The following is a 56,898-nucleotide window of genomic DNA, read 5'->3' on the forward strand; positions in this document are numbered from 1 at the left end:
CCATAGTGTGACGAACTCTGCCTGGAGGCTCGGCGGAAGTGTCCTGGTCAGCTCGATAAGGTCTTTGCGCTCCTGCTCCGACTTGCCGACCGTACCGGCTTGCTCGGTTGCCGGAATGTCGCCGTGCAGTGCCTCGCCAAGATCATGGATGACACAGAGCCTCAAGAGCTTCGCGACGTCCACTGATCCGAGCTGATCCGCAAAGGTAATCGCCATCAGGCACAGGCGCCAGGTATGCTCGGCGGTGCTTTCTCGCCGCCCACTGGAAGTATGTGCGCTACGGAGGACGTTCTTCAGGCGCTCCGCTTCCTTGATAAAGGCAATGCGGCCAATCAACTCTTCCATGCTGTTTCTATATAGACAGGATCCTCGCAATTTTAACGCCAGGAATCCAACGGATGCGAGGGCTGGGTCATAACGGTTCGCCTGTACCGTCCAGCTGAGATCCATCATCAGTTGCTGTCGATGGCGAAGCGCGTTGGCTGAGCCAAAATTGGCAATTGTCGGCCAGTAACGGCCGCTCGACAATGTCGGACGATTTGCTGACAATGGGAACCATCGAACCGCTACCGCTTGCTGCGAAGTCCAAAGTGTTCTCGATCATTCAGTTATCTGTTCTTCCTCCGCAGATTGCCGATCTGGAACGGGAGGCTTCAGCGCAAGGGTTCAACTTTGTCAGGCGTTTGACAGACGAGTGGCGCACCGGAATCAATCGGTTCGACAAACCGGGCGAGTGTCTGCTCGGAGTCATTGGCAACGGAACCCTCATAGGAATCGGAGGTTTAAACGTTGACCCCTACGCCGCAGACGGATTTACCGCGCGTCTGCGTCGGCTCTACATTGCAAAGGCCTTTCGGCGTCGGGGTATCGGCGAAGCCCTCGTTGCTGAGCTTCTTCAGAAGGCATCGCTACATTTCCGTCAAGTACGGCTTTCAACAGATACTGAATCCGCCGCTGCCTTCTATTTGCGGCTGGGCTTTAGCGCGGTTGAAGACGAATCAGCCACCCACGTGAAAGTGGTGTGAGACCGCTCTGAAGACCGGATGGCTCTTATGGGTCGAGGCCGTGTGGAAACGCCTTTCGAATCGCATCAATGCATGTGACCACTGAGCGGAGCCTGCTTTTATCGAATTTTTGGCCAATCCGGTCGCGGGGCGATGTCGAAACCGGTACGAACAACGCTAGCGGGCTGCTGAGGGCGATTCTCAGCCCATTTTTAGGCGTAAATGGGTGCTTACGCACCCACCAGGCGCATGGCCTTCATCGTTTTCGAGAACCCGAGAATTCGAAGGACGCGCTTCAGGTTGTACGCCAGAACATGCAGGCTCATTTCAGTAGCTACATTCGGTAACTTGCGGGTCAGGAAGTGCGTGTACCCCATCCAATGTTTGAAGGTGCCGAAGACATGCTCGACGGTTCGCCTGCGACCGTCATTGCATCGGGAGTCTTGTCGAGCCGGCGCTGGACGGCTTCTAGTACTTCCTCGTGCTCCCATCGGGAGATCCGTCGTTGTGAGCTCGGCGTGCACTGAGCCTTCGACCAGGCCGCGCAAATGCTGGAAGGACGCCTGTCCATCATCCCGGCATCGGGCTTTGGCGACGGCATTCGCATGGCCTATACGATTGCCGCGCGGCTGGATACCGGCAAGGGAATGCCGAGCGGGCCAACGAACTGCTCGAACAGGCTGCATCGATCGCCCATGGCCTCGGCCTGATGCATCTGGAGGTTGGCGTGCTGCTCGAACGGCAACGCCTGATGCTGCACGAAAACCGGCTGTGGGAGGCGCAGGCCTGCGCAAAGCGCATCGAGCAGATCACCGGGCCCGGACACGCCGATGCGGCATTCGCCGACGACCTTGCCATCATGGCGTCGCTCGCGCGCAGCCACCTTGATCTTGCCGATGGCCGCCCGGCCGAAGCGGCGGCAACGTTCCGCCACTGGAAAGAACACGCATCCGCGCGCGGTGACTACCACCTCGCCATGGCGTGCGCGGCGATGCGGGCCATTGCAAGCGACGCCGCAGGCGACACCGATGCGGCTCATGACGCGCTCTCTCAATATTTCGAACTCGCCGGACCGCATGGACTGAGGGCGACGTTGCTTGACACCGGCGCCGCACTGGAACCCTTGCTGAAGTCGTACTCGACCGGCGTAGCTGTCAGCCGCCTCTCGCCGCCAGCTTCAACGCTATTCCGGGCAACCATCTCCCCCCATGATCGAGAGGACCCTGCCACCATCGCCGTGGCCGGCACGGTCCTGAGTCCGCGCGAACGCGACATCCTCGCGCTGATCGCACAGGACAAGTCCAACAAGGAAATCTCGCGCCTGCTGAGCATCGCGCCAGAGACCGTCAAGACGCACGTCAAACACATCTTCGGCAAGCTGGAAGTGAACAGGCGCACCCACGCAGTGAAGCGCGCAGCATTGCTACGGCTGTTGCCGGAAGTCGGACGGACGTAGAGACTGGCCGACACCTGGGGTACCGAACCCCAGGAGAAGTCGCTGCCGAATACCGTAGACGGAAGGCTGCGGTAAGCAGCCAGCTAATACACTGATCCGTACAATGCCGGCCTGCGCACCGCTACTCTATGGCCCAGTCAACCTCCGCGCCATGAAAGATTTCCGCGTCAGGTATGAATGGATTGGTCGCCGAATCCCGGCATCAGGCCATGGCAACGAGCCCCATGGCCGACTCGATACTGCGTGCCAGGCCCAGCAGGCCAGGAGCAACTCTGCGCTCGACGATACCAAACGATTCCTGCCCGACCGGTACACCACAGTTAAGAACAAAGTGCATGCCATGGATCGGCTTGCAGAGCGGAACCGCGAGCCCGTATCCGTCATGCCGCCACTCAGCGCGGTTGGTGCAATAGCCCTTTGAGGCAAGGCTTTCTCGTGCACGTGCCAGCAGCGGCAACGCGCGGCTGACAGCATCGGCGTCGGCGAGCCTGAGCCGGTTCAATACCGCATCGCGTTCACCGGCCGGCGCATGGCACAACCAGGCGCGGCCCATGGCGGTGGTCAGCATGGGAAGGCCGGCGCCGATGTCCGGCGTCAGCAGCAGGTTGTCTGTAGACCGCGCAGTCTCGATGTAGATCATCTGGATACGATCGCGCAGCCCTAGCGACACGGCGCCGCCGATCTGGTCGGCCAGTGCCTTCATCATGGGCCGCGCGACCTGCCGGACAGGCAGGCCAGCCAGCAGCGGATAACTCATCGCCAGCGCCGGCGCCCCAAGCCGGTATTTGGCCTGCGCCCGATCATGGCGCAGAAAGCCCAGCAGCGTCAGGGTATGCGTGAGCCGCGACACGGCCGACTTCGACAATCCCGTGCGCTGGACGAAGTCCCGGTTGCCAAGCATGGCATCGCCCACACGAAAGGCGAGCAGGATATCCAGCCCATGAGACAAGGTGGTTGCAAACTGGCGATCGCGCCCGACGTCATCATTCGTGACAGCCATGTTCAGAACTCCGCAAGCATGTGTTCGACCTGTGCGACAAGGCCCCGCAGCAGAGGCCCCACCTTGCGCTCGAGCTGCCCCGGTCGCAGGCGTGCCGCGGGAACCCCACAGTTGAAGATGAGGAACTCGCCGTCGATGCGCGTCTTCATCGGCACGGCCACGGCGTGAATATCGGACTGCCAGTCGCCGTGCGAACGGCAGAAACCCAGTCGGGCGAGATCCTGCACGGCGGCCTCGACCGCTCCCGAGTACCGTCGCCACAGTTCGGGCTCGGCATCGCGCAGCGCCGCCAGCACGCCTTCCCGTTCCGCCGGAGCTGCCTGCGCCAGCCAGGCCCGTCCCATGGCGGTGCCCAGCATCGGCAGCGCAGCACCGATATCCGGACGGAACAAGGCCGCGTCATGACCGCGACTGGTCTCGACGTAGACCATCTGCAAGCGATCACGCATGCCCAGCGACACCGAGCCGCCCATCTGGTCCGCCAGTGATTGCATCGACGGTCTCGCCAGTTGCCGCACACGCAAGTTGGCCAGCAGCGGATAGCTGAGAGAGAGCGCTGTCGACCCGAGCTGATAGCGCCGCATGGACGGATCGTAGTGCAGCAGGCCGCGTGCAGCCAGCGTGTAGGTCAGGCGGGTAATCGTCGATTTCGACAGGCCCGTGCGTTCTGCCAGGTCCTTGTTGGTCAGCGAAGGCTCGCCCGCGCGGAAGCATTGCAGTACCGCCAGCCCGTGCGCGAGCGTGGTGGCGAAGGCCGGATCGGGGTGATGTGGACTTGGAGGCATGGGGGCGCCTGTGTGCAATGGCTTGCACGCATATTACCTCCCGCTGTCCCATCTGCCGACGCAAACGTCCAAGATAGCGAAACTCCGGTCGGCATTACGCGCCTGCCCCGTTAGGCTTTTCCGGACACCACACCGAGAGCGGGGGACGAAATGATCCGGGACGCAGAAGGATTCGAGATTTTCCTGGCTGGCTTGCGCCGCTTTGTACGCGATCGCCTGATTCCGCGCGAAGCGGAGGTTGCGGAGCGCGACGAAGTGCCCGACGCGCTCGTCGGCGAGATGGCGGCGCAAGGCATGTTTGGCTATTCCATCCCGGAGGCCTACGGTGGCGCCGGGATGACCATGGAAGAACTGGCGCTGGCTGCCATGGAGCTGTCGCAATGCTCGGTGGCATTTCGCGCACGAGTCGGCACCAACACCGGCATCGGTTCCGAGGCGCTGGTGGCGGACGGCACGCCGGATCAGCGGCAGCGCTACCTGCCCTTGCTGGCCAGCGGAGCACTCACCGGCGCCTTCGCCCTGACGGAGCCCGGAGCCGGCTCCGACGCCACATCCCTGCAGACCTCAGCCGTGCGCGATGGCGACCGCTATGTGCTGAACGGCAGCAAGTGCTTCATCACCAACGCGCCGATCGCAGGGCTGTTCACCGTGATGGCGCGCACCGATCCCGCCGTCGCGGGCGCCAACGGCATTTCGGCTTTCCTCGTAGAGCGGCATACCGCCGGCCTGTCCACGGGGCAGCCATACCAAAAGATGGGACAGGCCGGTTCGCCGGTGTCCGAGGTGCACTTCAACGATTGCCGCGTGCCGGCTGCCAATCTGGTCGGCGGCATCGAGGGGCGAGGCTTCACGACGACCATGAAGGTGCTCAACAAGCAGCGCATCCACCTTGCGGCGTTGTGCGTCGGCCCTGCCATCCGGATGCTGGACGAAGCCGTGCGCTTTGTCTCTGGCCGCCAGCAGTTCGGCCAGGCGCTATCCGGCTTCCAGCTCGTACAGGCCATGATCGCCGACTGCCAGACCGAAATCCACGCCGCCCGCGCGTTGGTACTCGATACCGCCCGCCGCCGCGACAACGGCGAAGACGTGACGATGGAAGCGTCAATCTCCAAGTACTTCGCATCGGAGATGTGCGGCCGCGTGGCGGACCGCTGCGTGCAGATGTTCGGCGGCTATGGGTACATCGCAGACTTTGGCATCGAGCGGTTCTACCGCGACGTCCGCCTGTTCCGTCTCTACGAGGGCACCAGCCAGATTCACCAGCTCAATATTGCCAAACGCACCCTTGCACGCGTCAATGGCCAGTAAGGCGGGCTTGCGACCCGCGCAGACAGAAACGGAGACACCATGCTGAGATTCCTTGCCGCGGCCATTGCCCTTTTCGGAGCCATGACCTCCCCTTCCCTTCACGCCGCGGCCGCCGGTGCCGAAGCGCCGTATCCCAACAAACTGATCCGCCTGGTCGTACCGTTCGCGCCAGGCGGATCGACCGATACCGTTGCGCGGCTGTTGGCCGAACGCCTGCGCATTGCGCTCGGCCAGACCGTGATCGTCGAAAACCGGCCGGGTGCGGGCGGCAATATCGGCGGCGACGCCGTTGCCAAGGCGGCTCCAGACGGCTACACGCTGCTATTGGCCGCAGCCGGGCCCACAGTCATCAATCCGAGCCTCTATCGCAAGCTGCCCTATAGCCCGACGCGCGACCTCGCGCCGGTGACGATGCTGGTGCATGAACCAAGCCTGCTGGCCGTGAATGCCGCGCTGCCCGTGCACAACGTGCGCGATCTCATCTCTTACGCCAAGGCACGGCCAGACCAGCTCAGTTTCGGTTCGGCGGGCAATGGCACGCCTGCGCAGCTTGCCGGCGAACTGCTGAACCAGCTCGCGGGCCTGCATCTGCAGCATGTGCCGTACAAGGGCACCGGTCCGGCCATCGCCGACCTGCTCGCCGGGCAGATCACTCTGGTGATCGACAACATTCCGCCGCTGATGCCGCACGTGCAATCCGGCAAGCTGCGCGCCCTTGCAGTGGCCAGCGACAAGCGCTCCGCAGCGCTGCCGAATGTACCGACAGCCGAGGAGTCCGGCCTCAAGGGCTTCGTCATCTCCGGCTGGAAAGGTGTGATGGTGCCCGCCGGCACGCCAAGGCCGATCATCGACAAGCTGCACGATGCCATCGTGCGCATCCTGGCGGACCCGCAGATGCGCAAGCGTCTGCAGGATCTCGGGGCGGAGCCGGTCGGCAACACGCCGGAGCAGTTCGCGCAGCAGATCCGGACAGACACGGCGTGGTGGTCGTCGCTCGTGAAATCCACCCATACCACGCTCGACTGAACCGACGGAACAGAATCATGCATCGAAATCTGGCAGAACTCCGGCAAGCCGTACGTTCCTTCGTGGAAAGGCATGCCATCCCGCTCGAAAGTCCTGCGCTCGCCCACGACGTGGATGCCCTGGATGACGCGACGAGCCGCCTGCAGGTCCTCGCTCGCGAAGCCGGTATTTATGGTCCTCAGCTTCCACGTGAACTTGGCGGACTGGGCCTGACGTGGCAGGAGCGCGCCGAGATACTCGAAGAAGCAGGCCGCAGCTTCCTGGGCGCGCCGGCACTCAACTGCGCGCCGCCGGACCAGCCCAATATGATCAACCTGATCCGGCATGGCACGCCCACGCAGCGGGAGAAGTACCTGATGCCGCTCCTGCAAGGAACGATCCGCTCCTGCTTTGCCATGACCGAGCCGGCGCCCGGCGCGGGATCTGACCCCGGCATGCTGCGGACGACTGCGGTGCGCGACGCGTCCGGAAGGTGGGAAATCAACGGCCACAAGTGGTTCATCAGCGGCGCCGTTGGCGCAGCGTTCGCCATTGTGCTGGCGAGCACGGGCGATGGCGCGACGCTGTTCATCGTCGACGCGGACAACCCCGGATACCGGCTCGTACGTAATATTCCGGGCATGGACGGATATCAGGTAGGCGGGCACGGCGAGATCGTGCTCGAGCGCTGCGTGGTCAGCGACGCGGACGTGCTGGGAGAAGTCGGCAAAGGCTTCGCCTACGCCCAGGAGCGCCTGGAGCCGGCCCGCCTGTCTCACTGCATGCGCTTTATCGGGCGCGCCTCCAGGGCGATGGAAATCGCGCAGGACTATGCGGCGCAGCGTGAGTCGTTCGGGCAGCGGCTGGCCGACCTGCAGCAGGTCCAGGCCATGGTCGCCGACGCTCACATCGACCTGCACGCCTGCCGACTGATGGTCCTGGACTGCGCCCGCAAGATGGACGCGGGCGAGTCGGTGAAGCACGAATCCGCCATGACCAAGATCTTCGTTTCGGAGGCGGTCTGGCGGGTGGCCGACCGCGCCGTCCAGATCATGGGTGCCCTCGGTATCTCCGACGACACACCGGTGTCGATGATTCAGCGCGAACTGCGCCCGTTCCGCATCTATGACGGCGCCTCCGAACTCCATCGCGCCACCCTCGCGCGGCGCATCTTTCAGCAATCCCTGCGGCCTTGAGACCGGGGCAATCCATGACATCCATCCAATCTTCCCCGCAGAACGGCAAGCATACGGGACCGGCGGGACCGCTGACTGGTATCCGCATTCTCGACATGGCCACGGTAGTCGCCGCGCCGTTCTCCTGCACGTTGTGCGCCGACATGGGCGCGGACGTCGTCAAGCTGGAATTGCCCGATGGCTCCGACCCGCTGCGCGGGCTGGCACCGGTGAAAGGCGATCTGCCGCTCTACTGGAAAGTCACCAACCGGGGCAAGCGCGGGATCACGCTCGACGTACGCAAGCCGGAAGGCCGCGCGCTGTTCCTGAAGATGCTTCCGCAGTTCGACGTACTGGTGGAAAATTTTCGCACCGGCACGCTCGACCGCTGGGGCCTTGACCTGGCCACGCTCCACGCCGCGAACCCGTCGCTGAGCGTGCTGCGCCTGACGGGCTTCGGCCAGACTGGTCCCTATGCTCGCCGGGCAGGATTCGCCCGCATCTTCGAAGCAATGAGCGGGTTCACCAACCTTTGCGGTGAACCAGAGGGATCGCCTCTGCATATGAATTATCCGATGGGTGACATGATTGCCGGCCTGTTTGGTGCCTTCGCCATCGCCAGCGCCATGACGGAACGGCGGCGGCCGGGCAATGAGGCCATGCCGGGGCGCGAGATCGACCTTGCCGCCACCGAGGCCCTTTTCCGCCTGCTGGAGCCGCTTGCGGTCGAATACGAGCAGCTTGGCGTGGTGCGGCAGCGATCCGGCAACCGCGCCAGCTACACCGCCCCCTCCAACATGTATGCAACGGCGGACGGCGAGTGGGTATCGGTGGTGGCTTCGTCGGAGCCCATCTTCCAGCGCCTGTGCGCGGCCATGGGCCAGCCTGAGTTGGCAAGCGATCCGCGATTCCGCACCAACCCGCTGCGCACCCGTCATCTCGGCGAGATCGACGAAATCGTGGCGGCCTGGTTCCGCAGCCAGCGTTATGAGGCAATTGCGGAAGTGCTGACCGCAAGCGAGGTTCCCTTCAGCAAGACGTTTTCGATCGCGGACATTGTTCAGGATCCGCATTTCACGGAACGCAACGCAATCGTCCGTCTTCCCGACCCGGAACTTGGCAGCGTGCCGGCGCCGTGTGCCGTCCCGCGCTTCTCTCGGGACACCTGGACGCCACCACGATCTGGCCCGGTACTGGGCGAGCACAACGGAGACTTCTATCGTGGCCTGGGTCTCGGTGACGACGAACTAGCGGCGTTGCGCGCCGCCTCCGTCATCTAGCCCGTCATGGAAGCTTGGGCTGAAGAGACCGCTTGAAAGGCATGATCGTGCTCGCCGCCGCAGAATTCCCCTGTTGACACTACCCGCATGGCGGCACGCTTCTCGAAAAGGCCGGTGAGGGATTGGTCGACCTGCGCCGTCACGATAGACAATATCTGCGAGCTGGCACGGCGACGTCTGGCGGTGCGTCGACGGCCAGGCAGATAGTCGGGTGGGTGGAATGAAGCGCCCCGGACACACGAAACGTTCAACACATCACCAAATCAACGCTTTCCGCCCAGCGCGGCAGCAGCTTTTGGCATCAGCGATTTAAGCTGCAAATGGACCGACGAATCCGTATCGGCCATCACCAGCACTTCGCCCTGAATAGCCTTGGCGAGATCCCTCGCCGCGTTGATCGCGGACGCCCGTTGGGCCCGACGCGATGCGCCGCGAGAGGTTCCGGTACACCGGATGTCCAGCCTGACCTCCACCAGCGCGCGGCCCATGGCGCTGCTTTGAAGCGCCAGTTCCACGGCGTCCGCGTCCAGCGCTGTGACGACCGGCGCGACGAGATCCGTCACGACGAGGCAGTAGTGGACCTGATCCAGCCAGACATTGGGAACCCGTGTTCCAGTCGTATCGAACGATATCCGGGGCCGCCCGCCGTCAAACCGGTCCGCCAGCCGTTCCGCGAGTCTGCCCGCAAAGGCTGAAAGATCGCAGGACTGCGCAATCGAGGCAGGAAGGTCCGCACCGATGCTCATTAGCGTCTGCAGCGTCTGAAATTCCGCGCGCAACGCGTTGGCCGCAGTAGCCATGCGCTTCAGCACGTCCTCACCTGCGCCGCTTCCAGGCAGTTCGCCTTGCAGGCGTTGAAGCGCCCGTTCGATTTCCTGGAGCGGCACCAGCGAATTCTCGACATGCTCTCTAAGGAGAGTACCGTAAGCGTGATGTGTCACCTCGGCACGCGCTTTCTCTTCACGCAAAGACTGAAACGCGGATTCCTGCTCTTCGATACCCGGGTTGCCACAAATCATGAATGCCGCTTCGCCCTCGGCGTCCCTGAGCGGAGCGCCCCAGAAGCGGGTCGCACGCGGCACACCATTCTCCGTTACCCACATGTCATGGCGAAAGGCGATTCCGAGCTTCACATGTTCCTGGTAGATCCGGTCAATCTCGGCCAGGTCAAGCGGATCAACGTTATCGAGATCGGTGAAGCGCGTACCGAGTATGTCGTCCATTTTCTGCTGGCGGCTTGAAATGAACGAATCGTTGGCAAACACAAGGCGCCCTTCCCGGTCGCGGATGAAGACTCCGCTTGGAATGGCATCGAGCACCTCTCTCAGAAGGGCGTGTTGCGCGCCTTCAAGGCCCCGGGTGATCGCCCCCACCTCGGGCGTGTCGCCCATCACTCCGGCTCCGAGCAGACCGTGGCGCTTGGCGACCTCTCCGAGTTCGATCAGGCTCTTGATCTTGAGCTTGCGGAACAGGCGCAGCTTGTACGTGCTGACAGTGCGGTCGCTGATGGACATCTCCTTCGCAATGGCACCGTTTGCATAGCCGTTCGCGAGGTAGTTCATCACGGTCACTTCGCGCGGAGAAAGGCTTTGGATCTGCGCCGACTCGACCCGCGAGTGCGTGCCGCCGGATCTCGGATGCGCAGCGTTCCCCGGGAAAAACGTGTGACCGCGTGCGATCGCCTGCAACGCAAGCGTCAGCTCGCCAAGATCATCCTGCTTGCTGACAAAGCCTGTCGCACCGGCTTGCCAGCAAAGGCTCACGAAGTGCTCGCTGTCCGCGGCGGTCAGCACCAGGATCTTCACCGTCTCGCCCCGTCTGCGCAGACGGCGAATGACTTCCAGGCCGCCGAGGCGCCTCAACCTCAACGCAAGTATCAGCAGGTCGGGCTTCAGCTCGAGCGTTCCCGACAACGCGTCAAGCCCGTCGGATACCTCCCGCACCACCTCGTAGTCCGACTGATCCAGCAATGTGCGGATAGCGTGCCGCATGGCCGGTTGTTCTTCGGCCAGGAGAACGCGATGCATGGCGCCCCTCCGTTTGACGTGCCAGCAGGTGAACTGCAAGCCTCATCAAAATGTAGTTCGATTCCTACGGCAAGTCCAGAAAGTGGTGATTTCGGATCCACAGCGGGACTTCCATAATGCATTGCATCAACGGCCGGCACCGGATCGGACCCAGAAGGACGGCTCCCGGGCAGGCGCGTTGAACTCACTCATTCCGTGAACTGGAGCAAATGATGGACAGGATGCTTGTAGTGGTATTTGACGATGAGACCCGTGCGTACGAAGGCAAGGTAGCGCTTCACGCGCTGGCGGACGAAGGCAGCGTCGGGATCTATGCAGAGGCTATCGTGACGAAGAACGCAGACGGTACCGCCGCGCTGAATCAGGTCGGTGATGCCACCTGCTTCGAAACCTTGACGGGAACGGTCGTTGGCAGCTTGATCGGTCTCCTCGCTGGCCCGGGCGGCATGGTGCTTGGCGCGGCCGCGGGCATGGGCCTGGGTGCTTGTTCGGACCTGAGCGACCTGTCGCTCGGTTCGGATTTCATCTCCGATGTCACAAACGCGATGACGCCTGGCAAGGTTGCGCTGGTTGCCGAAATCGAGGAGGAATGGACCACGCCTGTCGACCTTCGCATGGAAGCGCTCGGCGGTACGGTTCTCCGGCGTTCTGTCGCTGACGTGCGGGACAAGATCCACGACGAGCACGTGGCTGCCATGAAGGCTGACCTTGCCCAGATGAAGGCCGAGCATGCATGCGCCAAGGCGGATCGCAAGGCGAAGCTGCAGGCGAAGGTGGAAGGTCTGGAAGCCAAGGTCCAAACCCAGATGCAGAACGCCAGGCTGCGCCGTGATGCCGCTGCTGTCAAAGCCCAGGTGAAAGCGGACGTCATGGCCGTCCAGGCCGAGCGCGCGCGTGACCAGGTTGTCGAGGCTTGACGCCGCCAGCTCTTGCGCCCGCCAGCACCGGCCGACCCGGCAGCGGTGCACATGGCATCGGCACGTCGACCCGGTGTTCGACGCGCTGATGCCTGGTTTCGATTCACCGGATACCCATCATGAAGCTATCTACCCTCAGTGCTGCCGCGGCGCTTGCGTTCTCGGCATTTACCGGCGCATTTGCAGCCGCCCCCGCCCAACCGCCGCGCAATCCGTTCCTGGCAGATTCGAGCTACGCCATCGCCCACGCAAACTCAGCCCAGACCGACTCGACCGCCGATGCCGGGCCTGTCGGACCGTCGGCCACGCTGCGTAGCGACGAGATGCGCTACCAGGACCTGGGCATGTTCAACCTTGCATATCTCGTATCGAGCCCCTACGAGGACGGCAAGCGCGTGGTCTGGACCAACGGCAGCCAGTTCATGGCCAAGCTGGATGAGGAAACGTTCGACATCGTCTCGACCATCCGCATGCCCGGCGAAGACCACGCCGACAGCCTCACCCACGAGAACTTCATTCGCACCTTCGATTCACACCCTTCGTTCGACAAAGCCTGGGAGACGGTTCAGCAATCGGGATATCCGCCCATCTCCGGCGTATACACGATGCTGGACAAGGACAACCGACAACCAGTACGTGGTCGCGGGCAAGGGCTTCGTGCGCATCTATGGCGATGCCGCGCCTGGCGACTGGCGCTCCGGCATTGTCATGCGCGCCCAGTGGAATCAGCCAGCGGGCGTCACTGGCGAGTTCATCGGCATGAACATGACGTTTGACGGCCGCATCATCCTGGCCACGTCGGACGGCTATGTCGTGTCGCTGTCCCGAGACCTGAAAGATGCGCAATCGATACGCTTGCCCGGCGCGGACAAGGAAGTCCCGGCGCAGCCCAAGGGTGTCGGCTGGATTCGCAACAGCTTTGCCATTGACGAGCATGGCGGCATTTACATTGCCTCGCAGCACGAGTTGCACAAGGTCGTGTGGACCGGAGCCCGCCTTTCGGTGGACCAGAAGGATGGCGCATGGCAAGCCGCATACCGCAATTCGGGCGGGCGCGGGAGCGGATCGACCCCGACACTGGTCGGCTTTGGCAATGACCCCGACAAGCTGGTCGTCATCACGGATGGCGATACGCTGATGAACGTGACGGCGTTCTGGCGCGACGATATTCCGGCCGGATGGACAGCGTTGCCGGGCGCACCGTCACCGCGCATTGCTGGCATGCAGCCCGCGAGCTTTGGCGACCCGAAGCTCAAGGCCGCGCAGTCCGAACAATCTGTGGCGACGTCCGGATACGGCATGCTGGTCGTGAACAATGAGCCGCGCAATGTGCCGAAGCACATCCTGGACGACCGGCGCGCCAAGTCCATGTTTATCGGGTATCTGTCGTACCTGAAGCCCTATCAACCCTATGGCGCGCAGAAGTTCGAATGGGATCCGGCATCCAGAACACTGAAGTCTGCGTGGGTGAACCGCGATGTGTCGGATATCAATGGCGTCCCGTTCATTTCGACAGGCTCGAACATGGCGTACCTCTCCGGCGCACGGGATAACCAGTGGACCCTCGAGGGCATCGACTGGACGACCGGCAAGTCGGCATTCCACTACATACTCGGCGGAGCGCGATTCAACAGCTTCTATTCGCAACCCGCGATCGACTCTCGTGGCCGCGTCATGGTGAGTGGCCTGTATGGCGCACTGCGGATCTCGCCAAACCCTCGCGGCTCGGCGACGGCCACACGCAAGCCCTAAGTCACATCGAACTCCACCGACGCGGAGCAATAGGGCGCAATCATTCCGTGTAGGTTCTTCCGCAATTAGTCTTGTCCGTCATCGCTTCCGATGACGCAGCGTTGGGAACGATTTCATAAGCTTACGAGCAACCCGAATTCCTGGATAGAACCGAGGTGCGCAGTGAGTAACTGACGTTCCGTCGAGCCGGATGTCGGGTAACGGCCGAAAGCTAGCCAACTCAGTCATTCACGGTCAACAAGGCAACGAGTGCAATAGTTTCTGCGAGAGGCGGGCTAGTTGACTCGCAGTCTGCCGCCACCGATACGGAGCCGCTGATGAATCCTGATCCCCTTCTGCGCACAACTTGCCGACATATTCTTGCCATTGGCGCACTTACATTCTGCGCTGTCGCACATTGCGAGCCGACGGCAACGCCGGAACAGAAATTCCCGCCGGGCTACCTGGAAGCTTGCTCAACCGGTTACGACAACGGTCAGGCCGCCCAAGCGCCTGCTTCAGACAAGACGCAAGTCATGACACTTGGCGCGGTGCTCCGGACCTCGCTTGGTGCCCAGCCTCCAACACCGAGTTCTTCGCCAAGCAAAACGAAGAACGGGAAGTGACTAAGCGGATTTCAGCATTGGCGACTGTCGTCCCCCGAGTCTTCGCTATCGCAGAAACGATAGCTTCGACACTATGCTCAGGCGTGCGCAGGCCTCGCTGCATCAACGCCGAAGTCGGCATCAGTCTTTTCCTGACGGCCGAACAATCGGACAGCCAGCTCCATAAAGCTGGCGACGCTTGCGCTTCGCACAGGATGGTAGGCGATGCCTTGTTGCTGACAGACCCGCTTCAGTACGGCTACCGAGTCATGGTCGACGCAGTCCACCGGAAATACGACAACGTCGGCCCCTGCCACCATCGCTGGCAACAAGCCCTTACGCTGTTCCAGTCCGCCGTCGTGCCTTTGGAATTCTCCACCTGCACGTTCAACCAGCGCCTTCATCGCCGTGGTGGATACGCCTCGCCCACCTACGTAGACGATGCGCCGACTGGCCAGCCCTGGCATGGTGCTGACTGGCTCCGCGCCATCGTGTGTCGAAGCGGCGACCAGGGCTTCCAGCGCTTGCGCCTCTGCCCGGCTTGCCGAAAGCTGCGCCTTCATCTCGTCGAGTTCGCCCCGCAGGGTCGCCGCTTCATCGCGCGCCCACTCGGCACGCTGTTCCGCTGCCGCCATGCGAGCGGCCTGCGCATTCATCAGTTCGCTGAGCGACTGGGCCGTGGTGCGCAACAGATCCTCGGCATGGGCGTCCGTCACCTGGCCACGTCGCGCCTGCCGCCCGCGCAATGCCGCGATCTGCTCATTGGCATCCTGCAACGCTTTCGCGTGCTGCGCGCTCATCAGTTGCATGCGTTGCTGCTGCCGCGCGACCTTTTCCCGAAGTTCGGCATTCTCGCCTTCCAGGGCAACGAGGCGGCGGATGTCCGCCCGGTTCGCCGCGCCGACAAGGTGCGACAGCATATGGACCTCGCCGAAGGCAACCCTGCGAACCGGCTGCGTTACGTCCGGATGCGTCATGAGTGCCCAGTACGCCCCGGGAATATCACCCTCTGCCTGCGCGTGCCTCCACATTGCCTGCACTTCGTTGGCATCACGCGCAGTCGCGAAACGTCGGATTGAGAGCGCGTGGCGCTCGTCCAACGCCTTGTGGATTGCCTTGCAGCCTGCAACACCCTGCCTGGCCAACGACACAGCCTCATGATGGATTTCGATATCGTCAGCCTCCCTGGCTGCGTTGCCAGAAAGGCGTAGCACCAGCTTGCGCAGTTCCGCCGTGGTGAGACAGGTGCCGATCAGCGAACAATGAAAGTGCGGGTCCAGCTCGGCCAGCGTAGCGCGGCGGCGAACGACTGGCCGCAGTGTAGTCGCGGCATGGTTGGGCGAGTCGCTGCCCAACAGGCTGGCACGCGCCAGGCGGAACGGTGGATTCTGCATGTCTTGTCGGCGGTCAGGCCTGCGCCCGAGGAGATGATTCCGAAATATACTCGCGGATATAACGGCGGCCAAGTCCGCACGACGCCACGTAATTTATGTCCGCGAGGACATATCGATCTGGAGACACGATGTTCATCCGGCAACTGACCTATCTCGTCGCCCTTTCGCAGACTCAGCATTTCGGCCGCGCCGCCGAGCTCTGCAACGTCTCCCAGCCGACGCTATCGGGCGCAGTGCGCAGCATTGAGGAAGAATTCGGCCTGCCGTTGGTGCGTCGTGGTCGCCGATTCGAAGGCTTCACGCCCGAGGGCGAGCGCGTATTGAAATGGGCTCGTCGCGTGCTCGCCGATTGTGAAGGGCTGCGTCAGGAGGCTGGCGTCAGCCGCGCGAGCCTTGCCGGCAGCCTGCGCATTGGCGCGATCCCGACGGCCCTGCCGCTGGTGCCACTGCTGACCGACGCCTGCCTGCACAGGCATCCGGGCATGCGCCATGAGATTTACACAATGTCGGCAGCGCAAACACTCAAGCAACTTCTGGATCTCGACCTCGACGTCGGCCTGAGCTATCTGGACGACGAGCGCCTGCGCAGCTTCGAGAAGATCCCTATGTTTCGTGAGCAGTATGTCCTGATTGCGCGCGATGAGGCGCAGTTTCACGGGCGCACGTCGATGACGTGGATGGAAGCTGCGGAACTACCGCTCTGCCTGCTGACCGGCAATATGCAGTGCCGGCGCGGCATCGACGCAGCGCTGGCCCAGGCCGGTGCATCAGTCCAACCCCGCGTGGAAACGGATTCGCTGATGGCGCTCTATGCGCACGTGCGCTGCGCCGGGCTATTCAGTATCGTGCCCCATAGCGTCCTGTGCCTGGCGGAGATGCGTGACGAACTCAAGGCGATGCCGCTGACACCAGGCCTGCACCGCGACATCGGACTGGTACTGCTTGACCGGCAGCCGCGCTCGCCGCTCCTGGATGCGGCCGTCGGTCTCTTCCGGGAAGTCAACCTGCAGTCACGCCTCGATGCGCTGCTGCATTTGTGATGGAAGGTTGATAGGTCTGCCTTATCACGCGATCGGAACAGGCGATTTTTGTTAGCGGCGCCGCTCGCCCATGATTCTCCCCAATGCAGCACGACGCTGCAGTCCACACGACGAGGAGATGACATCATGGCGAAGATTGTTTGCGTTCTGTACGACGACCCCGTAACTGGCTATCCGAAGCGCTATGCCCGCGACGACTTGCCTGTGCTCGAACGCTACCCCGACGGCCAGACCCTGCCCACGCCGCATGCTATCGACTTCCAGCCGGGCTCCCTGCTCGGCAGCGTGTCGGGCGAACTGGGGCTGCGCAAGTACCTGGAGTCGAACGGACACCAGTTTGTGGTGACGTCGAGCAAAGATGGCGCCAACAGTGTGCTCGATCGTGAACTCGAAGACGCCGAGATCGTGATCTCGCAGCCCTTCTGGCCCGCTTACATGACGGCCGAACGGATCAAGCGGGCCAAGAAGCTGAAAATGATCGTCACGGCTGGCATCGGCTCCGATCACACCGACCTGCAGGCCGCAATGGAAGCCGGTGTGACGGTGGCCGAAGTCACCTACTGCAACAGCAACAGCGTGGCCGAGCACGTCGTGATGATGACGCTCGGCCTGGTCCGCAACTACATTCCGTCCTATCAGCAAGTGCTCAAGGGCGGCTGGAATATCGCCGACTGTGTGGCGCGCTCGTACGATGTCGAGGGCATGAATGTGGGCACCGTGGCGGCCGGCCGCATTGGCCTGCGGGTGCTGCGCCTGCTCAAGCCGTTCGACATGAAGTTGCACTACCTCGATCGCCATCGCCTGCCGGAATCGGTCGAGCGCGAGCTGAATCTGACGCACCACACCAGCCTGGAGAGCCTGACCAAGGTTTGCGACGTGGTCACGCTGAACTGCCCGCTGCACCCCGAGACCGAGCACATGATCAACGCGGAGTCGCTGTCGAAGTTCAAGCGCGGCGCTTACCTGATCAACACCGCGCGAGGCAAACTGTGCGACCGCGATGCCATCGTGGCCGCGCTCGAAAGCGGCCAGCTTGCCGGCTATGCGGGTGACGTCTGGTTCCCTCAGCCGGCTCCTGCCGACCACCCGTGGCGCCACATGCCGCACCATGGCATGACGCCGCATATTTCCGGCACCAGCCTGTCGGCACAGACGCGGTATGCAGCGGGAACACGGGAGATCCTCGAGTGCTACTTCGAGGGGCGGCCGATCCGTGACGAGTACCTGATCGTCGAGAACGGCAGGCTTGCGGGGGTGGGCGCGCACTCGTACAGCGCGGGGAACGCCACCAAAGGCTCTGAGGAGGCCGTGCGCTTCGGGAAGTAAGGTGAGCGAGGATGGCGACGGCGGCCCGTCAGCGGGTTGCCGGTGCCACCAGGACTTCCAGGCTCACGAGGTTCGACACGTGGCGGCCACCCTTCCTGTCGTTAGGGACCACCAGCCGGGCAAAGCCGCCGGACGTAAGCGGAGCGCCGTCTATCGCATAGGCGACAAGGTCCGGCTGGTTGCCGAAATCCGGTGCGATCTCCGCCAGCGCCACGATGACCCGGTAGCCATCGCTACCGGTGGCGACGACATAGCTCGCCAGGATTTCGCGCCGGCTCCCTGCACCGGGGGCGAGGCCCGCGGCATCAAGCAGGTCCCAGAGCCGGACACCGGTGTACGTATGTTCACCGACGGTGACCGACGCAGCCGGCAGCGCCTGGAGGGCAGCAAGGTCGTAGGTAGCGGGCCGTGCCACGGCGCCGACGAGCCTGAATTGCGCGCTGGGGCCACCCCGCGTACTCGTTGCATGCAGGTGCTGAGTCGCCGGCGGGCGCATGTCGCCTGCTGGAGCGGGCGCGACCTGAGACTGTGTCGCAGCGGGCGGCGCACTGCCAGGGGCGGCGCACGCCGCGGCCAAGAGGGCAACGATCGCCAGGGACGTGACCCGCCAAAGCGGTTGGACTGTGTGGCAGGCGACCATCGGCGTGAACTGGAACTGGAAATTGGGAAAGGAGCGCGTCAGGATAGCTTCGTGCCCGGTGGCATCGACACCGGTTGCAGCAGGTCCACCCGCGCCTCCGCGCCGTGGCAATCGGCGAAATGGTCACAGCCGCTACAGGATGGCTCCGGACAGGGATGCAGGTCGAGTCGCTCGCACACCTGGTGATAGAAAAATTTCTTCCACTTCATGTCTGTGGTGTTGGCGCGGAACACCGGCTCGAACGCCAGGGACAGCAGTTTGGAAACGTCCTCCCGCCCGGAAAGCCCCATGTCTTGCCACAAATGGGTGCGACCAAAGCAGCCGCACGCCAAGGCGTGCGCGGCCCATCGAACGGTAAGGGCATCTGAGCCGGCCGAGCGCCCGCTCCACAGCATTTCCACCAGATCGCCGAATTCGCACGGTAGTGTGGCAGGTTCGGCCGGAGGCACGTCGGGTTCCCAGCCCGACTCGGCGGCGCCGGGGAACCAGGTATCGAGCATCCTCCGAAACTCGTCCGGTGGTAGTCCCAACCATTGCGCAAAGCGCGGCAGGCAGCCGGCCGCCGCGCTTTCCAGCACGCCCGACAGTGCGCGCGACACCGGATCGCCGGGATGGACGGCAAAGGCATCGAGCAGGAGAACGGAGCGATTCATTAGCGCAATATAGAACCATATACAACGGGCAGTCAAATGGCGTTGCGTTACACTCGCGCCATGGTCAATCGTGCGACATCCTCCTCTCCTGCTCCTGCGGGCAAGCCGAAAGTGCGCTTTCGCATGCGAGTGACAATGGGCGATGTGATTGCAATCGGACCGGGCAAGGTGGCTCTGCTTGAGGCTATCCGCGACCAGGGCTCCATTTCAGCTGCAGCGCGCAGCATCAATATGTCGTATCGGCGCGCCTGGGTGCTGTTACAGGAGGTCAACGGTGCGATGCGACGCCCGGCCGTCCTGTCAGAGCACGGGGGGGAGAGCCGGGGCGGCAGTACGCTGACGCCCGAAGGCGAAGCGGTCATCCGCCTGTATCGGGCCATGGAGGCGCAAGCACAGGCTGCGTGCTCTGGTGAGATCGCCGCATTACTGAAGCTGCTGGTGTAGGCGCATACCGATCATGTCGATTCGAGTATGACCTTCCACCCTTCCGTTATGTCAGAATGTATATAACGGTTCGCTGAAGTGACGCCCCCCCACAGTACAAAGCCATGCCAAGAGAGTTGGTCGATTCGCACCTGGTCCGCGTGTTGCACGTGCTGCTGACTGAACGCAGCGTGTCGCGCACGGCAATGCTGCTCGGGCAATCACAGCCGGCCATCAGTGTGGCATTGCGCAGACTGCGCGCCATCACCGGAGACCCGCTACTGGTACGCAGCGGCAATCGCATGGTGCCGACCGCGCATGGCATGGCTTTGGTGGAGCCTGCTCAGCAGGCATTGTGTGGAATCGGCCGGATAATGGAGCCTGTGACGTCATTCGACCCGGCGCACAGCACGCGAACCTTTCGGATCGGCTCCCCGGACTATCTCGACGTGTTCTTCGTCCCGGCGGTGATTGAGCGGTTCCATGCGCAGGCACCGAACGCCATGCTCGAAATCCGGCACCTGATGGTCGACGGCGGGTACGAGCAGGGCCTGGCCAGCGGCGATCTCGACCTGGTCATCGGCAACTGGCGCACGCCGCCGGAGAACCTGCATCTTCAATCGCTTTGTACGGATGAGTTGGTTTGCCTGCTACGTGAAGATCATCCGATTGGCCATGGCGCCATGACGGCACAGGCCTATGCAGGCGCGAACCATCTGGCGGTCACGACGCGAAACCTGGCAGGCCAGGGCACCATCGACGTCGAACTCGCTCGCGCCGGACTGTCACGCAAAGTGACCACGCAGGTCCCGTACTTCTGCATGGCGCCTTATGTACTGGTGCGCTCCAGTCTGGTGTTCACCACCACCCGCGCATTTGCCAGCCACTATGCGAACCTGTTGCCATTGCGTATCGAACCGCTGCCAGCGCAGGCGCGCGTGTTGCGCTATTACCAGCTTTGGCATGAGCGTGCACATCGCGACCTGGGATCGCGATGGCTACGCAGCATCGTCGCCGACGCCGCGCGGGCACTCGTACCAGACCAGTGAAACATTAGCCAAGGAGGATGGTGAACATGCAGATTGATTCGGTCGACCAAGTCATCGGCCACTATTCCGACAGCGTGGTTATTGACGGTGTCCTGCCGCATGGCAGGCGCATCGGCCGGCCAGAGTTGCTGGCAATGGCGCGCACGCATGGAGGCCCCACCACCATCGAGTGCTACTCCGGCCGTCATATCCGTGATGTTCGCCAACTGCGCGGCGTTTTGCTCACCGAACTGCTGGACGCTGCGGGCATGCAAACACTGCAGCGTTCCCGGTGCAAACAGTTAGTCATTGCCGTCCTGGCCGGAGACGGCTACGCATGTCTATTCAGTTGGCACGAGCTGTATAACTCGCCCATCGGCAAGGGTGCGATGCTGCTCGTGGAGCAGGACGGCAACACCTTGCCGACAACCGCGGGCGGCTTGCAACTGATTTCGCTGCACGATTTGCGGCTGGGGCCGCGCCAGGCCATCGCCGTCAACCGCATCGCCGTGCGCGCATGGAATTCCACCGCCGTTATCGGTTAAGAGGCCTTCCTCAGCTATCCACGCCGACAATCACACTTGACGCCTTGAACACCGCTGCTGCCGGCTTGCCAACAGCCAGTCCGAGTCGATCGACGCTGCTGTTGGTAATGATTGCCGAAATGGCAAGACCAGTATCGTCCGTGATGGTCACATCCGCATTGACCGCACCCTTCTTGAGATCGGACACCTTGCCGCTGACCGCATTGCGCGCAGAGACTTTGCTGACATCGGTATCGACCATGACGATGACGGAGGTAGCTTTCACCATGGCGACGGCCTTCTTGCCAGTAGTGAGTCCAAGGCGCGCGGCACTTGCGCTGGTGACGGTGGCCACGATCTCCTGGCCGCCCGGCAGACGCAGGACGACTTCGTCGTTGACTGCGCCGTGCTTGGCTTCGGCGAGTTCTCCCGAAAACTGATTGCGTGCACTGGTAAGCATTTGCGTGTCCCCTTTCTTGTCTGAGGTGGAAATTGCTGCGGTGGCCGGCGTACTGGCAGGTCCTGCAACGGTAAAGGGATTATCGAGGATTGGTCACGCGTGCGGAAGCCGGGGTGACTGACGCATTGCCTTTGTCCGGGCTCGGGATGCGAGAATGTTATCGGCATAGCACTCCCCATCGAGTTGCGATACCTCTCGGCGCTCGTCGTGCGGCGATGCGTTCACAGCGCACCCTGCCGAGAGGTAGCCGCACGAGTTTCAATCCTGGCAACCGACGACCGACTTGTACTCCAGGAACTCCGACAGCCCATATTCCCCAAATTCCCGCCCGTTGCCGGAAGCCTTGTACCCGCCAAACGGTGCCGAGAAGTCCATCGGCGCACCGTTGATTTGCACCAGGCCCACGCGCAACTGCCCCGCCACGACGCGCGCGCGTTCCGCATCGGCTGACCAGACATAGCCTGCGAGGCCATACACCGAGTCATTGGCGATATCGATCGCCTCCGCCTCGGTGTCATACGGGATCATCGCCAGCACCGGCCCGAAGACCTCCTGTCGAGCGATCGCCATGTCGCCATGCACGTCGGCGAACACGGTCGGCCGGGCGTAGAAGCCTTGCTCCAGTCCGGCCGGGCGGCCCAGCCCGCCAGCGGCAAGCCTGGCGCCCTCTTCGATGCCCGTTGCGATCATGGCCTGCACACGCGCGTACTGTGCCCGGTTGGAGATGGGCCCGAGCTTGCTGTCCGGATGCAGCGGATCGCCCACGGCCAGCTTGTCGGCCGTGGCGGCGGCAATGGCCACCGCCTCGTCATAGCGCGAGCGCGGCACCAGCAAGCGAGTTGGCGCGGCGCAAGTCTGGCCTGAATTCATCATGCAGGCGATCACGCTGGCGGGAATCGCGGCCTTCAGGTCGGCGTCGTCGAGAATCAGGTTCGCCGACTTGCCGCCGAGTTCCTGCGTCACGCGTTTGACCGTCGGTGCCGCGTGCACGGCCACGTCGACGCCGGCGCGCGTGGAGCCCGTGATCGACACCATGTCGACCTGCGGATGGCTCGACAGCGCACGACCGACGAGCTGCCCGTCCCCGTAGAGCATATTGAATACGCCGGCCGGCACGCCCGCCTCATGCAGGATCTCGGCAAAGATGCGCGCGTCCAGCGGCGAGATCTCCGACGGCTTGAGTACGACCGTGCAGCCGGCCGCCAGCGCCGGCGCGACCTTGGCGGCGATCTGGTTCAGCGGCCAGTTCCATGGTGTGACCAGCGCCACGACGCCGACCGCCTCGCGCACGATCTGCGTGGTGCCCCGCGTCGTCTGGAACTGCAAGTCCTTCAGCGCGGCAATGGTCGCCTGCAGCTGCACCAGCCCCGCCGGAGCCTGCCGCTGCTGGCTCAGCCACAGCGGCGCGCCGATCTCGGCCGTGACCGCCGCAGCGATATCGCCCATGCGGGCCTGGTATAGCTCCACGATGCGCGACAGCAGCGCGAGTCGCGCTTCCCGGCTCGTCTGCGACCAGGCGGGAAACGCGCGGCGCGCGGCGGCTACAGCGCGCTCGACGTCATCGGCCGTGCCCATCGCCAGCGTGCCGATGACCTGCTCGGTCGCCGGGTTGACGATATCCGCTGTCGTGGCGCCGGGCGATGGCGCGACCCATGCGCCGTCGATGTAGAAAGTGTTCAGTGTCTCCATGTCGTTGTCCTTGTCTGCAAGTGAGCGTTACCGGCGTTTCGTGCCGGATCAGACCGCCATGGCCGCACCGTAGCGCTCCATGTGGAAGTCGGTATCGCCGAGCAGCACGTCGGTCATCGTCAGGAACTTGAAGTAGTCGCCGACCTCCAGCTCGTCGGTCATGCCCATGCCGCCGTGCAGTTGCACCGCCTGTTGGCCGACAAAGCGCGCGGCGCGTGCCGTCGTGATCTTGGCCCCCGACAGCATGCGCTGGCGTGCCGCAGGATCGGATTCGTCCATCGCTTGCGCGGCGACGTAGGCCATCGACAGCGCGAGTTCCTTCTGCACGAGCATGTCGGCCATGCGATGCTGCAACGCCTGCAGCGTGGCCAGCGCGACGCCGAACTGGCGACGTGTGCGCAGGTATTCGGCGGTGATCTCGATCAGGCGCTCCATGGCGCCGGCTGCTGCCGCGCACTGTGCGGCGATGCCGTGATCCAGGCCATGCTGCAGGGCCGCGAGGCCATCGATGCTGACCAGCGCTTCGGCCGGCAGCCGTGCGCCGTCGAACCGCAGGTCGGCACCGCGCATGCCGTCGATGGTCGGGTAGGCGATCACCGTGGCAGCCTCGCGCGGCGCGAGGAACAGCGCGACCTCGCCATCGAGCCGGGCACTGACAAGGAACGCGTGCGCGGCATCGCCATGCCAGGCCAGCGACTTGACGCCATCAAGCACGTAGCCGTGGTCCGAGCGTCTCGCAGTGGCCTGCACAGCCTCCGGCCGGTAGCGGCTCTCCGGTTCCAGATAGGCGATGGCCAACACGCGCTCGCCGCTCGCCAGCGCCGGCAGCCATTTGGCCCGCTGCGCCGCCGTGCCGTGGCCGGCGAGGATGGCTGTTGCCATCACCGCGCTCGGGTTCACCGGCTCCAGCACCAGACCGCGCCCAAGCTCGCGCTGGACCACAAGCTGGCTTGCCGGGCCCTCGCCAAAGCCGCCAAAGTCCGCGGGCACGGTCAGGCCCGTCACGCCCATCTCGGCCAGCGTGGCCCAGATGTCGCGATCGAAGCCGCCGCTTTCGCGCGCGATGCCGCGGCGCACGCCAAAGGTATAGGTCGTGTCGATAAAGCGGTGCAGGCTGTCGGCCAGCATCCGCTGCTCTTCGCTGTAGTTGAAGTCCATGTTTCCTGCTTCCCGCTGCCTTCAGATGCCGATCAGCATCCGGGCGATGATGTTCTTCTGCACCTCGTTGGCACCGCCGTAGATCGAGGTCTTGCGCATGTCGAAGTAGGCAGCCGTCGCCGGCGCCGCCCATACAGGGCCATTGGCCGGCGACGCTGCACCCGGCTCCAGCCACTCGGGTGCATACGGCCACGCGTGCGGGCCGGCCACTTCCATCTGCAGCATGGCGACGTCCTGCTGCAGCTCCGAGCCGCGGATCTTGACGATCGACGCTTCCGGCCCCGGCCCGCGCCCGGCGTCTTGCGTGGCCACGCGCAACAGCAGCATTTCCAGCGCCATCAGGTCCATTTCCAGCCGGGCGATCTTGTCGCGCATGCGCACGTCCTCGATCAGCGGACGGCCGCGCCCGTCCGTGGCTTTGCGCGCGCAGTCCTTCAGCCGGCGCATCTCGCGGTAGCAATGGCCAATGCCCGCGATGCCGGTGCGCTCATGGCCGAGCAGGTACTTGGCGTAGGTCCAGCCCCTGTTCTCCTCGCCCACGAGGTTTTCGGCCGGGACTTCCACGTCCTCCAGCCACGTCTCGTTGATGTCGTGGCCACCGTCGAGCGTCCGGATCGGACGCACGGTCACACCGGGGCTCTTCATGTCGATCAGCAGCAGGGAAATGCCGTCCTGCGGCTTGGCTTCGCCATCGGTGCGCACCAGACAGAAGATCCAGTCGGCATACTGGCCGTAGGACGTCCACGTCTTCTGGCCGTTGACGATGTAGCGGTCCCCCTTGCGCACGGCGCGCGTCCTGAGCGAAGCGAGGTCGGAGCCCGCACCGGGCTCCGAGTAGCCCTGGCACCAGAAGTCGTCCATGCCCGGGATGCGCGGCAGGAATCGCTCCTGCATGGCCGGGCTGGCATATTTCATCAGCACGGGCCCGATCATGTTCAGGCCGAAGGGCAGCAGGCGCGGTGCGCCCGCGCGGAAGGTCTCGATCTCGAAGATCAGGCGCTGCAGCACGCTCCAACCGGTGCCGCCCCATTGCGTGGGCCACGCCGGCGCGCCCCAGCCGTGCGTGTGCAGGATCCGGTGCCAGCGCACGAAGTCTTCCCGGGCCAGTCGCCGGTGGTCGAGCACCTTGCCCGAGAGGTCGGCGGGCAGGTGCGTCCGCACAAAGTCGCGGACTTCCTCGCGGAACGCCTCTTCCGCGGCGGTAAAGCGCAAATCCATCAATGTCTCCGTCGTACAGGTCGCCGTACCGGCAGTAGACCAGCGCGGCGCCGGGCCCGACCCACCGGAGTTAGGGGGGAACGTCCGCCGCAACCCCGCATTGCAAGGTGGGGATTCCCCGCCCCCCCACCCCCGGTGGGATGAACAGCGGGTGCCGGTCCTACGCTATGGAAAGCGATTGCCGCCATGGCTGCGGCAAGTGCTTCACACCATCCACAAGCGAGGAAACCCGTCGTGCGTATCAAGACACTTTCCGTAGTCCTGGCGTTGGCATTCGGCAGCGCCGCCGTGGGCCAGGCCCATGCCCAGGAGTACCCCACGCGTCCCATCACCTTTATCGTGCCGGCGCCTGCCGGGGGTGCGGTCGACGCCGTCGCCAGGCTGTTCGCCAACGAAATGAGCAGGCAGATGGGACAACCCGTCGTGATCGAGAACAAGCCCGGGGCCGGCGGCATTCTGGCCCTGCAGGCCACAGCCCGTGCCGCGCCTGATGGCTACACCGTGCTCGTCACGCATTCGAGCCCCATCATCAATACGCCGCATCTCTACGCCAGCGTGCCCTATGACGTGCGGCGCGATTTCGCCTTCGTCTCGCAGCTATGCGTCGGCAACCTAGTGCTTGCGGTCGGCGCGGACGTGCCCGCGCGCGACGTGAAGGGCCTGCTGGCATGGGCGAACACGAACAAGGGCAAGGTCAGCTACGGTTCGTACGGCCAGGGCACATATGCCCACCTCGTGGGCGCCTACCTGAGCCGCAACCGCAATCTCGACATGGCCCACGTTCCATACAAGGGCGAGGCCCCGATGGCGCAGGACATCGCCGGCGGCGCCCTTACCTGGGGCGTAGCCTCGCTCGTGGCGCTGCGCCCGTACCTGGACAGCGGCAAGGTCAGGCCGCTGGCGGTCATGGGCAACGTGCGCGCCAAAAGCCTGCCCGATGTGCCGACCATGGCCGAAGCGGGCTTCACCGAACCCGAATTCACGCCCGCCGGATGGATCGGCATGCTGGCGCCGGCAAAGACGCCCCAACCCGTGCTGGCCCGGCTGGAAAAGGAGGCCCGCGCGGCCGCGCAGTCGGCGGCCGTGAAGACCCGTCTCGCCACCTATTCCCTCGAACCCGTGGGCAGCGCCGCCGCGCAGTTCCGGCGGGAGTTCGAGACTACAGAGCCGGTCGTGGCGCGACTGATCCAGTCCTCCGGCGCCAAGGCCGATTGATTCCGACGTTCCAAACGATTCCCACGTCTCACCCAGGCAGCTTTCCTATGAACGCAATCCCCCAGGTCCAGCCGGTGCTGGACGACATCGACTTCGAGAACGCGCAGCGCGGCTTCATCGGCACCATCCCCGACGGGGAAATCCGCGACGCCAAAGGCCGCGTGATCTGGTCGATGGCCGACTACAGCTTCCTCGACGATCCGCAGCCCGCCCCCACGGTCCACCCCAACCTGTGGCGGCAGGCGCGCCTGAACATGGCGCACGGCCTGTTCAAGGTGACCGACCGCATCTACCAGGTGCGCGGCTTCGACATCGCCAACGTCAGCTTCATCGAAGGCGACACCGGCGTGATCGTGATCGACCCGCTGACCGTCGCCGAAACCGCCGAGGCCGCCATCGCGCTGTATCGCAAGCATCGCGGCAACCGCCCGGTCAGCGCGCTGATCTACACGCATAGCCACGCCGACCACTATGGCGGCGCGCGCGGCGTGCTCGACGAAGCCGATGCCGTCGCCCGCAACGTGCCGATCATCGCGCCGCGCGGCTTCATGTGGCACACCGTGTCGGAGAACGTGATCGCCGGTAACGCGATGATGCGCCGGGGCATGTTCCAGTCCGGGCTGTCGCTGCCCAAGCATGTGTGCGGGCAGGTGGACTGCGGCATCGGCAAGGGCGTGCCGATGGGCACCGGCACGCTGATTCCGCCGACCATGTCCATCGAGCAGGAAGTGGAAACGCACGTGATCGACGGCGTAGAAATCATCTTCCACCTGGCGCTGGAGTCCGAAGCGCCGTCCGAGATGTTCATGCATTTCCCCGGCCTGCGCGCGCTCAACACGGCGGAGATCGGCGTACAGACCATGCACAACCTCTGCCCGCTGCGCGGCGCCGAAGTCCGCGACGCCCGCGTATGGTCGCGCTATCTCGACGAAGCCCTCGACCGCTACGCGCCGACTGCCGATGTCGTGTTCGCCCAGCACAACTGGCCGACCTGGGGCAACGAGCGCATCCGCCACTATCTGCGCCAGCAGCGCGACCTCTACAAGCATCTGCACGACCAGACCGTACGGCTGATGAACCACGGCCTGACCGGCGTGGAAGTCGCCGAGGCCATGAAACTGCCGCCGTCGCTCGCGCAGGAATGGGCCAATCGAGGCTTCTACGGTGCGATCTCGCACAACGTGCGCGCCATCGTGCAGCGCTATCTCGGCTGGTATGACGGCAATCCCGCTCACCTGAACCTGCTGCCGCCCGAACAGTCCGGGCCGCGCTATGTGGCCTATATGGGCGGGGCGGATGCGCTGCTGGACAAGGCTCGCACCGATTTCACGCGCGGGGACCATCGCTGGGTGGCCGAGGTTACCAACCACCTCGTGTTCGCCGATCCTTCGAACGAAGCGGCGCGCATGCTGTGTGCTGATGCGCTTGAACAGCTTGGCTTTGCGGCGGAATCCTCGACCTGGCGCAATGCCTATCTGCTGGGGGCGCAGGAACTGCGCAAGGGGCCTATCAAGCTGCGCCGCCGGCATGTGAGTCGCGATCTGGTGTCGGTGTTGCCGCTGGAACTGCTGCTTGATTACTTCGCGGTGCGGCTGAATGGCGAACAGGCGGATGGCGAGTGCATGGAGATCGAATGGCGCAATCCGGAAACCGGGGAGTGCTGGGCAATGCGGCTTGAGAATGCCACGATGACTTACCTGCCGGGGCCTGCGCGTGGGAAGCGTACTGCGTGTGTGTCGCTCGGCCGCGAAGGGCTTGCTGCGCTGCAGGCGGGGAATGACGGGCTGCCCGCCACGTTCTCCCGGCTGGCGGAGGAAGGGGTTATCGGGGTGGAGGGGGATCTGGCTGGGGTGGTGCGGTGGCTTGGGATGTTGGAGGAATTTGAGCCGATGTTTAATGTGGTGGAACCGTGAGGGATTGGGGGGCCGGCGGGGGGATTGCTGGCTCGCCTTGCTTGGCAGGCGCCGCTGTTTCGCTGGCGTAGCTGGGGGGAGCTTGTGGTTCTTGGCAGGCACCGCTGTTTCGCCGGCGTAGCCGGCGAGTCACTTTTGTCCGAGCGACAAAAGTAACCAAAAACGCGTTTTGGTTGCCCCAAAGGGGCGAATTTTTATCGTAGTGGGCCAGGGGTGTTGTACGGGTATGGGCTTCAGAGTGAATTACGCTGCCTGCCGCGTGGGGCACCACCGTGAGTGGGAATACAGCGCTGATTGAACGAGCCCTGCAAGCGTTCGTGGCCCCTGCTGCCGGCGATATCGTGTGATCGCCTTCGGCTGCGCTACGCGCAGAGCTCAAGTCTGAGCACGCAGGCCCAGGGCGAACTACGCCTCGGTGACGATGCCTGCCAATGCATGAGCGGAGTAGAGAGAGGGGTGAGAAGAATGCAGACCTCGGACGCCGGCAAGGTTGATCAGCTTGCGCCCAGACGACGACGCGCGCGCAGCGCAGCCGAAGGCGTCCAACCACTGACCTCGTTGAAACGCTGTACCCGAGTCCGTCTTGGGGATCGTCCAAAAGCCGTGCCGCGCAAGGCACAGGTTCTGACTCACATGGCGTAGCAGGTTGGAACGGCCGACCACCATCGCAGGTGTCCAAAGCCGTTTGAACCACTGCCACCGTGGAATTGATGGCCAGCGGCAACGACGCGCTTTTTGGTTACTTTTTGTCGCTCGGACAAAAAGTGACTCGCCGGCTACGCCGGCGAAACAGCGGCGCCCGCCAAGAACGACACCCCACTCCCACTAAAGAAACCCCATCCGCAATTCCCTCTTCAACACCTTCCCCGCCCCCGACAGCGGCAACGCCTCACGAAACTCCACCGTCTTCGGCACCTTGTACCCCGCAATGAACTTTCGGCAATACCGCCTAACCTCCTCCGCGCCCAACGCCATGCCAGCCCGGACCACCACCACGGCATGAACCGCCTCGCCCCATTTGTCGTGCGGCACGCCAATCACCGCGCACGCAGCGACCGCCGGATGCCGGGCAATCACGTTCTCGACTTCCGCGGAGTAGACATTCTCACCACCACTGACGATCATGTCCTTGATGCGATCGACGATGAACAGATATCCCTGTTCATCCATATAACCGCCATCGCCTGTATGGAGCCAGCCATTGCGCAGCGCTTTGGCCGTTTCCTCCGGCTTGTTCCAGTACCCCGCCATGATATTCGGGCCACGCACGATGATCTCGCCCACCGTGCCGCGCGACACCTCGTTGCCCGCTTCATCGACGATCTTCACAAGCACGGCCGGGCCGCCACGCCCCACGGAGCGGTACAGCCCACTGCGCCGGCCCGCTTCGCCATGGTTGGCGGGCGGGTTCGACGAGACACTCGGGCAGGCCTCGGTCAAGCCGTATGAATGGCTCAGTTCAACACCAGGCAGGCGCGTGATCACCTCTTCCAGCAGCGCGATGGAAATCGGCGAGGCCCCGTAAGTCAGCCGCCGCACGCGCGAGAAGTCGGTGATGGCGAAATCCGGATGCGCGAGCGTCGCCTGGATCATGGTCGGCACGAGCTGGATCTCGGCCACGCCGTCGTCGCGGATCGCGCGCAGCACGTCGGCGGCGTCGAACGACGGGATGATCGCGTGGCTCTCGCCGGCCAGCCACTGGACGATGGCACGGCCGAGGCCCGCGACATGGAAGAACGGCGTGGCGTGCAGTACGGCCGCGTCGCGGACCGGCGGCGCTTCCGCTAGCCGCTGCATGCCGCTCGACCACAGGTTCATGTGGGTCTGCATCACGCCCTTCGGGAAGCCCGTGGTGCCGCCCGTGTACATCACCGAAGCCAAATCGCCACCACCGCGCCCGGCATCCTCCACAGGCTCGCTGGATGCGATCAGCGCTTCGAACGACAACATGCCGGCGGGGGCCTCTCTCTCGCCGGCATGGATCACCACGGCCACCGAGCGCGATGCCGCGCGAATGGCATCGACCAGCGGCAGGTGGTGATCGTCAACGATCAGGATGCGCGTGTCGCAGTCGTCCAGCGAGTAGACCATCTCCGGCACGCTCCACCGGATATTGACCGGATTGACCACGCCCCCGCCCCACCACGTCCCCATGAAATACTCGAGGTAGCGGTCGGAGTTGAGCGACAGCATGGCAACCCGGTCGCCGGGCGCCATGCCCTGTGCACGCAGGCCAGCGGCGAGGCGGGCGACGCGGTCTGCCATCTCGCCATACGTTCGGAGTCGGCCCTGGAACACAGTGGCCGTGCGCGCCGGCGTCAGTTGCGCGGCGCGCTGCAGGCTGAGAGTGAGATGCATCCGATCACCCCACCGCCTGCCCGGCCCGCACCTTGACGAAGAACGCCCCGCTGGAATGCATCACCACACGGTCACCCACGCGCATGTCGCAGTCGGTGTTGATCAGCTTGCGGCCGTCCTTGAGCACGCGCACATGGGCCTCGACCCAGTCGCCGGGCTGTACCGCGCCGATGTAGTCGATGCCCAGATGCACGGTCGGCGCAGCCGACGTATGGAGGTCGCGGCGCACCACGGCCCCTTGCGCGACATCCGCGAGCGTGGCCAGGAAGCCGCCATGGGCGATGCCGATCTGGTTCAGGTGCTCGCGGCCCACGCGCGCGGCCACGATCGGCTTGTCAGCGTGGATATAGAACGGACCGCAGGTCTTGATGAAGCCCGCCGGCGAGACCAGCAACTCGAACCCTTCAGGAATTTCATTACCGGCATCCGCCGGTTGCACTGCGTGCATCATGCATTCGCTCCTTTCACGGGCGATCCCAGCGGCGCTGCCGGCCGGCCCAGGATCATGTCCGCCGCCTTTTCGCCGATCATCATCGCCGGCGCATTGGTGTTGCCGCCGATCAGCGTCGGCATGACCGATGCGTCCACCACGCGCAGGCCCTCCACACCGCGCACGCGCAGTTGCGGGTCGACCACCGATCCCGCATCGCCGCCCATGCGGCAGGTGCCAACAGGGTGGTAAGCGGTGTCCGCGCGGCGGCGGATCAGCGCGCGGATGGCCTCGTCGTCGCTGCCGTCCGCACGCAGGTCCGGATCACCGGACTTGCCGCCGAAGCGGGACAGCACCGGCTGGTCGAAGATGCGCTTGAGGATGCGCACGCCCCCGACCAGGCTTTCCATGTCGCGCGGGTCGGAGAGCATGTTCAGGTCGATCTCCGGTGCCTCGCGCACGTCGGCGGAGCGCAGACGTACCTGACCGCGGCTGTGCGGCCGCAGGATGCACATATGGCACGAATAGCCGTGGCCATAACCGATCGGACGCGTCACGGCGGCGGTAATGAAGTGCGCCTGCAGATCCGGGGCGGCCAGGTCGGGACGGCTCTTGAAGAAACCGCCGGCCTCCGACAGGTTGCCCGACAGCATGCCCGCACGCTCGCGCTTGTAGCGGCGGAACTCGCGCCACATGCGCAGGCCGCCGCGGACCGACAAGCCGATCAGGTCCGTGGTCGGCACCTTTGCCTGGTAGAGCAGCACGTCCGCATGTTCCTGCAGGTTCTGGCCGACGCCGGGCGCATCCGCCACCACGTCGATGCCGAACTGGCGCAGGTGGTCGGCCGGGCCGACGCCCGAGACCATCAGCAGTTGCGGCGAACCGAACGCGCCGCTGCTGACGATCACCTCGCGGCTGGCGCGCAGCGTCACCTCCGTATCGCCACGGCGAACGACCACGCCGACCGCGCGCTTGCCTTCGAACACGATGCGCATGGCTTGCGTGTCGGTCAGCACGTGCAGGTTCGGCTGCCGCGCGTTGACGGTCGGGTCGCCCCGGTGCAGATAGGCGCGTGCCGCGTTCCAGCGCTCGCCATTGCGCTGCGTGACCTGGTAGTAGCCGACGCCTTCCTGGGTCTGGCCATTGAAGTCATGGTTGTACGGATGGCCCGCCGCCTGCGCGGCCTCGATGAAGTAGCGCGAGTACGGGCTCGGCGTGCGCAGGTCGGTTACGGCGAGCGGACCACTGCCGCCGTGCAGCGGATCGTCCTTGCGGCCGCCCACGCGGTCATTGCATTCGGAGCGGCGGAAATAAGGCAGCACGTCCTGCCAGCTCCAGCCGTCGCAGCCATCGGCAGCCCAGCGGTCGTAGTCCGACGGCACGCCGCGGATGTAGACCATGCCGTTGATCGATGAGCTGCCGCCCAGGCCCCGCCCGCGCGGCTGCTGGCCGCGCCGGTTGTCGAGATTTGGCTGCGGCTTGGTGCGATAGCCATAGTTGCGCGCGTTGGCCTTGCGCGCGTTGACGATCACGCCGAGCGGCGTCGTCACCGATTTCACGTGGTCGTTTGCACCGGCTTCCAGCAGGGCGATGCTGTAATCGCTGCCCTGCGCGAGCCGTCCGGCGACGGCACAACCGGCTGATCCGCCGCCGATGACGATGTAGTCGAACTGCGTTTGGGTCTGGGTCTGCGTCTGGGTCATTGCATTGACTCCGCTTCCTGCAAGGTCCGCCACGCGAGCTTGCCGGTGGCCGTACGGGGAATCGAGGCGACGATCTCGACGATGCGCGGGGCCTTGTAGGCCGCCATATGCTCGCGGCCCCAGGCCACCAGGCTGTCAGCCGTGATGCCTTCGTGGCCGGCCTTGAGCACGACCACCGCCTTGACCGTCTCGCCGCGATGCGCGTCGCGGGCCGCGATCACGCAGGTTTCCTGGATGGCCGGGTGGCGGTACAGCAAGGTCTCCACCTCGGCCGGCCAGACCTTGTAGCCCGATGCGTTGATCATGCGCTTGAGGCGGTCGCGCATGAAGAAGTAGCCTTCCTCGTCCTCGCAGGCCAGGTCGCCGGTGCGGAAGAAGCGCTTGCCGTCGAGGGTGATGAAGGTTTCCTCGTTGGCCTTCGGGTTGTTCCAGTAGCCATGCATGATCTGCCCGCCATGCACCACGATCTCCCCGACTTCCCCGCGCGGCACGGGCTGCAGCGTTTCCGGGTCGATGACGTGGGCTTCCACGCCATAGGTGCGCACGCCGAGGCATGTCGGCTTGGGCTTGTGCACCGGGTTGACGAACAGGAAGGCCGCGGTCTCGGTCAGGCCATAGCCCTCCACGTACTGCAGGCCGTAGCGCTCGCGCATCAACGCGGAGGTGTTCTCGGGCATGGCGGCCCCGCCGCCGCCCACCACGCGCAGGCTGCTCAGGTCGCGTGACTCGATGCCGGGCTGGTTGAAAAAGTCCACCAGCATCGGCGGCAAGGCGCCCCAGAACGTCACGCGGTGGCGCTCGATCAGTTCGGCTGCGGTACGCGCATCCCAGCGCGGCAGCAGCACGATGGTGCCGCCGACGAAGATCGGGCCGTTGAGGCTGTTCTGCAGGCCGAGCAGGTGGAACATCGGCGCAACGGCCAAAAAGACCGCCTCGCAGTTCGTATTGCGCCAGAGCTGCGAGCCGGCCACCGACGTCATCACCGTGCGGTGGTCATGCACGCAAGCCTTGGGGGCACCGGTGGTCCCCGAGGTATAGGGCAGCATGCTGAGGTCGCTCTGCTTGCCGGTGTACGGCGCCGGCAAGCGGCCCTCGGCCAGCGCATCCGGCCAGCTCACCATGCCGTCGGGCAGGCTGTCGCGGCTGCAGCGCACCCGCACCCAATCCGGCACCGTGAGGCCGGCGTCGTCATCGCCGAGCGCATCGCCATAGGCATGCACGATCACGTGGCGCAACGGCGTCTGGCCCAGCAGCGGAAGAAGCTGGTTGGCCAGCTCCTGCGCGGCGAAGCAGGCCACCGCGCCGCTGTCGGCGGCGATGTGGCGCAATTCCTCCTCGAGCAGCATCGCATTGACCGGCACCATTACGGCCTGCGCGCGCAGGATGGCGAAGTACGCGGCGATGAACTGCGGGCAGTTCTGGCTGAACAGCATCACGCGGTCGCCAGGCTTCACGCCGCAGGCTTGCTGCAGGTAGCCGGCCATATGGCCGGCATCACGCAGCAGTTCGCCATAGGTGTAGGCCGCGCCGTAGAACTGGACCGCCGTCTTGCCCGGGTAGCGGCGCGCGGACATCTCCAGGTTCTCGAAGAGGGTGGTGTCGGGGACGTGCACCTGCGCCGGCAGGCCGCCCTTGGCGTAGCGGCGGTCCAGCACGAGCGTGCCGGTGGGACGCTCGATCGTGCCGTCCTGCCCCGGATTGGTCGAAGTCATCGTCAGGTCCTCATGGTTGATCGTGGCGGTGCGCCATCAGATTGACGTGTCGCCGCCGAGCAGCTGGCGGGCGATGGTGCGGCGCTGGATTTCCGAAGTGCCGTCGGGGATGCGCAGCGTGCGCGCATAGCGGTAGCCCGCTTCCAGCCGCAGTTCGTTGGTCAGGCCCATGGCACCGTGGACCTGGATGGCGCGGTCGAATACGCGGCCCACCATCTCCGTGGCCGACGCCTTGACCATCGATACTTCCTTGGTCGCCGGCTGGCCCTGGTCCACCAGCCACGCGCAATGGCGGATCATCGACTTGGCCGAGTAGATGTCCATCGCGCATTCGGCCAGCATGAACTGCACGGCCTGGTGGTTGCTGATCGGTCCACCGAAGGTCTTGCGGACCTTGGAATACTCGATGGCTTGCGTTAGCGCCCATTGCGCGAGACCGATGCAGGACGCTGCCATGCTCAGGCGCCCGGCATTGACGCCGTCGAGCGCCACCAGCAGGCCCTTGTCGACGGGGCCGAGCCGGTGCGTGTCGGGCACGCGGACGGCATCGAGCGAAACGATGGCGATGTCGCCACCGAGGTGGCCCATGGTCGGGATCACGCTCGGGACCGAAAAGCCCGGCGTGCTCGTGGGCAGGAAGAACCCGGTGATGCCGCCTTTATGCGCCCTCGCCTTCTCCTCGTCGGTGACGGCGAAGACCATCGCGTAATCGGCATACGGCGCGTTGGTGATCCACTGCTTGGTGCCATTGATGATCCAGTGGTCGCCGTCTCGAACCGCGCGCGTGCGCATGCCGAACACGTCGGAACCCGCGTCGGGTTCCGACAGGCCAAAGCACATGGTCTTGCCGCCGCTGGCCAGTTCGTCGTGCACCGATTCCAGTACAGCCGGATCGAGGTGCTTCAGCACCGGCGACAGGCCGTTGGTGAACGGCGACGGCAGCACCACCGTCTGCACCAGCGGACGATCGGGGCCAACGTGCGCGTTCAGGCGCTCCTGGATGTAGCACGCCGCTTGCGCACCGAGCCCGCCGCCGCCCAGCGACTCGGGCGACAGCGCCGTGTAGAAGCCAAGCTCGGCCGAGCGCATACGCACCTGGCGGCGCAACGCCAGCACCTCGGGACTGAAGCGCCCGTCAGGCGCGTAGACCGTGCGCTCGCTGGACAGCAGCGCGCGGTGCTCGTGCTCGAGCGGGGCGACCTCGCGGTCGACGAACTTCAGCAGCGCGTCGCCGAAGTCCACCCATTCGCCGGGAACCGTGAAATCCATCGCTGCCTCCTCAGACCGGGTCCCAGGCGAACACGGCGCCGGAGACTTCCACCGGGAAAAACGACGGCGCCATGGCCGGCAGCAGGTGCGAGGCCAACGTCCGCGGCGTCCAGCCTTCGCTGCGCTGCATGGCGCGCACCGGGCGCGGCTGGCTCATCAGGAAGATCTCGTTGCGGCGCACGGTGAAGATCTGGCCGTTGACGGCGGCGGCCGCGTCGCTGGCCAGGAACACGGCCAGCGGCGCAATATCGGCCGGCGACATGGTCTTGGCCTTGGCGATGCGCTCGACCTGGTCCGGCGTCTCGGGAATGGCGCCGGCCATGCGGCTCCAGGCAAACGGCGAGATGCAGTTCGAACGCACGTTGTAGCGGGCCATGTCGAGCGCAATGGCCTTCGACAGCCCGGCCACGCCCATCTTGGCTGCGGCGTAGTTGGCCTGACCGATATTACCGATCAGGCCCGAGGTCGACGTCATGTGCACGAAATTGCCGCTTTTCTGGTTGCGGTAGTGCGTGGCGGCGGCGCGGCTCATGTTGAAGGCGCCGTAGATATGCACGCGCATCACCGCGTCGAATTCCTCGGGTGTCATCTGGTGGAAGATGCGGTCGCGCAGGATGCCTGCGTTGTTGACCACGGTGTCGATGCGGCCGAACTGGTCGACCGCCGCCTCGACGATGCGCGCCGCGCTGCCGGCCTCGGCCACGCTCTCGCGGCTGATGATCGCCTCGCCGCCTCCGGCGCGGATCAGGCCGGCTACTTCCTCGGCCGGGTCTTCCTGGCTGGCGTCGCCGGTCACGGTCACGCCCACATCGTTGACGACCACTTTCGCGCCGCTGCGCGCCATCGCCAGCGCGATCTCGCGCCCGATGCCACGGCCCGCGCCGGTGACGATCACGACCTTGCCTTCCATCATCTGTTCGTTGCTCATGGTGCTTGTCTCTTTGTCTCTGGAGTGTTTGGACTTATCAGGGTGAATCAGCGGGAAATCATCGGAATGCCGCTGTCCCGGTCAACTCACGCCCCTGGATCAGCGCAAGAATACCGTTCATGCCATCCGGCACCTGGAACACACGCGCATCGCGCCACATGCGTTCCAGCCCCAGCTCCTCGCTGATCCCCATGGCGCCGTGGACCTGCATGGCCAGGTGGATGGCCCGCTCGCAGGCCTGCGTGGCGTAGCGCTTGGCCATGGCCGAGGTGCCGTTGGCGCGCAGGCCGCGGTCGATGCAATCGAGCGCGTAGTAGCACATCAGGCGCGACGACACGATCATGGTTTCGATGTCGGCCAGGTCCTTCTGCACAAGCTGGTGGCCCGCCAGCGGCTTGCCGAACTGCTGGCGCGACTTCGCGTACTCGACCGTCATGTCGAACGCCTTCTGCGCGAGATGCACGCACATCAGCCCGAGCAGCGGGCGGTTGCCGTTCCAGGCCATCGTCAGCGTCTTGGCCGCGTCGCCGGCGTCCCCGACGATGTGGCTGGCCGGCACGCGTGTGCGTTCGAACACCAGTTCGCTCAGATGGCCTTGCCGCAGGCCGGTGATGCCGGTTTCGCGGATCTCGAAGTCGACTTCGCTGCGGTCAACCAGCGCGCGGCGCGTGACCGGCTTGCCGTTCGCGTCGACGCCGGTCACGCACGACACATTGACCACGTCGCAGATCGAGGCATTGGTGATCCACATCTTGCGGCCGGTCAGGTACGCGTCGTCACCCTCGATCTCCAGCCGCGTGCGGCCGCGCCGGAATCCGAGCCCGCGTTGGCCTCGGTATTGGCCGTGCAGGCGATCTTGCGTCCGGCGATCAGGTCCGGCAGGTAGCGCTCGCGGATATCGTCCGGGCAGCCGAGATGGATGCGCAGGATCGTCCCCTCGTGCGAGGCGAGCGACAGCGCGACCACGGGCGGCAGTTGTTCCAGGATCATCCCGTAGTCGAGCATCTTCAGGCCGCCGCCACCCGCGTCCACTGGCACGCGCGGCGCCGTGATGCCGAGTTCGGCAAAGGCGGCGAAGATTTCCAGCATGACCGCTTTGGGCAGCGGCTGATTAGCCGGGTGTGCGCGCAGCACCGGATCGATGCGGGTCTGCACCATGCGCCGCGCGGCGCTGACCATCAGTTCCTGGTCTTCTGTCAGGGCAAAGTTCATGTCTGGTTCCTCAGGCGCCGCGATAGTCCGGCTGGCGCTTTTCGGCGAAGGCCGTACGGCCTTCGATGCGGTCGGCGCTGTCGCGCAGCAGGCCCCATTGCAGGTTGGCCTGCGCGACAAAGTCGCGCGGCGAAAGGTGCGACGTCTGCACCGCAAGCTGCTTGACCGCCTGTACCGCGAGCGGACCGTTGGCGGCAATGCGGCTGGCAAGTTGCAGGGCCAGGTCCATCAGGCCGTTGGCCGCCACCACGTCACTGACGAGGCCAATGCGCAGCGCCTCGTCAGCGCCGATGCGTTCGCCGGTCATTGCCATCTTCATGGCGTGCGCCGCGGGCACCGCACGCATCAGGTACTGCACGCCACCCACGGCGGGCACGCTGGCGACCTTGACTTCGGGCAGGCCGAAGCTGGCACCTTGCGCGGCGACACGCAGGTCGCATTGCAGCGCGAGTTCGAGCCCGCCGCCAAGGCAGTAGCCATTGATCGCGGCGATGATCGGCTTCCAGACCAGCAGGTCGCTCAGGTCGAGCAGGCGCGTGTAGCCACCGAGCTGCGCCTCGCCGGCGCGGCTCTTGAAGGCGCCCGCCGCAAACCCGGTGGACGGCGGTAGCGTGGCCTTCAGGTTGGCGCCGGTGCAGAAAGCACGGTCGCCCGCGCCGGTGATGACGATGGCGCGCACGCTGTCGTCATCCTGGCATTGCGCGAGGCGTTCGCGCAGCGCGACGAGTTCCTCGACGGTCAGCGCGTTGAGCGATTCCGGCGCGTCGAGCGTCAGCACCGCGACGTGGCCGTGCTGCCGATAGTGAATGGTCATTTCGGCCCCTTTCAAACACTCGGGCTCGACAACGAGCGTCCGCCGCAGACATACAGCGTCTGCCCGGTGATGTACGACGCCTTGCGGTTCGCGAACATCAGCACGGCCTGGGCGATATCCTCCGGCTGGCCGATGCGGCCGACCGGCACGCTGGCCTTGAGGCGGTCGCGCTGCTCGTCGTTGTAGGTCGCCATCAGCGGCGTCTCGACGATGCCCGGGGCAACCGCATTGACGGTGATGCCGTTGCGCGCCAGCTCGATCGCCAGCGAGCGCGTCAGGCTCACCACGCCGCCCTTGGCCGCCGAGTAGTTGGACTGGCCGAAGCCGCCCAACCAGGCCCGCGACGAGATATTGACGATGCGGCCATAGCCCTGCTCCACCATGCCAGGCACCACGGCGCGCGCGCACAGGAACTGCGACTTCAGGTTGACGCCGATGACGAAGTCCCAGTCCTCCTCCGTCATCTTGACGAAGCGCTTGTCGCGCGTGATGCCCGCGTTGTTCACAAGGATGTCGGGCGTCTTCCAGCGCGCCTTGATCTGCGCCACGCCGGCCTGGACCTCGGCATCCGAGGTCACGTCCACGCGCAGCACCATGAGCCGGTCCGCGTGCTCGCGCACGTCGGCGGCCAGCGCTTCCAGCGTCTTGCCGTTCAAATCGAACACGGCAACGGCGTGTCCCGCTTCCAGCAGGGCCTTTGTAATGCCAAGGCCGATGCCCTGTGCGCCGCCGGTAACGACGGCAATCTGCTTGTCCATGACTGCTTCCTTCCTGATATCAGTGGCCGAGGATGTGCACCGCAGACGCCGCGTGGTCCACGCCCGCGATGCCGCCGCCGGTGCATTGCGTCAGCGCCAGTCCGGCATTCGGTATCTGCCGCTCGCCGGCGCGGCCTTCGAGCTGCCACACGGCTTCGACCATCTGCGCAACGCCGGTGGCGCCCAGCGGGTGCCCCTTGGCCAGCAGGCCGCCGCTCGGGTTGACCGGCACGCGCCCGCCCAGCGCCGTCGCGCCGGACTGCAGCAGTTCGTGCGCCTCCCCGCGTTCGCACAGTCCCAGCGCGTTGTAGTAGACGAGCTCGGCGATCGTGAACGCGTCGTGCAGTTCGACCATGTCGAGGTCGGCCGGCTTCACGCCGGCCTCCCGGTAGGCAAGCTGCGCGGCGCGCGTCGTGATCTCGGCGGCGAGGATGTCGTCGTGCCCGATCTCCTGCCGCCCCGATTGCACGACCGAGGCCAGCACGCGCACGGGCTTGCTGTGCTTCGTGGGCTTGCGCGTGGTCAGCACCAGCGCCGCGGCGCCGTCCACGGCCGAGGGGCAGCATTGCAGCAGCGTCAGCGGATCGAACACCATGCGCGAGTCCATGACCTCGTCCACGCTGACGCCGGTGCGGGTCTGCGCGTACGGGTTGAGGCCGCCGTGGCGGCGGTTCTTCACCGCGACCTCGGCCAGCACCTCGGGCTTCACGCCGAACTCGTGCAGGTAGCGCGTGGCGCGCATCGCGTAGACCGACGGCAGCGTCAGGCCGGCGCGCGCATACAGCGACGTCATGTAGTCGTTCTTCTGCAGCGGCAGCGCGCCGCCGCCGAGCGCGGTCAGCTGCTCCACGCCGAACACCACGACCGTGTCGTAGCGGCCGGCTTCGAGTGCGTGGCAGGCCAAGTGCACGCCGGTGGCGCCACTGGCGCAGGCGTTCTCGACGTTGTAGATGGCGGGACCGGTCACGCCGAGGTCGCGCAGCAGCACCTGCCCCAGCACCATGCCGCCGAAGACGTTGGCGGCGTAGAAGGCCTGCACTGCATTCAGGTCGACGTCGGCATCGGCCACGGCATCGTGCACCGCGCTCTGGGCCAGGTCCTGCATCGAGCCGTCGTGGCGGCCGAAACGGGTCATGGCGACGCCGGCAATGTAGATCGGCTTGTTCATTGGCTGGCCTCCGCGCCGATGGGCTCGAACGCATGGATCGGTCCTTCCGCCGTATGCACGAGGCATGCGCGCAGCGCGTCGCCAATGGCTGGGCGGCGGCCCTCGGGGTACACCAAACGGCCAAAGATGCGCACGCCTTCCGGGAAATCGGCAAGGCCCAGCGGCGTCGGCGCCAGGCCGGTCTTCGCCGACGGGTGCATCACGGTGTAGCTGTACAGCGTGGCCGCGCCATGCAGCGCCACGACCTCGGTCTTGCTGGCCTGCGGCGAGGTCAGGGGCAGCGGCGGAAAATGCAGCGTCTCGCTGTCATGGTGCCGGTACGCGAGCAGCACGAGCTGGCCGTCCTGCTCGCGCCACGGTTGCTCCGAGGCGCAGCGTGGCGCGTCGGCGTGACTGTCTCTCATGTTGTCCTCCTTCGATTCGTTCAGACGCGCTCGAACACCGCTGCCAGGCCCTGCCCGCCGCCGATGCACATGGTTTCCAGGCCGAAACGCGCGTTGCGCCGGCGCATTTCGTGCAGCATCGTCGTGAGGATGCGCACGCCGGTGGCGCCGATCGGGTGGCCCAGCGAAATGCCCGAGCCGTTGACGTTGACGCGCGCATCGTCGCCGCGGATGCCCCATGCCTTGAGCACGCTCAGCACTTGTACGGCGAAGGCCTCGTTGACTTCGATCAGGTCGAGATCCGAGAGCGTCATGCCCAGGCGCGGCAGCAGCTTTGCCACGGCCGGAACGGGGCCGATGCCCATGCGCAGCGGATCGCAGCCCGCCGCCGCCCAACCTGCCAGGCGGCCCATCGGCTCCAGCCCATGGGTCTTCAGGTAGGCCTCGGACACCACGAGGCAAGCCGACGCCGCGTCGTTCTGCTGGCACGCGTTGCCCGCCGTCACCGTGCCACCGCGCAGCAGGGCCGGCAGCTTCGCCATGGCTTCGAAGCTCGCGTCTTCGCGGATGCCTTCGTCGCGGCTGAACAGCTTCGGTTCGCCCTTGCGCTGCGGCACGGGGACCGGCACGACCTCGGCCTCGAAGCGGCCGCTTGCCCAGGCCTCGGCGGCGAGCTGGTGGCTGCGCGCGGCAAAGCGATCACTCTCCTCGCGGCCAATCTCGTAATCCTTCGCCAGGTTCTCCGCGGTCTCGGCGGCGCCGCCGGCCATCACGCCGTAGCGGCTCACCGGCTGCGAATTGACGCGGCCGCGGTCGAGGCGGTCGTGGAACGACACGCTGCCCAGCCGCGCGCCCCAGCGCATGTCGGTGGTGTAGTACTCGATATTGCTCATGCTCTCGACGCCGGCGACCAGCACGGCGTCGGCCACGCCGCCCTGCACCTGCATGGCTGCGTCGATCACGGCCTGCAGGCCCGAGCCGCAGCGGCGGTCGACTGCGTAGCCGGAGACGGTTTCCGGCAGACCGGCCAGCGATGCCGCATAGCGGCCGATGCACGGCGCCTCGCTGGACTGGTACGACTGGGCGACGATGACTTCGTCGATGCTGTCCGCCGGCGCGCCCGAGCGCTCCAGGACGGCGCGCAGCACGTGGGCGGCCAGGTCGGAGGCGGTCAGCGGCGCGAGCGATCCGCCGAACTTGCCGACTGGCGTGCGCAGCGGAGAAACAATGTATGCGTGGCTCATGGCGAGTATTCGGTTCGTTTGGGAATGATTGGGATCAGGCAGCCTTGCGTCCGGCATCGGCCGCCGCGAAGCCAAGACCGAGTGCCGTCAGGCTGTCCACGGCGGCCGTGTCGAAGCCCCAGGCTTGAAGCGCCTGCCCGCCGTGTTCGCCGCGTGCAGGCGCCGTGCGGCCGATCGCCGATGGCGTCAGTGAGAAGCGCGGCGCGGGCGCGGGTTGCGTCACGCCCTCGACCTCGACGAAGCTGCCGCGCGCCACGTTGTGCGGGTGCTGCGACGCTTCGGAGAACTTGAGCACCGGTGCCACGCAGGCGTCGCTGCCCTCGAACACGGCGCACCATTCGTCGCGGGTGCGCGAGCGGAACGCCATCCTGAAGTTCTGGCGCAGCACCGGCCAGTCAGCGCGGTTGTTGCGGTCGGGCAGGCCGGCATCGGCCAGGCCGAGCTTCTCCACGAGTTCCTGGTAGAAGCGCTCTTCCACCGCGCCCACGGCCATGTAGTGGCCGTCGCTGGTGACATAGCTGTCGTACCACGGCGTACCGCCGTCGAGCAGGTTGCTGCTGCGCGATTCGCGCCAGTGGCCGGACGCCAGCACGCCCCACACCACGGAGGCAAGCTGCGCGGCGCCTTCGATCATGGCGGCATCCACTACCTGCCCGTTGCCGGTGCGCTGCGCGTGAAGCAGCGCGCCGAGCACGCCCATGGCCAGCAACATGCCGCCACCACCGTAGTCGCCGACAAGGTTGAGGGGCGGCACCGGCGCGTCGTCGCCGCGGCCGATGGCCGACAGCACGCCCGACAGCGCGATGTAGTTGAGGTCATGGCCGGCGCTCATGGCGAGCGGGCCGGTCTGGCCCCAGCCGGTGATGCGGCCGTAGACGAGCTTCGGGTTGCGCGCCAGTGCCGGCTCGGGCCCAAGGCCCAGGCGCTCCATGGTGCCCGGGCGGAAGCCCTCGATCACCACGTCGGCCTTCTCCATCAGCGCCAGCGCGGCCTGGACCGCTTCGGGGCGCTTGAGGTCGAGCGTCACCGAGCTGCGGCCGCGCCCGACCACGTCGATGCGCTTGCCATGGATCTTCGGCCCAAGATCCGCGGCCGCCACCGGCCGGTCCACGCGGATCACGTCCGCGCCCATATCGGCCAGCAGCATCGCCGCAAACGGCCCGGGGCCGATGCCGTCGAACTCCAGCACACGAATTCCAGATAGAACGCCCATTGCTTCCTCTCATCCCTGTCGATTGCCCGGCATCGGTGGCCGGGGGGGTATGGAGGCAAGTAGACCAGCGGGGCAACCCCACCCGCCCACCGACGTTGGGGGGGCGTTTGCCCGGCCTGCCAGCGGCCTCGGGCGGCCATCCCCCCCTAACCCCGGTGGGCAGCAACGGTCCGCCGCGTCCGACCATGCCGGTACACCTCGCAGGCATCGCATCCACGCGGATGCGCCATGACGACAACGGAGACACCGAATATGAAAGGGATCCGAATCCCAAAGGGCATCACGCTGGCCTGTGCCGCCATTGCGCTGCTTGGCGCACACACGTCCGTGCGGGCAGAGGGCTGGCCGGCCAAGCCATTGCGGCTGATCGTGCCCTTCCCCGCCGGCGGCCCCGCCGACGTGCTGGCGCGCTATGTCGGCCAGAAGCTCGGCGAAGACCTGCGCCAGCAGGTGATCGTGGATAACGTGCCGGGCATGGGCGGATCGCTCGGCATGCAGCGCGTGGCGCATGCGAGCCCCGATGGCTATACGCTGGGATTTGCCACCGTGGGCGCGCTGAGCGTGAACCCTGCGATCTACCGGAAAGTCGGCTACGACCCGCGCCGCGACTTCACGCCTGTGGGGCAGGTCGGCGAATACGAGAACGTACTGGTGACCGGCGCGACGCAGCCCTACCGCAGCCTGAAGGAGCTGCTTGCCACCGCGCGCGCCACGCCCGACCGGATCACGTACGGGTCCGCGGGCAACGGCTCGTCGAACCACCTGTCGGGCACCCTGCTGGCCAGCCAGTCGGGGGTGCAGATTCGTCACGTTCCCTACAAAGGCAGCGCCGCGGCAATGACCGACGTGATGGCCGGCAACGTCGACTTCATGTTCGATGTGCCGGTCACGGCGCTGCCGCAGATCCGCGCCGGCAAGGTGCGCGCGCTGGCCACCACCGGCGCCGCGCGGTCGCCCGATTTCCCCGGCGTGCCCACTGTGGCGGAACTGGTGCCGGGCTATGTCGTGGTCGGCTGGGCCGCCGTGGTAGCGCCCGCTGCGCTGCCGGCCGACGTGACGGCTCGCCTGACCGGCGCCATCCGCAAGATCGTCACCACGCCGGACAGCCGCGACCACTTCCGCGCGCAAGGCTTCACGCCGGCATACCTGCCGCCGGAACGCATGGGCGAGCGCATCGGCGCCGACCTTGTGCGCTGGGGCGGTGTGGTGAAGGCGGCGGGCGCGGGCATCGACTGATCCGGCACGCGCCTGCCGGGCTACCCCCCAACAGCGGTGGGCCGAGCCTCGCCGCGCTTGCCGAATATCCCTGTACGCACTCCCATCCAGGCAGCGAACCATGCCAGCAGAACTGATCCGCCTGCGCGACGCGCAGCTCACCATCGAGGACGGCATTGCCGAGTTCTCGCACCAGCGGCCCGCCGCCCGCAACGCGCTGTCGCTCGACCTGCGCGCCGACTATGCCGACATGCTCGACCGCGTCGAGGCCGACCGCGCCATCCGCGCGCTGATCGTGACCGGTTCGGGCGGCAGCTTCTGCGCCGGCGGGGACCTCAAGTCGCTCAAGGAAAGCCGCGCCAGCAGCAACCCGGAGACCCGCTCGCCCGATGCCATGCGCCGCCGCGTGCAGAGCGCCCACGACTGGATGCAACGCCTGCGCGGCCTGGAGATCCCGGTGATCGCCGCCGTGGACGGCGCGGCGGCCGGCGCCGGCTTTTCGCTGGCGCTCGCGGCGGACTTCGTGCTCGCCTCGTCGCGCGCATTCTTCTGCATGTCGTTCACCAAGGTGGGCCTTGTGCCGGACCTTGGCGCCTTCTACCTGCTGCCGCGCGTGGTGGGCATGTCCGTGGCCAAGGAACTGGTGCTGACGGCCCGCCGAGTGGCTGCCGACGAAGCGAAGCGCCTTGGGCTCGTCCATGCCATCCACGCCCCCGATGACCTCGCGCAGCAGGCCTGGCAGTTCGCGCGCCGCTTCGCCGAGGGCCCGCGCGAAGCCATGGGCCTGAGCAAGCGCCTGCTCAACCAGAGTTTCGAATCGCACTACGCGCCGCTTGCCGAACTGGAATGCAGCGCGCAGGCCATCGCCACTTCCGCGCCCTATCACGCCGCTGCCGTGGATGCCTTCCTCGCCGGCGAACCGCCCCGCTTCGACTGGGACCGCTGGCAGCAACAACCAGCCCCGGCCTCGACCGCTTCCAAATAAGGAGACTGCTGTGCAACCGACACGTACCGTCTATCGCGACGACCATGAAATGTTCCGCACCACCGTGCGCCGCTTCTTCGAGCGCGAATGCGCGCCGAAGCAGGCCGAGTGGGACAAGGCCGGCCAGGTCGACCGCGACACCTGGCTCAAGGCCGGCCGCGAAGGCCTGCTCTGCATCACGCTGCCGACCGAATACGGCGGCGGTGGCGGCGACTACGGCCACTCGGCTGTGATGGCCGAGGAGTACCACCGTGCCGGGCTGTCCGGCGTCAGCTTCGGCATGCACTCGGACATCATTGCGCCGTACATCGCCCGCATCGGCAACGAGGAACAGAAGCGCAAATGGCTGCCGGGCGCGTGCTCGGGCGAAACCATTCTCGCCATCGCCATGACCGAACCTGGCACCGGCAGCGACCTGAAGGCGGTGCGTACCACCGCCGTGCGCGAAGGCGACGAGTATGTGATCAACGGCAGCAAGACCTTCATCAGCAACGGGATCACCGCCGACCTGATCGTGGTGGTCTGCAAGACCGACCCGGCGGCTGGCGCGAAGGGCATCAGCCTGATCGTGGTCGAGGCCGACCGCGCGGGCTTCCGCCGCGGATGCAAGCTCGACAAGGTGGGACAGCACGCGCAGGACACGGCGGAGCTGTTCTTCGACAACGTGCGCGTGCCGGTCACCAACCTGCTGGGCGAGGAAGGCAAGGGCTTCGGCTACCTGATGCAGGAACTGCCGCAGGAGCGCTTCTCCATCGCCGTCGGCGCCGCTGCGCGGCTGGAGGCCGTGCTCGCGCACACGCTGGCCTACGTGAAGGACCGCAGAGCCTTCGGCCAGACCGTCTGGGACTTCCAGAACACCCGCTTCAAGCTGGCCGACATCCAGACGCAGGCCATTGCGGTCCGCCTGATGATCGACCACTACCTCGGCGAGCACATGCGCCGCCGGCTGACGCTCGAAGAGTCCGCCATCGCGAAGCTGTTCGCCACCGAAACGCTCGGCAAGGCGCTCGACGAGATGGTGCAGCTCCATGGCGGCTACGGCTACATGATGGAGTACCCCGTGGCCCGCGCCTTTGTCGACTCGCGCGTGAACCGCATCTACGGCGGCACCAGCGAAGTCATGCGCGAACTGATCTCGCGCCAGCTCTGAACATCCATTGATTGAATTTCCGAAGGAGGAGTAGTCCCATGACACGCAATGTGTTTGTCGCCGGCGTCGGCATGATCCCGTTCGCCAAGCCCGGCGCCAGCGCCCACTATGACGAGATGGGCGCGCAGGCCATCAGCCAGGCACTGGAAGACGCCGGCCTGTCCTATGCCGATGTACAGCAGGCCTATGCCGGCTATGTCTACGGCGATTCGACCTGCGGCCAGGCCGCGCTGTACCGCGTGGGCCTGAGCGGCGTGCCGGTCGTCAATGTCAACAACAACTGCGCGACGGGATCGTCTGCGTTGTTCCTGGCACGCCAGGCCGTGCAGAGCGGAGCGGTCGACTGCGCCATTGCGGTCGGCTTCGAGGAAATGCAGCCCGGCGCACTGGCCAGCCACTGGGACGACCGCCCGCGGGCCATGAGCCGCACGCTGGCGATGGTCGAGCATATCCAGCCCGACTGCGAACTGCCGGGCGCGATCCGCATGTTCGCGGGCGCTGGCCTGGCCCACATGGAGAAGTACGGCACCAAGCTGGAAACCTTCGCGAAGATCCGCGCCAAGGCCAGCCGCCACGCGGCCAACAACCCGCTCGCGATCTTCCGCAAGGTGGTGACGCCCGAGGAAGTGCTGGCGGCGCCAGCCGTGTGGGAAGGCGTGCTGACACGCCTGATGGCCTGCCCGCCGACCTGCGGCGCGGCGGCCGCGATCGTCGTGTCGGAGGAGTTCGCGCGCAAGCGTGGCCTGCGCACCGATGTGTTCATCGCCGGCCAGGCGATGACGACCGACAAGCCGGATGCGTTCGACAACCCGAGCATGATCGAGCTGGTCGGCGTCGGCATGACGAAGTCGGCCTCGCAAGCGGTGTATGAGCAGGCGGGCATCGGCCCGGACGATATCGACGTGATCGAGCTGCACGACTGCTTCGCGCAGAACGAACTGCTGACCTACGAAGGCCTGGGCCTGTGCAAGGAAGGCGAAGGCGAACAGCTGGTCAACGACGGCGACAACACCTACGGCGGCAAGTGGGTGGTCAACCCGTCGGGCGGCCTGCTGTCGAAGGGCCATCCGCTTGGCGCCACCGGCCTGGCCCAGTGCTACGAACTGGTTCACCAGTTGCGCGGCACCGCCGGCGACCGCCAGGTGCCCGGTGCGAAGGTCGCGCTGCAGCACAACCTCGGCCTCGGCGGCGCCTGTGTGGTGACCGCGTTCAAGAAAGCCTGACGCCACGGAGAATATCGACATGCTGGACAAATCGCATATCGGCAAGATCCTGCCGAGCTTCAACGCCACCGCCGAAGCGGGCCAGTTGCGCTTCTTCGCCAAGGCCATCGGCGAGACCGACCCGATCTACACCGACGAATCGGCCGCCCGCGACGCCGGCCACCCCGACCTGCCACTGCCGCCGACCTTCCTGTTTTCGCTGGAGTTCACGCAGCCGACCAAGCAATGGCGCGAGGATGTGGGCATCAAACCGTCGCGCATCCTGCACGGCGAGCAATCGTTCCACTACCACCGCACCGCCTATGCCGGCGACACGCTGCGCTTCGAAAGCCGCATCGCCGACATCTACGACAAGAAGGGCGGCGCGCTGTCCTTCCTCGTGCGCGAGACGCGCGTGACCAACCAGCGTGGCGAGCACGTGGCCGATCTGCGCAGCGTGCTGGTGCATCGCAATGGCTGAACCCGGAGACCTGTTCATGAGCAAGACCGATCTCGCCGCCGTGAAGGCCGGCGACACCCTGCCCCCGCTGACGCTGCCGCCCGTCAACCGCACCATGCTGGCACTGTTCGCCGGCGCGTCGGGCGACCACAACGCAATCCATATCGACATCGACTACGCGCGCAAGGCCGGCATGGCCGACGTGTTCGCGCACGGCATGCTGTCGATGGCCTGGCTCGGCCGGCTGCTGACGCAGTGGGTGGACCAGCGCCGCATCCGCGACTTCGGCGTGCGCTTCACCGGCATTACGCACCTGGGTCATGAGATCACCTGCACGGGCCGCGTGACCGAGGTGTTCGAAGCCGATGGCGAAAAGCGCGCACGCCTGGAAATCCAGACGGCCAACCAGTACGGCGAGGCCAAGGTCCTCGGCGACGCGGTCGTCGCACTCTGAATCCCGCACTACGCATTGACGAAGGAGATATCGTGGGAAAGCTTGATGGAAAGGTCGCCCTGGTCACCGGCTCCGGCCGTGGCATCGGACAGGCCATTGCACTGAAACTGGCGAGCGAAGGCGCTCGCCTCGTCGTCAACGACCTCGACGCCGACCCGGCGCACGAGACTGTCGAACTGCTGCGCAAGGCCGGTGCCGAAGCCGTCGCCTGCGTGGGCAGCGTGACCGCGCCGGACTTCGCCGAGCGTTACATTGGCACGGCGATCAAGGCGTTCGGCAACATCGACATCATCGTCAACAACGCTGGCTACACCTGGGACGACGTGATCCAGCGCATGACGGACGAACAGTGGTACGCCATCCTGGACTGCCACATGACCGCGCCGTTCCGCATCCTGCGCGCGGCCTACCCGCACCTGAAGGCGCAGTACCAGGCCGACCAGGACGCCGGCCGCGAGGTGTTCCGCAAAATCGTGAACGTGTCGTCCGTGTCCGCGCTGAACGGCAATGCCGGCCAGATCAACTACTCGTCGGCCAAGTCGGGGGTCATCGGCATGACGCGCGCGATGAGCCGCGAGTGGGGCCGCCTGAAGGTCAACGTCAACGCGGTGGCCTTCGGCCTGATCCACACCCGCATGACCGATGCCGACGCCAAGGCCGGCGCGACCGTGAAGATCGAGGGCCGCGACATCCGCGTGGGCATCAATCCGGAGCTGATCAAGACCCATGCGCAGCGCTGCCCGCTGGGCCGTGGCGGCACGCCGGAAGAAGCCGCCGGCGCGGTGTACCTGTTCTGCCTGCCGGAGTCGAACTACATCACCGGGCAGATCGTGGCGGTGGCAGGCGGACCGCAGTAACGCGGTCGTTGCCCTCGCCCGATTGCGGGCGAGGGGCCGTCCGAATCAGGCGTCGGCGTTGCCGGCGCCCCAGTCCACATCGCGCAGCCGCTCCAGCGCCTCGTCGCGCCCGCTCACGCCCAGCTTGGCGTAGATATTGGTCAGGTGCCACTTGACCGTCTCCGGAGACAATCCCAGCGCACGCGCGATCTTCTTGGTCGTGATCAGTTCCGACAGCAAGCGCACCACGTCGGTCTCGCGCTCGCTGAGCGCGGCCACGCCGACGGTCGAGGCGCGCTTGCGCGCGCGTACGTTGCCCCCGTCCACCTTGGCCGGCAATGCTGCCTGCAGCCGTTCGACGTAGAACGCGAGAACGGGGTCAAGCGTCTCCTCCCTCGCCACACTGCCTATCAACTCCATCGCCGAGGGTTCGGCGTCGAGAATGCGCCGCAGCAGGCCCAGCCGATGGCCGAGGTGCAGCGCCGATACCACGTTCGCGCGCGCGGCTGTCGCTCGGCCAAGCTTGTGGTCGACGACGGCGCGCTGAAGGCGCAGATAGGCCACGTTGTGCATGCGGCCGTGCGCCTCGCAATGGGCGATCAAAGGATCAAGCATCAGCGCGGCCTGCTCCAGGTCGCCGGTGGCCAGCAGCCAGCGGATGGTCGCGCCACGCAGCGCGAACGTGGGGCCAGTGAAACGGCTCGCCTGAGGCTGGCAGGCCTCGAGTTCCTGCAAGCGCTTCAGCAGGGCTTGTGCGGCATCGAATTCGCCGAGCAGCAACCGGCGAAATACCTGCGCGCCGAGGCTGTAGGCCAGAAGGCGGTCCAGTCCGAGCGAGCTGCCATATTCCTCCAGCCGGTCGAGATAAGCGAAGGCTTCGAGGTGGTGGCCAGCCTGCCAGTGAGCGCCTGACAGGACGACCATCACGCGCAGTACCGAATCCGGAATCGACACACGCTCGAGCAGGTCCACGCGGCCCTCGAGCAACTCGCGCGCGGCCTCGTTCTGGTTCTGTTCGTACAGCACTTCGCCCAGCAAGGCGGCCGCCAGGCAGGCGGGATCGGCGCATGACTTGCCGCGCGCCTCGGCCTCGCGCAGCGCCGAGCGGTAGACGCGTTCGGCCTGCAGGAGCTGTCCTTCCAGCGCATGGCTCAGGCCGACCATGCACTGGCCCTGCAGCACGCCGGCCGACGTGCCCATCAGCGGCACGCCGTCGATGGTGGGCCGCTTGGTGTCGATCTGGATGCTGCGCGCGCGCTCGTATTCGCCGCGCTGCATGTAGATCCACGACAGCATGTTGTTGCAGGCCGCGAGCGTGATGCCCTCGGTGCCCGGCGGCGGCGACAGCAGCTGCGGCAGCAGGCCCATGGCGCCGTCCACGTCGTCGCGCTGGATGGCCAGCACCGTGCGCAGCACGACCAGCGTGAAGCGTTCGTTCACCGCCTGCGCGGGCAGGTCGTGTTCGAGCGCATCGACGCCGGCAGCACAGGCGGCAAAGTCGCGGTGATAGAGATGCTGGCGCGCCATCCACATGCGCAGCGGCACGCTCGCTTCCACCTGCTCTGGCGGCAGCAGCCGAACCAGCGTCACCAGCTTGGCGAGATCGCCGTTGGCAAAGAGCGAAGTCGCGCACTGCTCGACCAGCGCTGCCGCGCGCGCGGGCTCGCCGGCGCGCACCGCATGCTGCACGGCCTCGTCAAGATGGCCGTGATCGAGGAACCATTTCCACGCCCGGGCGTGCACGGCCCGCCGCGCGCCGGTGCTCCAGCTTTCGAAGCGCGCCAGCAGCGTCTCGCGCAGCAGCGGGTGCAGCCGGTACCAGGTCTGCGCGCCCTGTTGCTCGATCGAGATGATGAAGAGGTTGTCGTTCTCCAGGCGCTCAAGCAAGGCTGCCTCGCTGCCAGAGGCGGCGGCTTCATCGCGTCCTGCCAGCACGGCGCACAGCGGCGCGCAGAAGCGATCGCAGGCCGCGGCCGGGGTCAGCAGCTCCAGTTCGTCCGGGCTCAGGCGCGACAGCACCTCGCGCTCGAAGTAGGCAGAGAATGCCTGCGGATCGCGCACCTGCTCGCGGATGGCGGCGTCGAGCGCATCGGCGGACATGCCGGGCCGCTTCTTCTTGAGAAAGACGCTGAACAGCTGCAGGCCAGCGACCCAGCCGTCGGTCTGTGCATGCAGGCGTTGCGCGACGGCAGGCTCGACATCTCCGAGCTGCGCCTTCAGGAAGCGTTCGGCTTCGGCCGGCGACAGGCGCAGGTCGGCAAGCCCGAGTTCGAGCGTCTGGTCCTCCGCGCGCAGGCGCTCGAGCGACACGTGCGGCACGGAGCGCGAGGCAAAGGCAAGGTGCAGGTTGGGCGGCGCGTAGTCGAGCAGCCACTGCAGCGCTTCCCAGATGCGGCTGTCGGTGATGTGGTGCAGGTCATCGAGCACGATCACCAGTTCGCGCCGGTAGCGCGCGATGCCCCGCACGAGCGCGATCACGATGCGCTCGATCGCTTCCTGATCGGTCCCCACGCCTTCGAGCAGCATGGCCTCGCGCGAGATAGCGGGATCGACGTTGGCGATGCTGGCCAGCAGGTAATCGATCCACGTGCCGGGATCGTTGTCATCGGCATCGAGCGAAAGCCACGCCACGTGGTAGCCGAGCGGCGTCAGCGCTTGCCCCCACGCGACCAGCGTGGTGGTCTTGCCATAGCCCGCCGGGCTTTGCAGCACGACGCAGCGGCGGCGGCGTTCTGCCATCAGCCGTGCCAGCAGCGGCTCGTGCGGCACCGCCTTGCGGCCGATGCGGGGCGGCACCAGCTTGCTGGTGACGAGTGGCTTGAGCGTCGCTCTGGGCGACGTCGGCTCCGGCTTTGCGGAAGAGGTCTCTGTCATGCGCGGCCTCATAAGAATTCGAGGCGATTTTACAGCGCACATTCGTCGCCCGGGGGGGCGGATTGCACCGCGCCTGACAACGCCGGCGCGCAGCCGGACAAACCCTGCCCCCCAATTCCGGTGGCATGTGCCACCCGCCCTCGCGCTTCAATGCGACAGGCCCCGCAGTAATTGCGCGCATGCCCTGTCAGGCATGACACACATGGCCATGCGCCTTCCGGCGCAGCGGGAGGAAAGCCGGAAGACGCAGCAAGAACAAGAGACACACATCAAATGGACGGAGAACTTCGAGCAATGAAGAGAACGGCAACTTCCCTGGCAGTCATCGGCGTGCTGCTCAGCGTCAGTGGTGGCGCGTGGGCGCAATCGAACGTCACGCTGTACGGCGTGATCGATGCCCCGGTCGAATACGTGAACCGGGTCGCGCCGGCGCCAGGCCAGCAAGGCGGCAGCCGGCTTTCCATGCCGACCAACGGCGGCCTGTCCGGCTCGCGCTGGGGCATGCGCGGCACGGAAAACCTAGGCGGCGGCTTGCAGGCGCTGTTCGTGCTGGAAAGCGGCTTCGGCATCGATACCGGCGTCGCCGCGCAAAGCCGTGCGTTCAACCGGCAGGCATACGTCGGCATCGGCAGCCAGTATGGCAAGCTGACCTTCGGCCGCCAGTACACGGCGATCTTCGAAGGCGCCGTGAACTTCAGCCCGACGCGCTTCGCCACGCTCTACGAGCCTGACGTGTTCATGGCCGGGCTGAACTATCGCGAGGACAACACGGTGAAGTACTCGGGCACCTTCGGCCCCGTCAATATCGCAGCGCACTATTCGTTCGGCGTCGGCGCACCGGCCATCGGCCTCACGCCCATCACGCTGCCGTCCGAAACGCCGGGGCACGCTGGTGACAACGCGGGCTGGGGCGCTTCGGCGACCTACCTCGGCGGCACCTTCGGCGCCACCATCTTCTATGACCAGTGGAACCCCGCGCTGGCTACCGGCCAGGCCGGTCGCAGCCGCAAGGCGGGCGCCGCCGCCAGCTATTCGAGTGGCCTGTTCAAGGTCATGGCCGGCTACCGCTGGGCGAAGATGGAGTTCGCCAATGGCGCGACCTTTATGCGCGACGACTACTACTGGGCCGGCGTGAACTACCAGGCCACGCAGGCGATAGGCCTGACGCTCGGCTATGCCTACGCCAACATGAAGACGCTGACGCCCACGGCCACCGCGCGCGCGACGAATCCGGCCAATCCGTGGCAGGTCAACTTCGTAGCCGACTACAGCCTGTCAAAGCGTACCGATGTGTACGTGACCACGGCCTACTCGCACAACGGTGGCCTGAATTTCGACTCGGTGCAGAGCAGCTTTGCGACCGGATATATCCCGGAGCCGGGGCAGAAAGGGATGTTCGGCATCGCGGTCGGTGTGCGGCACATTTTCTGATCCCGACGGACGCATGAGGGACTGGCGCTGTCTCCACCTCTGTCACGCTCAGTTGTTGATGGAGCTTGAACCCGGCCCTGGCGGCCGGGTTGTTTTTTGGGTCATCGCCGAATTGCGGGGGTATCGTTCTTGGCATGCGCTGCTGTTTCGCCGGCGTAGCCGATGGGGCTTCTCGTTGGGGGTGGGTTGTCGATCTTCGCTGGCGCGGCTGTTTCGCCGGCGTAGCCGGCGACCTCCTTTTGTCCGAGCGACAAAAGGAGGCAAAAGCGCGTTTACGTGGTCAATCCAGAGCTCAATGCCATTGTTGCATCAGAGGACCGCTGGACTGCCTGCCGCGTAGATGATTAGGATGGGACAGCGCGTACGAGCGAACCCGGATTACGGAGTGGTCCCTTCTAACAACGCCCTCACGGGGACGCCTACGGCTGCGCTACGCGCGGCTCGGAGTAAGGCCGCTGAGGTCTAGTCCTAACCTCGCCTCAGTGACGAGGCCTTGGGCGCATTGCATGCGCGTAGAGGAAGGAAATCGGAAACTGGGACTCCGGCGCCGGCGACGCTGATGAGCTTGCGCCCAGACGACGCCGTGCGCGCAGCGCAGCCGAAGGCGTCCCACCACTGACCGGGTTGAAACGCTGCACCCGAGTCCGTCTTGGGGATCGTCCAAAAATCGTGCCGCGCCAGGCACAGGTTCTGACTCACATAGCGTTAGCAGGTTGGAACGGCTGACCACCATCGCAGGCGTCCAAAGCCGTTTGAACGACTGCCGCCGTGGAATTGATGGCCAGCAGCAACGCGCTTTTTGGTTACTTTTGTCGCTCGGACAAAAAGTGACTCGCCGGCGTAGCCGGCGAAACAGCCGCGCCCGCCAAGAACGACAACCCCACAATTCGTCGAAGAACCTATTTTTTCGGCTCCTCGCCGAAGTGCGGGCGACGGTGTCTATCGCAGCCCGCTTACACGTGCATCCTTGGGGAACGTGATGAGATAGTCTGCAGAAAAGCGCGCGCTCTCACCTGGCTTCAGCGTCTGCTGCCAAGCGATCACGCCTTCACGGTGCTCCCAATCTCGCGATGCCGGTTCCGGACTGAATCGCGCCGTCACCTTGATGTCTTCAGCCTGACTTACAGGCATCGCCTCCAGGATCTCGATATCGATCGGATTGCGGTGCCGGCTGCGCACGGTATAGGTGGACCCATACTGGCGCTCGCTGCGATTGTCGAGCAGGCCGACGCTTCGCTGGAATGTCCTTGGCGATTCGGCCGAGACACTGACCAAATCGTCTTTGCCAAAGGACAAGGCGATCCGCTGATCGCCGCTAGCTGGGTTCCATGATGAAGTGCCCACCGTGGCACCATCGCGACGCAATTGCATGTTGCCGGCAGGCCAGACGCCCTCAGGGCGATCCACCATGGCAATCAGGTAGGCCGACCTGTCAAGACGTGGCGTACTGCGCGCCAGCAGCGTCGCCGGCAATGCCTGCGTAGCGAGTGAAAACGTTACCTTCTGCGCGTCCGTCGGGAGCTCCACGGTACCGGGCAATTCGAACTCGGTGGCGAAGTCGGTCTGGACGGTAGCCACCTCGAACAGATTCGAGCCGCTGCTCAAACCATACCTGCCCGCCGCTGCAGCCGCTGGAGCCGGTGCCGGAGCGGGCGCCATTTCATGAGCGCGCCCTGCAGGTTGCAGTGGCACCACGTTGACATGCCACGTGTGTGGTTCCGGGCCACGCACCCCGCTACGAGGCTGCCCAGTAGAAAGGCGCAGCCGCACGCCGCGCCAGTCTTCGCCAGTTGCCTGCGCGACGGTGGCCTGGCGTTCGATCACGACATTCGATCTGGCAGGATCAAGGTTCGCTTGATACACGGGGCGCCAGCCTGCGGCCGATGTCTGGTAGCTGACACGGATGTCGCCGCCTTGCGGCGCGGCTACGGCAATATGCAGGGTGCGCACCGTATCGAATTGCGCCTTGTTGCGATTTGTCTGCAGCGCATCAAGCCGACTCTTCAGTTCTGCATCGCGCCGCTTGAGTTGCTCCTGGCGGGAAAAGATATCCTGCGCCGTCCGAGTGAGCGCATCGACGGACTTTGCCAGCGCGGTAGAATCGACGGCAACCGTACGCCCATCG

Annotated in this window: 52 protein-coding genes and 1 pseudogene (1 of these 53 only partly in view); 25 read left to right on the forward strand and 28 right to left on the reverse strand. The window is 65.5% G+C overall.

Annotated elements, in window-relative coordinates; genetic code table 11:
* On the reverse strand, positions 1–345 hold a 345-nt coding region (locus tag KHO41_RS25985; protein ID WP_211956132.1), incomplete at its 3' end, for an HD domain-containing protein.
* A 203-nt stretch (positions 346–548) separates the two neighbouring features.
* On the opposite strand from KHO41_RS25985, the gene KHO41_RS25990 reads away from it, so the two are divergent.
* On the forward strand, positions 549–1,025 hold the full coding sequence (locus tag KHO41_RS25990; protein WP_211956133.1) for a GNAT family N-acetyltransferase: 477 nt from the start codon (positions 549–551) through the stop codon (positions 1,023–1,025).
* Positions 1,026–1,234: 209 nt separating this feature from the next.
* On the opposite strand, the pseudogene KHO41_RS25995 reads toward KHO41_RS25990, so the two are convergent.
* Positions 1,235–1,536: pseudogene (locus KHO41_RS25995) on the reverse strand (transposase); the annotation flags it as partial.
* A 16-nt stretch (positions 1,537–1,552) separates the two neighbouring features.
* Here KHO41_RS25995 and KHO41_RS26000 point away from each other — a divergent pair.
* Both KHO41_RS26000 and KHO41_RS26005 read left to right on the forward strand, forming a co-directional pair.
* Positions 1,553–1,714 carry a hypothetical protein gene (locus tag KHO41_RS26000; protein ID WP_211956216.1) on the forward strand — a complete coding sequence of 54 codons (162 nt, stop codon included), beginning with the start codon at positions 1,553–1,555 and terminating at the stop codon, positions 1,712–1,714.
* A complete protein-coding gene (locus KHO41_RS26005; RefSeq protein WP_211956134.1) occupies positions 1,714–2,460 on the forward strand; it encodes a helix-turn-helix transcriptional regulator in 747 nt (248 codons plus the stop codon). The genes KHO41_RS26000 and KHO41_RS26005 overlap by 1 nt, the downstream gene beginning before the upstream one ends.
* Positions 2,461–2,662: 202 nt before the next feature.
* Here KHO41_RS26005 and KHO41_RS26010 read toward each other — a convergent pair whose 3' ends face one another.
* Both KHO41_RS26010 and KHO41_RS26015 read right to left on the reverse strand, forming a co-directional pair.
* Positions 2,663–3,460, reverse strand: coding sequence for an IclR family transcriptional regulator (locus KHO41_RS26010; RefSeq protein ID WP_211956135.1), 798 nt, complete (start codon positions 3,458–3,460; stop codon positions 2,663–2,665).
* Positions 3,461–3,462: 2 nt separating this feature from the next.
* Positions 3,463–4,245 carry an IclR family transcriptional regulator gene (locus KHO41_RS26015; protein ID WP_211956136.1) on the reverse strand — a complete coding sequence of 261 codons (783 nt, stop codon included), beginning with the start codon at positions 4,243–4,245 and terminating at the stop codon, positions 3,463–3,465.
* Positions 4,246–4,395: 150 nt separating this feature from the next.
* Between KHO41_RS26015 and KHO41_RS26020 the strand changes: the two genes are divergently transcribed.
* Genes KHO41_RS26020 through KHO41_RS26035 form a run of 4 tightly spaced genes read left to right on the forward strand, consistent with a single transcriptional unit; the run spans position 4,396 to position 9,013 of the window.
* Complete coding sequence (locus KHO41_RS26020; RefSeq protein ID WP_211956137.1) at positions 4,396–5,553, forward strand: acyl-CoA dehydrogenase family protein; 1,158 nt, start codon at positions 4,396–4,398, stop codon at positions 5,551–5,553.
* Positions 5,554–5,592: 39 nt separating this feature from the next.
* Positions 5,593–6,579 carry a tripartite tricarboxylate transporter substrate binding protein gene (locus KHO41_RS26025; RefSeq protein ID WP_211956138.1) on the forward strand — a complete coding sequence of 329 codons (987 nt, stop codon included), beginning with the start codon at positions 5,593–5,595 and terminating at the stop codon, positions 6,577–6,579.
* 17 nt (positions 6,580–6,596) lie between these two features.
* A complete protein-coding gene (locus tag KHO41_RS26030) occupies positions 6,597–7,754 on the forward strand; it encodes an acyl-CoA dehydrogenase family protein (RefSeq protein ID WP_211956139.1) in 1,158 nt (385 codons plus the stop codon).
* A 14-nt stretch (positions 7,755–7,768) separates the two neighbouring features.
* Positions 7,769–9,013, forward strand: coding sequence for a CaiB/BaiF CoA transferase family protein (locus KHO41_RS26035; RefSeq protein ID WP_211956140.1), 1,245 nt, complete (start codon positions 7,769–7,771; stop codon positions 9,011–9,013).
* 263 nt (positions 9,014–9,276) lie between these two features.
* Here the strand turns inward: KHO41_RS26035 and KHO41_RS26040 are convergent, their stop codons facing one another.
* Entirely contained in the window at positions 9,277–11,040 is a 1,764-nt protein-coding gene (locus tag KHO41_RS26040; RefSeq protein WP_211956141.1) for a response regulator, read from the reverse strand.
* Positions 11,041–11,249: 209 nt separating this feature from the next.
* Here KHO41_RS26040 and KHO41_RS26045 point away from each other — a divergent pair, with 209 nt between their 5' ends.
* From KHO41_RS26045 to KHO41_RS26055, 3 genes are all read left to right on the forward strand, one after another.
* Positions 11,250–11,957 carry a DUF1269 domain-containing protein gene (locus KHO41_RS26045; protein WP_211956142.1) on the forward strand — a complete coding sequence of 236 codons (708 nt, stop codon included), beginning with the start codon at positions 11,250–11,252 and terminating at the stop codon, positions 11,955–11,957.
* Positions 11,958–12,593: 636 nt separating this feature from the next.
* Positions 12,594–13,709 carry a hypothetical protein gene (locus KHO41_RS26050; protein ID WP_211956143.1) on the forward strand — a complete coding sequence of 372 codons (1,116 nt, stop codon included), beginning with the start codon at positions 12,594–12,596 and terminating at the stop codon, positions 13,707–13,709.
* Between the two features lie 317 nt (positions 13,710–14,026).
* Positions 14,027–14,314 (forward strand): hypothetical protein, encoded by a 288-nt coding sequence (locus tag KHO41_RS26055; protein WP_211956217.1) that lies wholly within the window; start codon positions 14,027–14,029, stop codon positions 14,312–14,314.
* A gap of 77 nt (positions 14,315–14,391) precedes the next feature.
* On the opposite strand, the gene KHO41_RS26060 is transcribed toward KHO41_RS26055, so the two are convergent.
* Positions 14,392–15,759: a DUF2325 domain-containing protein gene (locus KHO41_RS26060; protein WP_211956144.1), complete on the reverse strand. Its 1,368-nt coding sequence runs from the start codon at positions 15,757–15,759 to the stop codon at positions 14,392–14,394.
* A gap of 56 nt (positions 15,760–15,815) precedes the next feature.
* On the opposite strand from KHO41_RS26060, the gene KHO41_RS26065 reads away from it, so the two are divergent.
* Both KHO41_RS26065 and KHO41_RS26070 read left to right on the forward strand, forming a co-directional pair.
* A complete protein-coding gene (locus tag KHO41_RS26065; protein ID WP_211956145.1) occupies positions 15,816–16,727 on the forward strand; it encodes a LysR family transcriptional regulator in 912 nt (303 codons plus the stop codon).
* Between the two features lie 126 nt (positions 16,728–16,853).
* Entirely contained in the window at positions 16,854–18,053 is a 1,200-nt protein-coding gene (locus tag KHO41_RS26070) for an NAD-dependent formate dehydrogenase (protein ID WP_211956146.1), read from the forward strand.
* Between the two features lie 28 nt (positions 18,054–18,081).
* Here KHO41_RS26070 and KHO41_RS26075 read toward each other — a convergent pair whose 3' ends face one another.
* Both KHO41_RS26075 and KHO41_RS26080 read right to left on the reverse strand, forming a co-directional pair.
* Positions 18,082–18,549: a molybdopterin-dependent oxidoreductase gene (locus tag KHO41_RS26075; protein WP_244874027.1), complete on the reverse strand. Its 468-nt coding sequence runs from the start codon at positions 18,547–18,549 to the stop codon at positions 18,082–18,084.
* A gap of 182 nt (positions 18,550–18,731) precedes the next feature.
* A complete protein-coding gene (locus KHO41_RS26080) occupies positions 18,732–19,382 on the reverse strand; it encodes a nitrogen fixation protein NifQ (RefSeq protein WP_244874028.1) in 651 nt (216 codons plus the stop codon).
* Here KHO41_RS26080 and KHO41_RS26085 point away from each other — a divergent pair, their 5' ends adjacent.
* From KHO41_RS26085 to KHO41_RS26095, 3 genes are all read left to right on the forward strand, one after another.
* A complete protein-coding gene (locus KHO41_RS26085) occupies positions 19,383–19,790 on the forward strand; it encodes a winged helix-turn-helix domain-containing protein (protein WP_211956148.1) in 408 nt (135 codons plus the stop codon). It abuts the gene before it with no gap.
* Positions 19,791–19,894: 104 nt separating this feature from the next.
* Entirely contained in the window at positions 19,895–20,818 is a 924-nt protein-coding gene (locus KHO41_RS26090; protein WP_211956149.1) for a LysR family transcriptional regulator, read from the forward strand.
* A 26-nt stretch (positions 20,819–20,844) separates the two neighbouring features.
* Positions 20,845–21,342, forward strand: a complete 498-nt coding sequence (locus KHO41_RS26095) for a hypothetical protein (protein ID WP_211956150.1) — start codon at positions 20,845–20,847, stop codon at positions 21,340–21,342.
* A gap of 10 nt (positions 21,343–21,352) precedes the next feature.
* Here KHO41_RS26095 and KHO41_RS26100 read toward each other — a convergent pair whose 3' ends face one another.
* The 4 genes from KHO41_RS26100 to KHO41_RS26115 all read right to left on the reverse strand — a co-directional run bounded on the left by KHO41_RS26100 (position 21,353) and on the right by KHO41_RS26115 (position 25,846).
* Positions 21,353–21,781: a TOBE domain-containing protein gene (locus KHO41_RS26100; protein ID WP_211956151.1), complete on the reverse strand. Its 429-nt coding sequence runs from the start codon at positions 21,779–21,781 to the stop codon at positions 21,353–21,355.
* A gap of 258 nt (positions 21,782–22,039) precedes the next feature.
* Positions 22,040–23,470 (reverse strand): aldehyde dehydrogenase family protein, encoded by a 1,431-nt coding sequence (locus KHO41_RS26105; RefSeq protein ID WP_211956152.1) that lies wholly within the window; start codon positions 23,468–23,470, stop codon positions 22,040–22,042.
* A 48-nt stretch (positions 23,471–23,518) separates the two neighbouring features.
* Positions 23,519–24,628 (reverse strand): acyl-CoA dehydrogenase family protein, encoded by a 1,110-nt coding sequence (locus KHO41_RS26110; RefSeq protein ID WP_211956153.1) that lies wholly within the window; start codon positions 24,626–24,628, stop codon positions 23,519–23,521.
* Positions 24,629–24,649: 21 nt separating this feature from the next.
* The gene (locus KHO41_RS26115; protein WP_211956154.1) at positions 24,650–25,846 is read right to left on the reverse strand and encodes an acyl-CoA dehydrogenase family protein; all 1,197 of its coding nucleotides are present in this window, start codon (positions 25,844–25,846) and stop codon (positions 24,650–24,652) included.
* Positions 25,847–26,080: 234 nt separating this feature from the next.
* Here KHO41_RS26115 and KHO41_RS26120 point away from each other — a divergent pair, with 234 nt between their 5' ends.
* Positions 26,081–27,061, forward strand: a complete 981-nt coding sequence (locus KHO41_RS26120) for a Bug family tripartite tricarboxylate transporter substrate binding protein (protein ID WP_244874029.1) — start codon at positions 26,081–26,083, stop codon at positions 27,059–27,061.
* Positions 27,062–27,108: 47 nt separating this feature from the next.
* On the forward strand, positions 27,109–28,974 hold the full coding sequence (locus KHO41_RS26125; protein WP_211956156.1) for an alkyl/aryl-sulfatase: 1,866 nt from the start codon (positions 27,109–27,111) through the stop codon (positions 28,972–28,974).
* 825 nt (positions 28,975–29,799) lie between these two features.
* Here KHO41_RS26125 and KHO41_RS26130 read toward each other — a convergent pair.
* From KHO41_RS26130 to KHO41_RS26195, 14 genes are all read right to left on the reverse strand, one after another.
* Positions 29,800–31,332, reverse strand: a complete 1,533-nt coding sequence (locus KHO41_RS26130; RefSeq protein ID WP_211956157.1) for a long-chain-fatty-acid--CoA ligase — start codon at positions 31,330–31,332, stop codon at positions 29,800–29,802.
* Positions 31,333–31,336: 4 nt separating this feature from the next.
* Entirely contained in the window at positions 31,337–31,783 is a 447-nt protein-coding gene (locus tag KHO41_RS26135; protein WP_211956158.1) for a PaaI family thioesterase, read from the reverse strand.
* Entirely contained in the window at positions 31,780–33,465 is a 1,686-nt protein-coding gene (locus KHO41_RS26140; protein WP_211956159.1) for a GMC family oxidoreductase, read from the reverse strand. Before KHO41_RS26140 ends, KHO41_RS26135 begins: the two co-directional genes overlap by 4 nt.
* Positions 33,462–35,177, reverse strand: coding sequence for a long-chain fatty acid--CoA ligase (locus KHO41_RS26145; RefSeq protein WP_211956160.1), 1,716 nt, complete (start codon positions 35,175–35,177; stop codon positions 33,462–33,464). The genes KHO41_RS26140 and KHO41_RS26145 overlap by 4 nt, the downstream gene beginning before the upstream one ends.
* Positions 35,178–35,213: 36 nt before the next feature.
* Complete coding sequence (locus KHO41_RS26150; protein WP_211956161.1) at positions 35,214–36,446, reverse strand: acyl-CoA dehydrogenase family protein; 1,233 nt, start codon at positions 36,444–36,446, stop codon at positions 35,214–35,216.
* Positions 36,447–36,456: 10 nt separating this feature from the next.
* The gene (locus KHO41_RS26155) at positions 36,457–37,359 is read right to left on the reverse strand and encodes an SDR family oxidoreductase (protein ID WP_211956214.1); all 903 of its coding nucleotides are present in this window, start codon (positions 37,357–37,359) and stop codon (positions 36,457–36,459) included.
* A gap of 73 nt (positions 37,360–37,432) precedes the next feature.
* The gene (locus KHO41_RS26160) at positions 37,433–38,125 is read right to left on the reverse strand and encodes an acyl-CoA dehydrogenase family protein (RefSeq protein ID WP_211956162.1); all 693 of its coding nucleotides are present in this window, start codon (positions 38,123–38,125) and stop codon (positions 37,433–37,435) included.
* A gap of 11 nt (positions 38,126–38,136) precedes the next feature.
* Positions 38,137–38,586 carry an acyl-CoA dehydrogenase family protein gene (locus KHO41_RS26165; RefSeq protein ID WP_211956163.1) on the reverse strand — a complete coding sequence of 150 codons (450 nt, stop codon included), beginning with the start codon at positions 38,584–38,586 and terminating at the stop codon, positions 38,137–38,139.
* 10 nt (positions 38,587–38,596) lie between these two features.
* The gene (locus KHO41_RS26170) at positions 38,597–39,400 is read right to left on the reverse strand and encodes an enoyl-CoA hydratase/isomerase family protein (protein ID WP_211956164.1); all 804 of its coding nucleotides are present in this window, start codon (positions 39,398–39,400) and stop codon (positions 38,597–38,599) included.
* Between the two features lie 11 nt (positions 39,401–39,411).
* A complete protein-coding gene (locus KHO41_RS26175; protein ID WP_211956165.1) occupies positions 39,412–40,158 on the reverse strand; it encodes an SDR family oxidoreductase in 747 nt (248 codons plus the stop codon).
* 19 nt (positions 40,159–40,177) lie between these two features.
* Complete coding sequence (locus KHO41_RS26180; RefSeq protein WP_211956166.1) at positions 40,178–41,326, reverse strand: thiolase family protein; 1,149 nt, start codon at positions 41,324–41,326, stop codon at positions 40,178–40,180.
* Positions 41,323–41,730, reverse strand: a complete 408-nt coding sequence (locus KHO41_RS26185) for a Zn-ribbon domain-containing OB-fold protein (RefSeq protein ID WP_211956167.1) — start codon at positions 41,728–41,730, stop codon at positions 41,323–41,325. The genes KHO41_RS26180 and KHO41_RS26185 overlap by 4 nt, the downstream gene beginning before the upstream one ends.
* Positions 41,731–41,750: 20 nt before the next feature.
* Positions 41,751–42,953 (reverse strand): acetyl-CoA C-acetyltransferase, encoded by a 1,203-nt coding sequence (locus tag KHO41_RS26190; RefSeq protein WP_211956168.1) that lies wholly within the window; start codon positions 42,951–42,953, stop codon positions 41,751–41,753.
* A 34-nt stretch (positions 42,954–42,987) separates the two neighbouring features.
* A complete protein-coding gene (locus tag KHO41_RS26195) occupies positions 42,988–44,166 on the reverse strand; it encodes a CaiB/BaiF CoA transferase family protein (RefSeq protein ID WP_211956169.1) in 1,179 nt (392 codons plus the stop codon).
* A gap of 252 nt (positions 44,167–44,418) precedes the next feature.
* Between KHO41_RS26195 and KHO41_RS26200 the strand changes: the two genes are divergently transcribed.
* The 7 genes from KHO41_RS26200 to KHO41_RS26230 all read left to right on the forward strand — a co-directional run bounded on the left by KHO41_RS26200 (position 44,419) and on the right by KHO41_RS26230 (position 50,489).
* Positions 44,419–45,402, forward strand: a complete 984-nt coding sequence (locus KHO41_RS26200) for a Bug family tripartite tricarboxylate transporter substrate binding protein (RefSeq protein WP_211956170.1) — start codon at positions 44,419–44,421, stop codon at positions 45,400–45,402.
* Between the two features lie 100 nt (positions 45,403–45,502).
* Positions 45,503–46,366, forward strand: coding sequence for an enoyl-CoA hydratase/isomerase family protein (locus KHO41_RS26205; protein WP_211956171.1), 864 nt, complete (start codon positions 45,503–45,505; stop codon positions 46,364–46,366).
* A 10-nt stretch (positions 46,367–46,376) separates the two neighbouring features.
* A complete protein-coding gene (locus KHO41_RS26210; RefSeq protein WP_211956172.1) occupies positions 46,377–47,516 on the forward strand; it encodes an acyl-CoA dehydrogenase family protein in 1,140 nt (379 codons plus the stop codon).
* Between the two features lie 38 nt (positions 47,517–47,554).
* Positions 47,555–48,739, forward strand: coding sequence for a lipid-transfer protein (locus KHO41_RS26215; RefSeq protein WP_211956173.1), 1,185 nt, complete (start codon positions 47,555–47,557; stop codon positions 48,737–48,739).
* 19 nt (positions 48,740–48,758) lie between these two features.
* Positions 48,759–49,199 carry a MaoC family dehydratase N-terminal domain-containing protein gene (locus tag KHO41_RS26220; protein ID WP_211956174.1) on the forward strand — a complete coding sequence of 147 codons (441 nt, stop codon included), beginning with the start codon at positions 48,759–48,761 and terminating at the stop codon, positions 49,197–49,199.
* A 16-nt stretch (positions 49,200–49,215) separates the two neighbouring features.
* Positions 49,216–49,632 (forward strand): MaoC family dehydratase, encoded by a 417-nt coding sequence (locus KHO41_RS26225; protein ID WP_211956175.1) that lies wholly within the window; start codon positions 49,216–49,218, stop codon positions 49,630–49,632.
* Between the two features lie 32 nt (positions 49,633–49,664).
* A complete protein-coding gene (locus KHO41_RS26230) occupies positions 49,665–50,489 on the forward strand; it encodes an SDR family NAD(P)-dependent oxidoreductase (RefSeq protein WP_211956176.1) in 825 nt (274 codons plus the stop codon).
* A gap of 45 nt (positions 50,490–50,534) precedes the next feature.
* Here the strand turns inward: KHO41_RS26230 and KHO41_RS26235 are convergent, their stop codons facing one another.
* Positions 50,535–53,342 carry a LuxR C-terminal-related transcriptional regulator gene (locus KHO41_RS26235; RefSeq protein WP_211956177.1) on the reverse strand — a complete coding sequence of 936 codons (2,808 nt, stop codon included), beginning with the start codon at positions 53,340–53,342 and terminating at the stop codon, positions 50,535–50,537.
* Positions 53,343–53,636: 294 nt separating this feature from the next.
* Between KHO41_RS26235 and KHO41_RS26240 the strand changes: the two genes are divergently transcribed.
* Positions 53,637–54,773 carry a porin gene (locus tag KHO41_RS26240; protein WP_211956178.1) on the forward strand — a complete coding sequence of 379 codons (1,137 nt, stop codon included), beginning with the start codon at positions 53,637–53,639 and terminating at the stop codon, positions 54,771–54,773.
* A gap of 939 nt (positions 54,774–55,712) precedes the next feature.
* Here the strand turns inward: KHO41_RS26240 and KHO41_RS26245 are convergent.
* Positions 55,713–56,898: the 3' portion of a DUF4139 domain-containing protein gene (locus tag KHO41_RS26245; RefSeq protein ID WP_211956179.1), read on the reverse strand. Its footprint extends 440 nt past the window's final position; 1,186 of the gene's 1,626 nt are visible here — the last part of the coding sequence; the start codon falls outside the window, past its right edge; it ends in the stop codon at positions 55,713–55,715.

Source organism: Cupriavidus numazuensis (genome assembly GCF_905397435.1).
Lineage (GTDB): Bacteria > Pseudomonadota > Gammaproteobacteria > Burkholderiales > Burkholderiaceae > Cupriavidus > Cupriavidus numazuensis.

Excerpts from the sequence above, each read along its gene's own strand:
- KHO41_RS26130 (WP_211956157.1), bottom strand. The coding sequence starts at position 31,332 with ATGCATCTCACTCTCAGCCTGCAGCGCGCCGCGCAACTGACGCCGGCG.
- KHO41_RS26160 (WP_211956162.1), bottom strand. The coding sequence starts at position 38,125 with ATGTGGATCACCAATGCCTCGATCTGCGACGTGGTCAATGTGTCGTGC.
- KHO41_RS26195 (WP_211956169.1), bottom strand. The coding sequence starts at position 44,166 with ATGGGCGTTCTATCTGGAATTCGTGTGCTGGAGTTCGACGGCATCGGC.
- KHO41_RS26175 (WP_211956165.1), bottom strand. The coding sequence starts at position 40,158 with ATGGACAAGCAGATTGCCGTCGTTACCGGCGGCGCACAGGGCATCGGC.
- KHO41_RS26140 (WP_211956159.1), bottom strand. The coding sequence starts at position 33,465 with ATGACCCAGACGCAGACCCAGACCCAAACGCAGTTCGACTACATCGTC.
- KHO41_RS26085 (WP_211956148.1), top strand. The coding sequence starts at position 19,383 with ATGGCGTTGCGTTACACTCGCGCCATGGTCAATCGTGCGACATCCTCC.
- KHO41_RS26105 (WP_211956152.1), bottom strand. The coding sequence starts at position 23,470 with ATGGAGACACTGAACACTTTCTACATCGACGGCGCATGGGTCGCGCCA.
- KHO41_RS26115 (WP_211956154.1), bottom strand. The coding sequence starts at position 25,846 with ATGGATTTGCGCTTTACCGCCGCGGAAGAGGCGTTCCGCGAGGAAGTC.
- KHO41_RS26045 (WP_211956142.1), top strand. The coding sequence starts at position 11,250 with ATGATGGACAGGATGCTTGTAGTGGTATTTGACGATGAGACCCGTGCG.
- KHO41_RS26150 (WP_211956161.1), bottom strand. The coding sequence starts at position 36,446 with ATGGATTTCACGGTTCCCGGCGAATGGGTGGACTTCGGCGACGCGCTG.
- KHO41_RS26165 (WP_211956163.1), bottom strand. The coding sequence starts at position 38,586 with ATGAACTTTGCCCTGACAGAAGACCAGGAACTGATGGTCAGCGCCGCG.
- KHO41_RS26000 (WP_211956216.1), top strand. The coding sequence starts at position 1,553 with ATGCTGGAAGGACGCCTGTCCATCATCCCGGCATCGGGCTTTGGCGAC.
- KHO41_RS26095 (WP_211956150.1), top strand. The coding sequence starts at position 20,845 with ATGCAGATTGATTCGGTCGACCAAGTCATCGGCCACTATTCCGACAGC.
- KHO41_RS26125 (WP_211956156.1), top strand. The coding sequence starts at position 27,109 with ATGAACGCAATCCCCCAGGTCCAGCCGGTGCTGGACGACATCGACTTC.
- KHO41_RS26145 (WP_211956160.1), bottom strand. The coding sequence starts at position 35,177 with ATGACTTCGACCAATCCGGGGCAGGACGGCACGATCGAGCGTCCCACC.
- KHO41_RS26090 (WP_211956149.1), top strand. The coding sequence starts at position 19,895 with ATGCCAAGAGAGTTGGTCGATTCGCACCTGGTCCGCGTGTTGCACGTG.
- KHO41_RS26005 (WP_211956134.1), top strand. The coding sequence starts at position 1,714 with ATGCATCTGGAGGTTGGCGTGCTGCTCGAACGGCAACGCCTGATGCTG.
- KHO41_RS26170 (WP_211956164.1), bottom strand. The coding sequence starts at position 39,400 with ATGACCATTCACTATCGGCAGCACGGCCACGTCGCGGTGCTGACGCTC.
- KHO41_RS26010 (WP_211956135.1), bottom strand. The coding sequence starts at position 3,460 with ATGGCTGTCACGAATGATGACGTCGGGCGCGATCGCCAGTTTGCAACC.
- KHO41_RS26240 (WP_211956178.1), top strand. The coding sequence starts at position 53,637 with ATGAAGAGAACGGCAACTTCCCTGGCAGTCATCGGCGTGCTGCTCAGC.
- KHO41_RS26040 (WP_211956141.1), bottom strand. The coding sequence starts at position 11,040 with ATGCATCGCGTTCTCCTGGCCGAAGAACAACCGGCCATGCGGCACGCT.
- KHO41_RS26100 (WP_211956151.1), bottom strand. The coding sequence starts at position 21,781 with ATGCTTACCAGTGCACGCAATCAGTTTTCGGGAGAACTCGCCGAAGCC.
- KHO41_RS26235 (WP_211956177.1), bottom strand. The coding sequence starts at position 53,342 with ATGACAGAGACCTCTTCCGCAAAGCCGGAGCCGACGTCGCCCAGAGCG.
- KHO41_RS26190 (WP_211956168.1), bottom strand. The coding sequence starts at position 42,953 with ATGAGCCACGCATACATTGTTTCTCCGCTGCGCACGCCAGTCGGCAAG.
- KHO41_RS26055 (WP_211956217.1), top strand. The coding sequence starts at position 14,027 with ATGAATCCTGATCCCCTTCTGCGCACAACTTGCCGACATATTCTTGCC.
- KHO41_RS26035 (WP_211956140.1), top strand. The coding sequence starts at position 7,769 with ATGACATCCATCCAATCTTCCCCGCAGAACGGCAAGCATACGGGACCG.
- KHO41_RS25990 (WP_211956133.1), top strand. The coding sequence starts at position 549 with ATGGGAACCATCGAACCGCTACCGCTTGCTGCGAAGTCCAAAGTGTTC.
- KHO41_RS26220 (WP_211956174.1), top strand. The coding sequence starts at position 48,759 with ATGCTGGACAAATCGCATATCGGCAAGATCCTGCCGAGCTTCAACGCC.
- KHO41_RS26065 (WP_211956145.1), top strand. The coding sequence starts at position 15,816 with ATGTTCATCCGGCAACTGACCTATCTCGTCGCCCTTTCGCAGACTCAG.
- KHO41_RS26030 (WP_211956139.1), top strand. The coding sequence starts at position 6,597 with ATGCATCGAAATCTGGCAGAACTCCGGCAAGCCGTACGTTCCTTCGTG.
- KHO41_RS26015 (WP_211956136.1), bottom strand. The coding sequence starts at position 4,245 with ATGCCTCCAAGTCCACATCACCCCGATCCGGCCTTCGCCACCACGCTC.
- KHO41_RS26225 (WP_211956175.1), top strand. The coding sequence starts at position 49,216 with ATGAGCAAGACCGATCTCGCCGCCGTGAAGGCCGGCGACACCCTGCCC.
- KHO41_RS26200 (WP_211956170.1), top strand. The coding sequence starts at position 44,419 with ATGAAAGGGATCCGAATCCCAAAGGGCATCACGCTGGCCTGTGCCGCC.
- KHO41_RS26155 (WP_211956214.1), bottom strand. The coding sequence starts at position 37,359 with ATGATGGAAGGCAAGGTCGTGATCGTCACCGGCGCGGGCCGTGGCATC.
- KHO41_RS26205 (WP_211956171.1), top strand. The coding sequence starts at position 45,503 with ATGCCAGCAGAACTGATCCGCCTGCGCGACGCGCAGCTCACCATCGAG.
- KHO41_RS26215 (WP_211956173.1), top strand. The coding sequence starts at position 47,555 with ATGACACGCAATGTGTTTGTCGCCGGCGTCGGCATGATCCCGTTCGCC.
- KHO41_RS26110 (WP_211956153.1), bottom strand. The coding sequence starts at position 24,628 with ATGGACTTCAACTACAGCGAAGAGCAGCGGATGCTGGCCGACAGCCTG.
- KHO41_RS26070 (WP_211956146.1), top strand. The coding sequence starts at position 16,854 with ATGGCGAAGATTGTTTGCGTTCTGTACGACGACCCCGTAACTGGCTAT.
- KHO41_RS26075 (WP_244874027.1), bottom strand. The coding sequence starts at position 18,549 with ATGCGCCCGCCGGCGACTCAGCACCTGCATGCAACGAGTACGCGGGGT.
- KHO41_RS26185 (WP_211956167.1), bottom strand. The coding sequence starts at position 41,730 with ATGAGAGACAGTCACGCCGACGCGCCACGCTGCGCCTCGGAGCAACCG.
- KHO41_RS26025 (WP_211956138.1), top strand. The coding sequence starts at position 5,593 with ATGCTGAGATTCCTTGCCGCGGCCATTGCCCTTTTCGGAGCCATGACC.
- KHO41_RS26135 (WP_211956158.1), bottom strand. The coding sequence starts at position 31,783 with ATGATGCACGCAGTGCAACCGGCGGATGCCGGTAATGAAATTCCTGAA.
- KHO41_RS26020 (WP_211956137.1), top strand. The coding sequence starts at position 4,396 with ATGATCCGGGACGCAGAAGGATTCGAGATTTTCCTGGCTGGCTTGCGC.
- KHO41_RS26180 (WP_211956166.1), bottom strand. The coding sequence starts at position 41,326 with ATGAACAAGCCGATCTACATTGCCGGCGTCGCCATGACCCGTTTCGGC.